Origin of the sequence: [Mycobacterium] fortunisiensis (assembly GCF_019050325.1) — a bacterium.
Taxonomy (GTDB): Bacteria; Actinomycetota; Actinomycetes; order Mycobacteriales; family Mycobacteriaceae; genus Mycobacterium; species Mycobacterium fortunisiensis.
Window position 1 is genome coordinate 1 of the sequence record NZ_VOMB01000022.1, and the last position, 56158, is coordinate 56158.

The 56158-nt window shown below is 67.2% G+C and carries 57 protein-coding genes and 1 tRNA gene; 12 read left to right on the forward strand and 46 right to left on the reverse strand.

What is annotated here, in order from left to right; translation table 11 throughout:
* Window positions 1–196 (forward strand): hypothetical protein (locus FR943_RS19835; RefSeq protein WP_217159981.1); only part of this gene is annotated, 196 nt, incomplete at its 5' end.
* A gap of 150 nt (window positions 197–346) precedes the next feature.
* On the opposite strand, the gene murA is transcribed toward FR943_RS19835, so the two are convergent.
* Complete coding sequence (gene murA, locus FR943_RS19840) at window positions 347–1603, reverse strand: UDP-N-acetylglucosamine 1-carboxyvinyltransferase (protein WP_217159982.1); 1257 nt, start codon at window positions 1601–1603, stop codon at window positions 347–349.
* Between the two features lie 98 nt (window positions 1604–1701).
* Between murA and FR943_RS19845 the strand changes: the two genes are divergently transcribed.
* A complete protein-coding gene (locus tag FR943_RS19845; protein WP_217159983.1) occupies window positions 1702–2280 on the forward strand; it encodes a cob(I)yrinic acid a,c-diamide adenosyltransferase in 579 nt (192 codons plus the stop codon).
* Window positions 2281–2282: 2 nt separating this feature from the next.
* On the opposite strand, the gene FR943_RS19850 is transcribed toward FR943_RS19845, so the two are convergent.
* The 16 genes from FR943_RS19850 to fadD1 form a co-directional block, all read right to left on the reverse strand.
* On the reverse strand, window positions 2283–2729 hold the full coding sequence (locus FR943_RS19850; protein WP_217159984.1) for a DUF2550 domain-containing protein: 447 nt from the start codon (window positions 2727–2729) through the stop codon (window positions 2283–2285).
* A 15-nt stretch (window positions 2730–2744) separates the two neighbouring features.
* Complete coding sequence (locus FR943_RS19855; protein WP_003885294.1) at window positions 2745–3110, reverse strand: F0F1 ATP synthase subunit epsilon; 366 nt, start codon at window positions 3108–3110, stop codon at window positions 2745–2747.
* A 63-nt stretch (window positions 3111–3173) separates the two neighbouring features.
* Window positions 3174–4601, reverse strand: a complete 1428-nt coding sequence (gene atpD / locus FR943_RS19860; RefSeq protein WP_217159985.1) for a F0F1 ATP synthase subunit beta — start codon at window positions 4599–4601, stop codon at window positions 3174–3176.
* Window positions 4602–4644: 43 nt separating this feature from the next.
* Window positions 4645–5568, reverse strand: coding sequence for a F0F1 ATP synthase subunit gamma (locus FR943_RS19865; protein ID WP_217159986.1), 924 nt, complete (start codon window positions 5566–5568; stop codon window positions 4645–4647).
* 7 nt (window positions 5569–5575) lie between these two features.
* Window positions 5576–7225 (reverse strand): F0F1 ATP synthase subunit alpha, encoded by a 1650-nt coding sequence (atpA, locus tag FR943_RS19870; RefSeq protein ID WP_217159987.1) that lies wholly within the window; start codon window positions 7223–7225, stop codon window positions 5576–5578.
* A gap of 80 nt (window positions 7226–7305) precedes the next feature.
* Complete coding sequence (locus FR943_RS19875; RefSeq protein WP_217159988.1) at window positions 7306–8643, reverse strand: F0F1 ATP synthase subunit B/delta; 1338 nt, start codon at window positions 8641–8643, stop codon at window positions 7306–7308.
* On the reverse strand, window positions 8644–9141 hold the full coding sequence (locus FR943_RS19880; protein WP_217159989.1) for a F0F1 ATP synthase subunit B: 498 nt from the start codon (window positions 9139–9141) through the stop codon (window positions 8644–8646).
* A gap of 9 nt (window positions 9142–9150) precedes the next feature.
* Window positions 9151–9411, reverse strand: coding sequence for a F0F1 ATP synthase subunit C (locus FR943_RS19885; protein ID WP_003888102.1), 261 nt, complete (start codon window positions 9409–9411; stop codon window positions 9151–9153).
* A 91-nt stretch (window positions 9412–9502) separates the two neighbouring features.
* The gene (gene atpB, locus FR943_RS19890) at window positions 9503–10279 is read right to left on the reverse strand and encodes a F0F1 ATP synthase subunit A (RefSeq protein WP_217159990.1); all 777 of its coding nucleotides are present in this window, start codon (window positions 10277–10279) and stop codon (window positions 9503–9505) included.
* A 10-nt stretch (window positions 10280–10289) separates the two neighbouring features.
* Complete coding sequence (locus FR943_RS19895) at window positions 10290–10736, reverse strand: ATP synthase subunit I (RefSeq protein WP_217159991.1); 447 nt, start codon at window positions 10734–10736, stop codon at window positions 10290–10292.
* A 266-nt stretch (window positions 10737–11002) separates the two neighbouring features.
* The gene (locus tag FR943_RS19900) at window positions 11003–12250 is read right to left on the reverse strand and encodes a glycosyltransferase family 4 protein (RefSeq protein ID WP_372448195.1); all 1248 of its coding nucleotides are present in this window, start codon (window positions 12248–12250) and stop codon (window positions 11003–11005) included.
* 7 nt (window positions 12251–12257) lie between these two features.
* Window positions 12258–12923 carry an L-threonylcarbamoyladenylate synthase gene (locus tag FR943_RS19905; RefSeq protein ID WP_217159993.1) on the reverse strand — a complete coding sequence of 222 codons (666 nt, stop codon included), beginning with the start codon at window positions 12921–12923 and terminating at the stop codon, window positions 12258–12260.
* A gap of 45 nt (window positions 12924–12968) precedes the next feature.
* Entirely contained in the window at window positions 12969–13814 is an 846-nt protein-coding gene (prmC, locus tag FR943_RS19910) for a peptide chain release factor N(5)-glutamine methyltransferase (protein WP_217159994.1), read from the reverse strand.
* A complete protein-coding gene (gene prfA, locus FR943_RS19915) occupies window positions 13811–14914 on the reverse strand; it encodes a peptide chain release factor 1 (RefSeq protein ID WP_217159995.1) in 1104 nt (367 codons plus the stop codon). The genes prmC and prfA overlap by 4 nt, the downstream gene beginning before the upstream one ends.
* Before the next feature lie 100 nt (window positions 14915–15014).
* Entirely contained in the window at window positions 15015–15254 is a 240-nt protein-coding gene (gene rpmE, locus FR943_RS19920) for a 50S ribosomal protein L31 (protein WP_217159996.1), read from the reverse strand.
* Window positions 15255–15409: 155 nt separating this feature from the next.
* Window positions 15410–16963 carry a fatty-acid--CoA ligase FadD1 gene (gene fadD1 / locus FR943_RS19925; protein WP_217159997.1) on the reverse strand — a complete coding sequence of 518 codons (1554 nt, stop codon included), beginning with the start codon at window positions 16961–16963 and terminating at the stop codon, window positions 15410–15412.
* A gap of 143 nt (window positions 16964–17106) precedes the next feature.
* On the opposite strand from fadD1, the gene FR943_RS19930 reads away from it, so the two are divergent.
* On the forward strand, window positions 17107–17700 hold the full coding sequence (locus tag FR943_RS19930; RefSeq protein ID WP_246585152.1) for a TetR/AcrR family transcriptional regulator: 594 nt from the start codon (window positions 17107–17109) through the stop codon (window positions 17698–17700).
* A 72-nt stretch (window positions 17701–17772) separates the two neighbouring features.
* On the opposite strand, the gene rho is transcribed toward FR943_RS19930, so the two are convergent.
* From rho to argS, 6 genes are all read right to left on the reverse strand, one after another.
* Window positions 17773–19833 (reverse strand): transcription termination factor Rho, encoded by a 2061-nt coding sequence (rho, locus tag FR943_RS19935; protein WP_217159999.1) that lies wholly within the window; start codon window positions 19831–19833, stop codon window positions 17773–17775.
* A gap of 311 nt (window positions 19834–20144) precedes the next feature.
* Window positions 20145–21092, reverse strand: coding sequence for a homoserine kinase (gene thrB, locus FR943_RS19940; protein WP_217160000.1), 948 nt, complete (start codon window positions 21090–21092; stop codon window positions 20145–20147).
* A gap of 5 nt (window positions 21093–21097) precedes the next feature.
* Entirely contained in the window at window positions 21098–22198 is a 1101-nt protein-coding gene (thrC, locus tag FR943_RS19945; protein WP_217160001.1) for a threonine synthase, read from the reverse strand.
* Window positions 22195–23514 carry a homoserine dehydrogenase gene (locus FR943_RS19950; RefSeq protein WP_217160002.1) on the reverse strand — a complete coding sequence of 440 codons (1320 nt, stop codon included), beginning with the start codon at window positions 23512–23514 and terminating at the stop codon, window positions 22195–22197. Before FR943_RS19950 ends, thrC begins: the two co-directional genes overlap by 4 nt.
* On the reverse strand, window positions 23511–24935 hold the full coding sequence (gene lysA, locus FR943_RS19955) for a diaminopimelate decarboxylase (RefSeq protein ID WP_308170612.1): 1425 nt from the start codon (window positions 24933–24935) through the stop codon (window positions 23511–23513). Before lysA ends, FR943_RS19950 begins: the two co-directional genes overlap by 4 nt.
* Complete coding sequence (gene argS / locus FR943_RS19960; protein ID WP_217160003.1) at window positions 24932–26581, reverse strand: arginine--tRNA ligase; 1650 nt, start codon at window positions 26579–26581, stop codon at window positions 24932–24934. Before argS ends, lysA begins: the two co-directional genes overlap by 4 nt.
* 106 nt (window positions 26582–26687) lie before the next feature.
* On the opposite strand from argS, the gene FR943_RS19965 reads away from it, so the two are divergent.
* The 3 genes from FR943_RS19965 to FR943_RS19975 all read left to right on the forward strand — a co-directional run bounded on the left by FR943_RS19965 (window position 26688) and on the right by FR943_RS19975 (window position 28902).
* A tRNA-Arg gene (locus tag FR943_RS19965) sits at window positions 26688–26760 on the forward strand.
* A 301-nt stretch (window positions 26761–27061) separates the two neighbouring features.
* Complete coding sequence (locus FR943_RS19970; protein ID WP_217160004.1) at window positions 27062–28219, forward strand: acyl-CoA dehydrogenase family protein; 1158 nt, start codon at window positions 27062–27064, stop codon at window positions 28217–28219.
* An 11-nt stretch (window positions 28220–28230) separates the two neighbouring features.
* On the forward strand, window positions 28231–28902 hold the full coding sequence (locus tag FR943_RS19975) for a GntR family transcriptional regulator (RefSeq protein WP_217160005.1): 672 nt from the start codon (window positions 28231–28233) through the stop codon (window positions 28900–28902).
* 191 nt (window positions 28903–29093) lie between these two features.
* On the opposite strand, the gene FR943_RS19980 is transcribed toward FR943_RS19975, so the two are convergent.
* The 6 genes from FR943_RS19980 to FR943_RS20005 all read right to left on the reverse strand — a co-directional run bounded on the left by FR943_RS19980 (window position 29094) and on the right by FR943_RS20005 (window position 34956).
* Window positions 29094–29831 (reverse strand): ABC transporter ATP-binding protein, encoded by a 738-nt coding sequence (locus FR943_RS19980; protein WP_217160006.1) that lies wholly within the window; start codon window positions 29829–29831, stop codon window positions 29094–29096.
* Entirely contained in the window at window positions 29807–30682 is an 876-nt protein-coding gene (locus FR943_RS19985) for an ABC transporter permease (RefSeq protein WP_372448196.1), read from the reverse strand. Before FR943_RS19985 ends, FR943_RS19980 begins: the two co-directional genes overlap by 25 nt.
* Window positions 30679–31737 (reverse strand): ABC transporter substrate-binding protein, encoded by a 1059-nt coding sequence (locus FR943_RS19990; protein WP_246585153.1) that lies wholly within the window; start codon window positions 31735–31737, stop codon window positions 30679–30681. Before FR943_RS19990 ends, FR943_RS19985 begins: the two co-directional genes overlap by 4 nt.
* 13 nt (window positions 31738–31750) lie before the next feature.
* Window positions 31751–33106: an LLM class flavin-dependent oxidoreductase gene (locus tag FR943_RS19995; protein ID WP_217160007.1), complete on the reverse strand. Its 1356-nt coding sequence runs from the start codon at window positions 33104–33106 to the stop codon at window positions 31751–31753.
* Between the two features lie 128 nt (window positions 33107–33234).
* Window positions 33235–33615, reverse strand: a complete 381-nt coding sequence (locus FR943_RS20000) for a hypothetical protein (protein WP_217160008.1) — start codon at window positions 33613–33615, stop codon at window positions 33235–33237.
* A 459-nt stretch (window positions 33616–34074) separates the two neighbouring features.
* Window positions 34075–34956 carry an LLM class flavin-dependent oxidoreductase gene (locus FR943_RS20005; protein WP_217160062.1) on the reverse strand — a complete coding sequence of 294 codons (882 nt, stop codon included), beginning with the start codon at window positions 34954–34956 and terminating at the stop codon, window positions 34075–34077.
* A 49-nt stretch (window positions 34957–35005) separates the two neighbouring features.
* On the opposite strand from FR943_RS20005, the gene FR943_RS20010 reads away from it, so the two are divergent.
* Window positions 35006–35419: a VOC family protein gene (locus tag FR943_RS20010; RefSeq protein ID WP_217160009.1), complete on the forward strand. Its 414-nt coding sequence runs from the start codon at window positions 35006–35008 to the stop codon at window positions 35417–35419.
* Between the two features lie 88 nt (window positions 35420–35507).
* On the opposite strand, the gene FR943_RS20015 is transcribed toward FR943_RS20010, so the two are convergent.
* Together FR943_RS20015 and FR943_RS20020 are read right to left on the reverse strand one after the other, a co-directional pair.
* Window positions 35508–36530 carry a nitronate monooxygenase gene (locus tag FR943_RS20015; protein WP_217160010.1) on the reverse strand — a complete coding sequence of 341 codons (1023 nt, stop codon included), beginning with the start codon at window positions 36528–36530 and terminating at the stop codon, window positions 35508–35510.
* On the reverse strand, window positions 36531–37055 hold the full coding sequence (locus FR943_RS20020; protein ID WP_217160011.1) for a GNAT family N-acetyltransferase: 525 nt from the start codon (window positions 37053–37055) through the stop codon (window positions 36531–36533).
* A 55-nt stretch (window positions 37056–37110) separates the two neighbouring features.
* Here FR943_RS20020 and FR943_RS20025 point away from each other — a divergent pair, with 55 nt between their 5' ends.
* The gene (locus tag FR943_RS20025; RefSeq protein WP_217160012.1) at window positions 37111–37494 is read left to right on the forward strand and encodes a VOC family protein; all 384 of its coding nucleotides are present in this window, start codon (window positions 37111–37113) and stop codon (window positions 37492–37494) included.
* A gap of 3 nt (window positions 37495–37497) precedes the next feature.
* Here the strand turns inward: FR943_RS20025 and FR943_RS20030 are convergent, their stop codons facing one another.
* Entirely contained in the window at window positions 37498–37968 is a 471-nt protein-coding gene (locus tag FR943_RS20030) for an Rrf2 family transcriptional regulator (RefSeq protein WP_217160013.1), read from the reverse strand.
* Between the two features lie 216 nt (window positions 37969–38184).
* On the opposite strand from FR943_RS20030, the gene FR943_RS20035 reads away from it, so the two are divergent.
* On the forward strand, window positions 38185–39165 hold the full coding sequence (locus FR943_RS20035) for a hypothetical protein (RefSeq protein ID WP_217160014.1): 981 nt from the start codon (window positions 38185–38187) through the stop codon (window positions 39163–39165).
* Window positions 39166–39170: 5 nt separating this feature from the next.
* On the opposite strand, the gene FR943_RS20040 is transcribed toward FR943_RS20035, so the two are convergent.
* Window positions 39171–39767 carry a cysteine hydrolase family protein gene (locus tag FR943_RS20040; protein ID WP_217160015.1) on the reverse strand — a complete coding sequence of 199 codons (597 nt, stop codon included), beginning with the start codon at window positions 39765–39767 and terminating at the stop codon, window positions 39171–39173.
* An 84-nt stretch (window positions 39768–39851) separates the two neighbouring features.
* Here FR943_RS20040 and FR943_RS20045 point away from each other — a divergent pair, with 84 nt between their 5' ends.
* Entirely contained in the window at window positions 39852–40298 is a 447-nt protein-coding gene (locus FR943_RS20045) for a hypothetical protein (RefSeq protein ID WP_217160016.1), read from the forward strand.
* On the opposite strand, the gene FR943_RS20050 is transcribed toward FR943_RS20045, so the two are convergent.
* The 6 genes from FR943_RS20050 to FR943_RS20075 form a co-directional block, all read right to left on the reverse strand.
* Window positions 40285–41028: a 3'(2'),5'-bisphosphate nucleotidase CysQ gene (locus FR943_RS20050; RefSeq protein ID WP_217160017.1), complete on the reverse strand. Its 744-nt coding sequence runs from the start codon at window positions 41026–41028 to the stop codon at window positions 40285–40287. The genes FR943_RS20045 and FR943_RS20050 overlap by 14 nt on opposite strands.
* Window positions 41025–42869, reverse strand: coding sequence for a sulfate adenylyltransferase subunit CysN (gene cysN / locus FR943_RS20055; protein ID WP_217160018.1), 1845 nt, complete (start codon window positions 42867–42869; stop codon window positions 41025–41027). The genes FR943_RS20050 and cysN overlap by 4 nt, the downstream gene beginning before the upstream one ends.
* Window positions 42869–43798: a sulfate adenylyltransferase subunit CysD gene (cysD, locus tag FR943_RS20060; protein ID WP_217160019.1), complete on the reverse strand. Its 930-nt coding sequence runs from the start codon at window positions 43796–43798 to the stop codon at window positions 42869–42871. The genes cysN and cysD overlap by 1 nt, the downstream gene beginning before the upstream one ends.
* A 129-nt stretch (window positions 43799–43927) precedes the next feature.
* Window positions 43928–44107, reverse strand: coding sequence for a hypothetical protein (locus FR943_RS20065; protein WP_217160020.1), 180 nt, complete (start codon window positions 44105–44107; stop codon window positions 43928–43930).
* Between the two features lie 75 nt (window positions 44108–44182).
* On the reverse strand, window positions 44183–45199 hold the full coding sequence (locus FR943_RS20070; RefSeq protein WP_217160021.1) for a phosphotransferase family protein: 1017 nt from the start codon (window positions 45197–45199) through the stop codon (window positions 44183–44185).
* On the reverse strand, window positions 45193–46323 hold the full coding sequence (locus FR943_RS20075) for an Rv3169 family protein (RefSeq protein WP_217160022.1): 1131 nt from the start codon (window positions 46321–46323) through the stop codon (window positions 45193–45195). The genes FR943_RS20070 and FR943_RS20075 overlap by 7 nt, the downstream gene beginning before the upstream one ends.
* 75 nt (window positions 46324–46398) lie before the next feature.
* Between FR943_RS20075 and FR943_RS20080 the strand changes: the two genes are divergently transcribed.
* A complete protein-coding gene (locus tag FR943_RS20080; protein WP_308170613.1) occupies window positions 46399–46974 on the forward strand; it encodes a TetR/AcrR family transcriptional regulator in 576 nt (191 codons plus the stop codon).
* A gap of 70 nt (window positions 46975–47044) precedes the next feature.
* Here the strand turns inward: FR943_RS20080 and FR943_RS20085 are convergent, their stop codons facing one another.
* The 6 genes from FR943_RS20085 to FR943_RS20110 all read right to left on the reverse strand — a co-directional run bounded on the left by FR943_RS20085 (window position 47045) and on the right by FR943_RS20110 (window position 55142).
* Window positions 47045–47536: a beta-class carbonic anhydrase gene (locus FR943_RS20085; protein WP_217160024.1), complete on the reverse strand. Its 492-nt coding sequence runs from the start codon at window positions 47534–47536 to the stop codon at window positions 47045–47047.
* Between the two features lie 131 nt (window positions 47537–47667).
* Window positions 47668–49623 carry an ArnT family glycosyltransferase gene (locus FR943_RS20090; RefSeq protein WP_217160025.1) on the reverse strand — a complete coding sequence of 652 codons (1956 nt, stop codon included), beginning with the start codon at window positions 49621–49623 and terminating at the stop codon, window positions 47668–47670.
* Entirely contained in the window at window positions 49620–50900 is a 1281-nt protein-coding gene (locus tag FR943_RS20095; RefSeq protein ID WP_217160026.1) for a bifunctional glycosyltransferase family 2/GtrA family protein, read from the reverse strand. Before FR943_RS20095 ends, FR943_RS20090 begins: the two co-directional genes overlap by 4 nt.
* A 55-nt stretch (window positions 50901–50955) precedes the next feature.
* A complete protein-coding gene (locus FR943_RS20100; protein WP_372448197.1) occupies window positions 50956–52839 on the reverse strand; it encodes a glycosyltransferase family 39 protein in 1884 nt (627 codons plus the stop codon).
* Between the two features lie 22 nt (window positions 52840–52861).
* Window positions 52862–54460, reverse strand: coding sequence for a sensor histidine kinase (locus FR943_RS20105; protein WP_217160028.1), 1599 nt, complete (start codon window positions 54458–54460; stop codon window positions 52862–52864).
* Window positions 54438–55142: a response regulator transcription factor gene (locus tag FR943_RS20110; protein WP_217160063.1), complete on the reverse strand. Its 705-nt coding sequence runs from the start codon at window positions 55140–55142 to the stop codon at window positions 54438–54440. The genes FR943_RS20105 and FR943_RS20110 overlap by 23 nt, the downstream gene beginning before the upstream one ends.
* Before the next feature lie 189 nt (window positions 55143–55331).
* Between FR943_RS20110 and FR943_RS20115 the strand changes: the two genes are divergently transcribed.
* Window positions 55332–55520, forward strand: a complete 189-nt coding sequence (locus FR943_RS20115; RefSeq protein ID WP_217160029.1) for a hypothetical protein — start codon at window positions 55332–55334, stop codon at window positions 55518–55520.
* A gap of 9 nt (window positions 55521–55529) precedes the next feature.
* Here the strand turns inward: FR943_RS20115 and FR943_RS20120 are convergent, their stop codons facing one another.
* A complete protein-coding gene (locus FR943_RS20120; protein ID WP_217160030.1) occupies window positions 55530–55781 on the reverse strand; it encodes a hypothetical protein in 252 nt (83 codons plus the stop codon).
* Between the last annotated feature and the right edge of the window lie 377 nt (window positions 55782–56158).

A 56158-nucleotide genomic window follows, 5' to 3' on the forward strand; every position in this document is an offset into this window, starting at 1 on the left:
CGGGAAAAAGAGCATGACCAAAAAACAACAAACAAAAACCACCAAACACACTATTGAGTTCTCAAACAACAGGCTTTTCTGCTTTTGTCACCCTGTTTTGGGGCAACCCCACCAGCGTAATTTGCATCTTGCCGGTAAGTCAAGTTGCTTCATCCTGGAGTATTTCATCCGGTCTGAGGCAACCTCGCCAGCTTAGTACGATCTCGGCTGGCTTGTCAAGTCGCTCTGGCCCCGGGGGTTTCTCCCCGCTCCGCGGCGACTTCAAAAGATTAGCGCGACGCAGCCTGAAAGGTCAAATTGGCTGGTCAGCGCATTTTCGGGCGGAAACGCAAGCCCGATCGTGCTGCTACGAGCCTACTCTCTCGATCTCGGCTCCGAGGCTCAATAGGTTTTCCACGAACAACGGATAACCGCGATCGATGTGGAACACGTCGTGCACCTCGGTTTCGCCGTCGGCAACCAGGCCCGCGAGCACCAGGCCGGCGCCGGCCCGAATGTCCGACGACCACACCGGCGCACTCGACAACTGCGGGATACCTCGCACCACGGCGTGATGCCCGTCGGTCCGGGCGTCGGCACCCAGGCGGATCATCTCCTCGACGAACCGGAACCGCGCCTCGAACACGTTCTCGGTGATCATCGACGTGCCGTCGGCCACCGCCGCCAGCCCGATCGCCATCGGCTGCAGATCGGTCGGGAACCCCGGAAACGGCAAGGTCGCCACATTGACCGCTTTGGGTCGCTCGTACTGGACCACCCGGAATCCGTTGTCGTTCTGCGTCACCGTGGCGCCGGCGTCGTGCAACTTGTGCAGCACCAGCTGCAGATGCTGGGGGTCCACACCGGTCACCGAGATGTCACCGCGCGTCATCGCCGCAGCTATCCCCCACGTAGCCGCCACGATCCGGTCACCGATCACCCGATGCTCCGTCGGGTAGAGCCGGTCCACCCCGGTGATCGTGAGTGTCGACGTCCCCGCACCGCTGACCTGGGCGCCCATCTGGTTGAGCATCGCGCAGATGTCGACGATGTCGGGTTCGCGTGCTGCGTTGTGGATCGTGGTGACGCCCTCGGCCAGCACCGCGGCCATCAAGATGTTCTCGGTCGCCCCCACCGACGGGAACTCAAGTTGGATCTCGGCGCCCCGCAGGTGATCGGCTTCGGCCACCACACAGCCGTGCTCGATGTTGCAGACCGCGCCCAGCTGACGCAGCCCGGCCTGGTGCATGTCCAACGGCCGCGACCCGATCGCATCACCACCGGGAAGAGCCACCTTGGCCTTCTTGCAGCGGCCGACCAATGGCCCCAACACACACACCGACGCGCGGAACTGCCGGACCGCGGCGAAGTCGGCGTCGTACTTGGGCTCGTCGGGTGCGGTGATCCGCACGGTGCCCCCGTCGAGCTCCACCGTGGCACCCAACCCCCGCAGCACCTCGGCCATCAGCGGCACATCGAGGATGTCGGGACAGTTGGTGATCGTGCTCGTGCCCTCGGCCAGCAACGAGGCAGCCATCAGCTTCAGCACACTGTTTTTGGCGCCACCGACGGCAACTTCGCCTGATAACCGGTTTCCGCCGGTCACCACGAAACGCTCGCTCACGCCGGTTAGTGTAGACAGGCCGCGCTCGACTTTCCGTCTGCTCGGACAGATCGGGCGGGCCCAGATCGGGCCGTCCGGAAGCCCGGTACGGTTCAGCTATGGCAGTCCATCTCACCCGCATCTATACCCGCACCGGCGACGACGGCACGACGGGGCTCAGTGACTTCAGCCGGGTTTCCAAGCATGACTCCAGGTTGGCGGCGTACGCCGATTGTGATGAAGCCAACGCGGCCATCGGGGTCGCCGTCGCCCTGGGCAACCCCGATCAGCAAATCCTGCCGGTGTTGCGACAGATTCAAAACGACCTGTTCGACGCAGGTGCCGACCTGTCCACTCCGGTCGTGGAAAACCCTGAATACCCGCCGCTGCGGATCTCCCAGGACTACATCGACCGCCTGGAGAAGTGGTGCGACGAGTTCAACGAGGGATTGCCTGCGCTGAACTCGTTCATCCTGCCCGGTGGCAGTCCGCTCTCGGCGTTGCTGCACGTGGCCCGAACCGTGGCCCGACGGGCGGAACGCTCCGCCTGGATCGCAGTGGCCGAGCACGGTGATTCCGTGAGTGTCTTGCCGGCCAAGTACCTAAACCGGCTGTCGGATCTGCTGTTCATCCTGTCCCGGGTCGGGAACCCGGATGGCGATGTTCTGTGGAAGCCGGGCGGCGGAGCCGAGAAATAGCCTCAGTAATTTCGCCGCCGAGCCCGCGGGGATGGCCGCGATTCCAGCCACGAGGTGAACGCGGTGAGGGCCCCGAGATCCAGGGCGATCTCGTAACCCTGCCGGCGTTCTGGGCTGGTGTCGCGCAATTCCAGGATGACGATCTGGTCAGTCATGATGTCGTACTCGTCGCCGCGCGGGGCGCGCCGCGCCACCACTTCCAGGCCTCGCCGGCTCAAACGCCGATCGGGCCACCACCGGATGCTCGACAGCCGGTAGAAGCCGGCTTCCCCACCGCGGTAGCGCATGACCCCATGCCGCCAGCCATGGCCGCCGTCGGCCGGGTAGTCACGAAGGATCGCCGCAGTGCCACCGACTTGTCGTAGCTTCCACAGCCGGTAGCCGAGGGCCCCGACCAAAAGGAGCAGAACGCAGACGAGCGCGACCATGCCGATCATGGGCGCGCTCATCTGTCGTCTCTGTCGTCAGTCGATCTGGCCGAGGGCGCGCAGCCGCGCCCGGCCCCATGCCGCTGTCTGCTCGTCGTCGGATTCGGCATCCCGCTTCGCCGAATCGGCATCGATCTCGGATTCGAACTGCGCGTTCTCCACCAGGATCCGGACGGTTTCCTCGGTCACCGACAAGAAACCGCCGTCGACCGCGATCCGCAGATCGTCCTCGCCCTCACGCTCGACCCGCACCATCGCGTCGTCGACGAGTTGCGCCACCAACGGAATGTGCCGCGGCAGGATGCCGATCTCACCGGCGGTGGTCCGGGTGAAGACGAACGTAGCGGTGCCGGACCAGAGCTCACGCTCGACCGCAACGATCTCGACGTTCAAATCAGCCATTCCACACCACCTTTCGAATAGGAACGGTCAGCTCAACCCATTGGTTCTTCGCGCAAGCGCTCATCACAGCTTGGCGCCGAGGCTTTCGGCCTTCTTCGCCAGGTCGTCCAGACCACCGATGAGGAAGAACGCCTGCTCGGGCAGGTGATCGAACTCGCCCTTGGCCAGCTTGTCGAAGGCCTCGATGGTCTCCTTGAGCGGCACGGTCGAGCCCGGCTGGCCGGTGAACTGCTCGGCGGCCATCATGTTCTGGCTCAGGAAGCGCTCGATCTTACGGGCGCGGTACACCAGCACCTTGTCCTCTTCGGACAGCTCGTCGATACCGAGAATGGCGATGATGTCCTGGAGATCCTTGTAGCGCTGCAGGATCCGGATGACTTCCTGGGCGACGCGGTAGTGCTCGTCGCCGACGATGCTGGGGTGCAGGATCGTCGAGGAGGAAGCCAGCGGGTCCACCGCCGGGAAGATGCCCTTGGAGAACACCGCACGCGAAAGCTCGGTGGTGGCATCCAGGTGGGCGAACGTGGTGGCCGGCGCCGGGTCGGTGTAGTCGTCGGCGGGCACGTACACGGCCTGCATCGAGGTGATCGAGCGACCACGGGTCGAGGTGATCCGCTCCTGCAGCTCACCCATCTCGTCGGCCAGCGTCGGCTGGTAACCCACGGCCGAAGGCATACGACCCAGCAGGGTCGACACCTCGGAACCGGCCTGGGTGAACCGGAAGATGTTGTCGATGAAGAGCAGCACGTCCTGGTTCTGCTCGTCGCGGAAGTACTCGGCCATGGTCAGGGCCGACAGGGCGACGCGCATACGGGTGCCTGGCGGCTCGTCCATCTGGCCGAACACCAACGCGGTGTCCTTCAGCACGTTGGCGTCGGCGAGCTCGACCCACAGGTCGTTGCCCTCACGGGTGCGCTCACCCACGCCGGCGAACACCGAGGTACCACCGAAGTTGCGGGCAATACGGTTGATCATCTCCTGGATCAGAACCGTCTTACCCACACCGGCGCCACCGAACAGGGCGATCTTGCCACCACGCACGTACGGCGTGAGCAGGTCGACGACCTTCAGACCGGTCTCCAGCATCTCGGTGCGGGGCTCCAGGTCGGCGAAGGCCGGCGGCTTGCGGTGGATCGACCAGTGGTCGAAGTCCTTGCCGTAGCCGGGCTCGTCGAGGCAGTCGCCGAGGGCGTTGAACACGTGGCCCTTGACACCGTCGCCGACCGGCACCGAGATCGAGGCACCGGTGTCGGTGACGTCGACGCCACGCACCAGGCCGTCGGTAGGCTGCATCGAGATGCAGCGCACCAGGTTGTCGCCGAGGTGCTGAGCCACCTCAAGCGTCAGCGTCTTGGCCAGCGCACCGAAGCTGATGTCGGCGTGCAGCGCGTTGAACAGTGCGGGCACCGCGCCGCGCGGGAACTCTACGTCCACCACCGGGCCGGTGATGCGGACCACGCGGCCCGCCGTCTTTTCTGCAGTAGCAGTCATTCTCTCTTCGCTTTCCTACGAGGCTCTGTCGTCTTTGGTCCGGCTAGCGCGCGTCGGCCAGCGCGTTGGCACCGCCCACGATCTCGCTGATTTCCTGGGTGATCTGTGCCTGACGTTCGCGGTTGGCCGCGAGCGTGAGTCCCTTGATCAGTTCGTCGGCGTTGTCGGTGGCCGACTTCATGGCGCGCCGGCGCGAAGCCGACTCCGAGGCCGCTGCCTCCAGCAGCGCCGCGTACACCCGGGTGGCGATGTAGCGCGGCAGCAGCGCGTCGAACAGGTTCTCCGCACTCGGCTCGAACGAATACAGCGTGTGCGGACCGGTATCGGGCTCACCGACGTACTCGACGACCATCGGAGCGATGCGCAGCGCGTTGGCGGTCTGCGAGAGCATCGACCGGAACTCGGTGGAGACGATGTGCAGTTCGTCGACGCCCAGAATGCCGTCGGCTCCCGCATCGTCGCCCTCGTCGTCAGCGCCGGCCATGAACGCCGTCACCAGGGTGTCGGCGATTTCCTTGGCGTCCTCGTAGGTAGGCCGCTCCGAGAAGCCGGTCCACGACTCGGTCACCGTCCGCTGCCGGAAGCTGTAGTAGCCCAAGGCTTTCCGGCCGACGACGTAGAGCACCGGGTTCTTGCCCTCTTCCCGCAGCAGCGAGAAGAGTTCTTCGGCCCGGCGCAGCACGTTGGCGTTGTAACCGCCGCAGAGACCGCGGTCCGAGGACACCACCAGCACACCGGCCCGCTTGGGGTTCGCCCGCTCCACGAGCAGCGGGTGATCCAGCGCGCTGGCACCGGCCAGCTCGGTGAGCATGTTGGTGATCTCGGTGGCGTAGGGCCGAGCCGCATCGACTCGGGCCTGCGCCTTGGCGATCCGCGACGTGGCGATCAGCTCCTGGGCCTTCGTGATCTTCTTGATCGACGAGGCCGAGCGGATGCGCCCGCGTAGCTCGCGAAGTGTGGCTGCCATTGGTTACCTAGGCCTTCTTCGGAGCCGGCTTGCGGACCTTGACCGATTCCTTCTCAAGGTCCTCGGGATCCAGCGCCTCGGCATCGTGCTCGTTGGCGACCACCGAGCTGCCGTCCGAGGCCGCGAAGCCCTTCTTGAACTCGTTGATGACCGAGACGAGCTTCTCTTCGTTCTCCTCGGAGAGCTTCTTGGACTCCTTGATGCCCTTGAGGATGTCGCTGTGGCTGGCCTTCACGTGCTCCAGCAGCTCATCGGTGAAGCGCGAGACATCTTCGGCCGGAACCGAGTCCAGATGGCCCTGGGTGCCGAGGAAGATCGAGACGACCTGGTCCTCGACTGCCAGCGGGCTGTACTGGGCCTGCTTGAGCAGCTCGACCAGGCGCACACCGCGGTCCAGCTGGGCCTTGGAGGCAGCGTCCAGATCCGAGGCGAAGGCCGCGAAGGCCTCCAGCTCGCGGTACTGCGACAGGTCCAGACGCAGCGAACCCGCAACCTCTTTCATGGCCTTGATCTGTGCGGCGCCACCGACACGGGACACCGACACACCGACGTTGACGGCCGGGCGCACACCCTGGTTGAACAGGTCGGACTCCAGGAAGCACTGTCCGTCGGTGATCGAGATGACGTTGGTGGGGATGTAGGCCGAGATGTCGTTGGCCTTGGTCTCGATGATCGGCAGGCCGGTCATCGAACCACCGCCGAGCTCGTCGGACAGCTTCGCGCAACGCTCCAGCAGACGCGAGTGCAGATAGAAGACGTCACCCGGGTATGCCTCGCGGCCCGGTGGGCGGCGCAGCAGCAGCGAGATGGCACGGTAGGCCTCGGCCTGCTTGGTCAGGTCGTCGAACACGATCAGGACGTGCTTGCCGTTGTACATCCAGTGCTGGCCGATGGCCGAACCGGTGTAGGGGGCCAGCCACTTGAAGCCGGCCGCGTCGGAAGCCGGGGCCGCGACGATCGTCGTGTACTCCATGGCGCCACCCTCTTCCAGCGCGCGCTTCACGCTGGCGATGGTGGAACCCTTCTGGCCGACGGCGACGTACACGCAGCGCACCTGCTGCTTGGGGTCACCGGTCTCCCAGGCCTCACGCTGGTTGAGGATGGTGTCGACGCAGACCGCGGTCTTGCCGGTCTTGCGGTCACCGATGATCAGCTGACGCTGGCCACGGCCGATCGGGGTCATGGCGTCGATGGCCTTGATACCGGTCTGCAGCGGCTCGGACACGCTCTGGCGCTGCACCACCGAGGGCGCCTGCAGCTCGAGAGCGCGGCGGGTTTCGGCCTCGATGTCGCCCTGGCCGTCGATCGGCTGACCGAGCGGGTTGACGACGCGACCGAGGAACGCGTCGCCGACCGGCACCGAGAGCACCTCGCCGGTGCGCTTGACCTGCTGGCCTTCTTCGATCTTCTCGAACTCACCCAGGATGACGGCGCCGACGCTGTGCTCGTCGAGGTTCAGCGCCACACCCAGCACACCGCCTGGGAACTCGAGGAGCTCCTGGGTCATGACCGAGGGCAAGCCCTCGACGTGGGCGATACCGTCACCGGCGTCTACGACGGTGCCGATCTCTTCACGCTCGGTGTCGGCGGAAAACGAGGATACGTAATCCTCGATGGCACCTTCGATATCAGCAGCCGAGATTGTCAACTCTGCCATGGTTTTTCGTCTTCCTACCTTGTTCTTGAGATCATTCGTGGGTCTTGGCGGGGCTAGTCGCTTCCTCGCGCAAGCGCTCGTCAGTCCGGCAGCCCGGTCTGGGCGGCAGCCAGTCGCGACGAGATGGATCCGTCGATCACCTCGTCGCCGACGGTGATCGACAGACCACCGAGGAGACTCGGGTCGACATGCAGTTGGACGGAGACCGGGTGGCCGTAGATGCGGGTGAGCACCTCCGACAGCCGGGTCCGCTGGGCATCGGTGAGATCGGCCGCGGCGGTCACATGCGCGACCACTTCACCGCGACGGGACACCGCGAGTTCGGCGAGGTCGATGACGGCCTCGTCGGCACGCTCACCACGCAGCAGCCCCACGGTCTGGGACAGCAGTGCCGAGGCGGTCTTGTTCACACCGGCGCTCGCGCCGAACACCTTGTCCAGCAAGGCGACTCGCTCCTGTGCCGGCGCAGTGTAATCGCTGAGCAGGGCCGAGAGCTTGGGCTCGGCGTCGAGCAGGCGGCCGAACCGGAACAGCTGGTCCTCCACCTCGTCGACCTCGCCGGCAGTCTCGGCACGCTTGAGCAGTGCCAGACGCGCGGTGTGTTCGATCGCGTCGACCAGGTTCGATTCGGTCGACCAACGCTGCGAGACCGCCGTCCGCAGCACGTCCAGCGTGGTGCCGGAGACCTTGTCGGACAGCAGCCGCTCGAGCAGCCGGACCTTCGGGGCGGCGTCGTCGGTCGGCTCCGCGAGATGCTTGTTGAGCGCGGACTCCGACAGCAGCAACGTGGCCACCGAGGCCAGTTCGTCGGCCAGGGTGGTCAGACCCTCGGCGTCCAGAGCGGTTGCGGTGGAGTCGAACTTGTCGACGACGACCGCGAGCGACTCGCGGCTGGCCGCACGCAGCTTGGCCGTGGCGGCAGTGTCGATCACGAACGCCGACGGGGCCATCTGGTCGAGTTCGGCCAGGAACCGATCGACGGTGGCGGCCTGCGCAGCTGGGTCGGCGACGTGGGCCCGGACCAGGGCGTCGGCCTTGGCGACCGACTCCGATCCGAGGCCGGTGCGCAGCTGGCGGATGAGCTGCTGGCGCATCAGCTGAACCTGCTGCGCGCCTTGGGCCTTGATCCGCTCGGCCTCGGTACCGGCCTGCTCGGCCAGTGAAGCGGCGATCCGCTCGGAGTCCTGCGCGGCCTCGTCGGTCACCTTGGCCGATTCGGCCTTGGCGTCGGCGAGTGCCTTGGCATGCATCTCATCGGCGTCGGCGAGCTTTTTGGCCGCATCGGCGCTCTCGGCGAGCGCAACCCGCACGGCATCCTGCTGCTTCTGCATCAGGTTCCGCACCGGCGGCACCACCCACTTGATGATGATGAATGCGATGACGGCAAAGCCGATCAGCTGCCCGATAAATATCGACATCTACTGCGTCCCACCTGATTTCACGTCGATGCCCAAAATTCGGCTGGCCAGGGTCTCGGAGAGCCCGTCCACCGACGACTCGAGCCCGGACCGCACCTGGGCGCTCTGGGCAGCAAGCTGCTCATCGGCCTGGCGCACATTTTCGGCCACCTCGGAGCCGGCCTCGGCACGCTTGGCATCGACCACCTCGCGACCGGCCGCACGGGCCTCGTCACGGATGGCCGACGCCTGGGTGCGTGCCCCGGCCATCGCCTCGTCATAGTCGGCCTGTGCCGCAGCCACCTGCTCGGCTGACTTCCGGTTGTCGGCAGCGGTCTTGGCCAGCATCGCTTCCCGCTCTGCCAGCACCTTGCCGACCGGTGGCACAACCCATTTCGCGATCACAGCGAGTGTGATCAGGAAAATGATCAGCACGGCGAAGAAGGTGCCGTTGGGGACCAGGAAGTTGCTCTGGCCCCCACCGCCTTCCTCCGCCGCGAGGAGTGTCAGTTCACCCATGCTGATGGACTACTGCAGGCCCGGCGTGGCGAAGACGAACAGCGCCATGAAGGCCAAGTTGATGAAGTACGCGGCCTCCACCAGACCGACGGTGATGAAGAACGGGGTGAACAGCCGGCCCTGGGCCTCGGGCTGCCGGGCAATACCCGAGATCAGCGCGTTACCCGCGATACCGTCGCCGATACCGGCGCCGATGGCGCCGCCGCCCATGATCAAACCGCCACCGATCAGCGCGCCGGCCGTGATGAGGGCGTTGGGGTCGAGTTCCATTCCTTTTATCCTCCTTGATAACTGGTGGCCCAAAAAATGTTGCCGCCAGAGGTTCGTGTCATGCAGTTGTTACGGGTCTAGCTGGTCATGCTCAATGTTCGTCGTGGTCCAGCTCCATCGACTGGCTGAAGTACAGGATCGTCAGCAGCGAGAAGATGAATGCCTGAATCAGGCCGACGAAGAGGTCGAAGGTCTTCCAGATGGCGTTGGGCGCCCACTGGATGTACCACGGGAACATCGCGATCAGCGCAACCAGGATGCCGCCGGCGAAGATGTTGCCGAAAAGACGGAGGGCCAGCGAGATCGGCTTGGCCAGTTCCTCGACGATGTTGATCGGCGCGAGGAAGGCGACGTGCCCCTTGAGCAATTTGACCGGGTGGCCGATGATGCCGCGACGCCAAATGCCGGCGGCGTGGTAGGCGAGGAACACGAACAGGGCGAGCGCCAGCACGAAGTTGATGTCGGAGGCCGGCGGCTTGTACCACTCGGCCGCGGCACCGTCGGCCCCGCCGTACTGCAGCGGCAGCACGCCGAGCCAGTTGGAGATCAGGATGAAGACGAAGATCGTCACGGCCAGCGGCAGCACGAAAGGCGCGACCTTCATACCGATCGAGCTTTCGATCTGCTGGCGCATCTGGATGGTGAGCGCCTCCCAGAACAGCTGAACACCGCCAGGGACACCGGTCGAGGTGACCTTGGCCCGCAGGACGAAAGCCAGCGCGATCACGATCACCGCGGTGATCGCGGTAGCCAGGATGGTGTCACCGTTGAACGTCATCCCGAACAGCTCGAACACCATGGTGTGGTGGCCGACGTGGATGGCAGCGCCACCCTCTTCGGCGGCGAGCACGGTCGTCGTCTGAGTCATTTAGGTCAGCTCAACCCTTCGATTCCGTATCCAAGACATCCAGGCCGTTAGAGCGGATCTTCCGCAGTAGGGGGATGCTGGTGCTCATCACCAGCAGGGCCTGGAAAATCGCCAGTCCGAACAGCACCGCGATGCCGCCCGAGGTTTTGAAGACAAATGCGATGCCGAGGGCGATCGCGGTGATGATCAGCAGCCGCGTCGCCGAGTTCACGGCCATCTTCTTCTTGAGGGGATGGTCCTCGGCCGTGATCGACTCGACGGCCCGACGCACCAGCAGCGCGTTGACCAACCCGAGGCCCAGGCCGACCCCGAAGAAAGCTCCGAACAGGACGTGACCGGTGAATCCGGCCGCCACCAGGGCCAGTGCGGTGAGAGCGATGCAGACGATCAGCAGACGCAGCGGCCGAAACGCGACCGACGGAAACACCAACGGCGCTTCGTGCGCTGGTGACGTCACCGCTTCACCCCAATCCCGCTGCCACAGAAAGCCGTCCCCTCGGATACGCCAAGGGCAGATGCCGCCTGGCAAAATCCTGTGCGTGCCCGCCGAGAATATCGGAGGGCAACGGGCGGGCTCGACTCACCCACGGGGTAGCTCCCTTTGTCGGTCGTTGATCGGCACCTGACGGTTCGTCGAACCGATGGGCCGGGCCGGCAACCCGCGAGGTTTTTCGGGTTCTGGCAGCACCCTAACACATGGTAGGCACCCCTAAACGATGCCTACTACTTTTTGTCGTACTTCGCCCCGTGCTCGTCGCCCGGGCCTTCGCTCCCCCGTTGCAACAGCGGTATCAGGGTCACCACGATCGCGACCAGAATGGCCGCCGCGACCACCGCGCCGGTGTAGCGCGGATCGAAGAAGATCGTCGCCGCGGCACCGAAAGCGATGATGCCGACCCACAGGTAGATCAGCAGCACGGCACGGCGATGCGAATGCCCGATCTGCAACAGCCGGTGATGCAGGTGCATCTTGTCGGGGCTGAGCGGGCTGCGGCCGGCCCGGGTGCGCCGCACGATGGCCAGCAACGTGTCCAGGGCGGGCACCAGCATCACCGCGATCACCAACAGGAACGGCGACAGCAGCGCGAACACGTCGCGGGCGCCGTAGGCGTTCTGCGAGATCGGGCCTGCCGCCGTGGTCGAGGCCGCACCGAGCATCAGGCCGATGAGCATCGAGCCGGAGTCGCCCATGAAGATCTTGGCCCGGTGGAAATTGTGCGGCAGGAAACCCAGACAGGCTCCGGCCAACACCACCGAGATCACCGCGGGCGGATAGAACAGCACATCGCCGCCGTGGTCGCGCAGCAACCCGACCGAGAAGATGCAGATCGCCAGCGCGGTGATCAGCCCAAGACCGGCGGCCAGCCCGTCGAGACCGTCGACGAAGTTCATCGCGTTGACGATCGAGACCGTGAGCGCGAGCGTCAGCAGGATCGACGACACCTGGTCGAGCACGATGGTGCCCACTCCCCCGATCGGGATGTAGAGCACGCTCCAGGCCACGCCCATGGTGACCAGCACGCTGGCCGCGGTGATCTGGCCGGCGAACTTCGTCAGCGCGTCCAGCCCCCAGCGGTCGTCGATCAACCCGATGGCCATGATCAGCCCGCCGGCCACCACCACCGCCGGCATACCGGTCGAATAGACGAAGCCGCGGGTGAGCGCGGGCAGCTGTGAGGCGAGCAGCACCGCGGCGGCCACCCCGATGTACATCGCCAGCCCGCCCATCCGTGGCACGGGCTGGACGTGGACGTCGCGTTCCCGGGGGTAGGCGACGGCGCCGAGCCGGATCGCCAGCACGCGCACCCAGCCGGTGGCGAAGTAGGTGATGATCGCGGCGGTCAACCCGACCAGGATCAGCTCGCGCAGCGGTACCCCGGCGCCGCGTTCCGACAGTGCCAGCAGCCCGGCCTCGACCGCGGGGATCACTGGGTCGCCGGCCGTCATCACCGATGCACCGTACTGCAGCAAGCTGGGATCACTCCGTAGGCGTTGTGGTGAGTGTGGACGGTTCCACGTCGAGTACCCGGGCAACGTCCTCGACGCTGATCGGGCCCTCCCGCAGGATGCGGGGCGCCGGGCCGGTGAGGTCGACGATGGTGGAGGCGGCCTGTCGTTCGGCCGGCCCGGCGTCGAGGTACACCTCCACGCTGTCGCCGAGCTGATCGCGGGCGTCGGCCGCGGTCACGGCGGCGGGACGGCCGGAGACGTTGGCGCTGGACACCGCCATCGGCCCGACCTCGCGCAGGAGCTCGATCGCCACGGGGTGCAGCGGCATCCGCAGCATCACGCTGCCGTTGGCGTCGCCGAGATCCCACTGCAATGACGGCGCCTGCGCCACAACCAGACTCAGGGCGCCCGGCCAGAACGCCCGGATCAGTTCCCGCGCCGCCGGTGGCACCGCGAAGACCAGCCCGTCGATGGTGGTCCAGGATCCGACCAGCACGCCGACGGGCATGTCGCGGCCACGGCCTTTGGCGGCCAACAGCGCACCCACCGCCTCGGCGTCGAAGGCGTCGGCACCGATGCCGTACACGGTGTCGGTGGGCATCACCACCAACCGGCCGCCTTTGACCGCACTGACCGCCGAGGCGATCCCGACGGCACGCTGCTCGGCGTCGGCGCAGTCGAACATCTCAGGCATATTGCCCTACCTTCTTCCCGCCGCCTGGCACAACGCGCATGCAACTCAGCTTCGCGCAATACGGGTCGCGGTGACAAAGCGGGGTCGCCCGGCCAGATCCCGGCGCGCGGTCACCCCGGTGAAATGTCCGTTGCCGGCAAAGGCTTCCACCGAGAGCTCGGCGGTGGTGTCATCGTGTTCGACGCCGCACGGCGCACCGTCACGCAACCATCGGTCGGCCAGTTCGACGATCGGCCGGATCACCGCCATACCGTCGGGCCCACCGAACAGGGCGTGTGCGGGATCATGTTCGGCCACTTCCGGCTCGAGCACCGCGTCCGCTGGGATGTAGGGCGGATTGGACACCAGCAGATCCACCCGGGCGTCGAATTCGGGTAGCAGGCCGGCAACGGTGACATCGGCATCGACAATCTCGACGCGGGAACCTGTCGCATTGCGACGCGCGAATTCCAGGGCGGCGGGCGAGTTCTCGACGGCCACCACCCGGGCCCCGGGCCAGTGCTCGGCCAGCGCCAACGCCAACGCACCCGAACCCGTGCAGAGGTCGACAATCAGCGGTTTTGCCGGAAGTTGTTGCGTACAGGCCCATTCGAGCAGCGCCTCGGTCTCCGGCCGGGGAATGAACACCCCGGGGCCCACCGACAGTGTCAACGGACCGAACGGCGCGGTGCCGATCAGGTGTTGCAGCGGGACCCGGCCGGCCCGGGCGGCGACGAGTTCGTCGTAGGCCTGCTCGAATCCCTCGCCAGGGTCGTCGAGCAGCATCAACCTGCCGCGGTCGACACCGGCGACGTGCGCGGCCAGCAGTTCGGCGTCGATCCGCGGTGAGGCGACGCCGACGGCGGCCAACCGTGCTGCTGCGGCCTCGATCGCCTGCCGCAGCGGGCTCATGTCCCCTGCTGGAGCCGGGCCTGTTTGTCCGCCGCCCCGAGGGCGTCGAGGAGCGCATCCATGTCACCGTCGAGCACCTGGTCGAGGTTGTGCGCCTTGAAATTGATCCGGTGATCGGCGATCCGGTTCTCCGGGAAGTTGTAGGTCCGGATCCGTTCGCTGCGGTCGACCGTGCGGATCTGGCTGGCGCGGTCGGCCGAGGCGTCGGCCGAGGCCTGCTCCTCGGCCAGTGCCTGCAACCGAGCGGCCAGCACCTGCATGGCCCGGGCCTTGTTCTGCAGCTGCGAGCGTTCGTTCTGGCAGGTGACGACGATTCCGGTGGGCAGGTGGGTGATGCGCACCGCCGAGTCGGTGGTGTTCACGCCCTGACCGCCCTTACCCGAGGATCGGTAGACGTCGATGCGCAGGTCTGACTCGTCGATCTGGACCTGCTCGACCTCGTCGGGCTCGGGGTAGACCAGCACGCCGGCCGCCGACGTGTGCACCCGGCCCTGCGATTCGGTGACCGGTACGCGCTGCACCCGGTGCACGCCGCCCTCGAACTTCATCCGCGACCAGACGCCGTCGGCGGAATCACCCTTGCCGGCGATGGTGAGCGTGGCGTCCTTGTAGCCGCCGAGGTCAGACCATGTTTCGTCGAGCACGGTGACCGTCCAGCCGTGCCGCTCGGCGTACCGGATGTACATCCGGGCCAGGTCGGCGGCGAACAGGGCCGACTCCTCGCCGCCCTCCCCGGACTTGACCTCCAGCACGATGTCGTCGGCATCGTGGGGGTCCCGGGGTGCGAGTTGATCGGTCAGCTGCGCGTCGAGTTCGGCGACCTTGGCGGTCAGCTCGTCCACCTCGGCGGCGAAGCTGTCATCGTCGGCGGCCAGCTCGCGGGCCGCCTCCAGATCACCGCGGGCGGCTTCCAGCTTGCGGTAGGTGCCCACCACCGGCGACACCTGGGCGAAGCGCCGGCCCACCTTGCGGGCGGCCCCGGCGTCGGCGTGCAGGTTGGGGTCGGCGAGCTGACGCTCGAGATCGGCGTGTTCAGCCAACAACGCCTCGATTGCGCGCCCCGGCGGAGCCGGGAATCCGGCAGAAGCGGTGTCTGTCACGTCGGCCCATCCTTTCCACTTATGCCGCCAACTCGTTCCTGGAAACGAGAACAGCGCCCAGATCTGCGCATATGCGACAGATCGGGCGCTGTTGACGTAGCTACTTGTCGGCAGCAGCCTTGTCGGCGGCAGGCTTGCGCTTGCCGTACCGCTTCTCGAAGCGGGCCACGCGGCCGCCGCTGTCGAGGATCTTCTGCTTGCCGGTGTAGAACGGGTGGCACTGCGAGCAGACCTCGACGACGATCTGGCCGCTCTGCTTGGTGCTACGGGTGGTGAAAGTATTGCCGCAACCACAGTGCACCGTGGTGTCGACATACTCAGGGTGAATGCCTGTTTTCATGGTTCCTCTTCATTCGTTGGCCCGGGTCGCCTCGTGTGTGGCGTGAACCGGGACCGAGGGTCGACGGTCAATTATGCCAGGTCAACCGTCAGCAGCCTAAACGCGTGATGACCGGCGGCTATTCCCGGCGCGGCGGGGGTCGAACCGGCACGGGCTCAAATCTGCGCGTAGGCCGTCCCGTCACGCTTCCACAGCACCCGGCCGGTCGGGTCGGCGCCGAGCGCCACCAGCTCACGCTTGAGGATCTTGTTGGTCGCGGTGCTGGGCAGGTCCTCGGCCAACCAGACGTACCGGGGCCAAGACTTGGGTGACAGGTCCGCTTGAGCGGCGAGGAACGCCGAGAACTGCTCCGGTGTGAGCTGTTTGCCATCGCGCAACACGATGGCGGCCATCACCTGGTCGCCGACCAGCTCGTCGGGCACCGGGTAAACGGCCACCCGGCTGACCAGCGGCTGCCGCAACAGGATTCGTTCGATCGGCGCCGCGGTGATGTTCTCCCCGTCCACCCGCATCCAGTCCGCCGTGCGTCCGGCCAGGTAGATCCAGCCGTCGGCGTCGCGGTAGGCCAGATCGCCCGACCAGTACACGCCGTGGCGCAGCCGCTCATCGGTGGCGCCCTGGTCGTTGTGGTAGCCGCGGAACATCCCGCTGCCGTTGGTGTTGACCAGCTCGCCGGTGGCCGCCGCGGCGTTGACCAGGGCCCCGGTGTCGTCGAACTGTGCGACGGGGCACTCTTGAACGGTCTCCGGGTCGTAGATCGCCACCCCGGGGAAGCCCTGGCCGACGCTTCCGGGGGGCGTGCCCTCGGAGCGGGTGATGATGATCGCCAGCTCGGTCGAGCCGAAGCCGTCCCACACGCTGCAGCCGAACCGGCGGCTGAACTCGTCGATGTCGCGGTCGGCGGCCTCGTTGCCGAATGCCACCCGCAGCGGATTGTCGTGGTCGTCAGGCTGCTCGGGCGTGGCCAGGATGTAGGCCAGCGGCTTGCCGACGTAGTTCATGTACGTCGCCCCGTAGCGGCGGATGTCGGGCAGGAATCCGGATGCGGAGAACTGTGCCGGCGCCATGGCCGCACCCGAACTGAGCGCCACACCCCACCCGGCGTACACGCCGTTGGAGTGGAACAGCGGCATGGACAGGTAGCAGGTGTCCGTCTCGGTCAGGGCGTAACGCTGCACCAGCGCGGCGGCGGAGAACAGCACGATCGAATGCGGCACCTGGACCGCCTTGGGCTCACCGCTGGTGCCCGAGGTGAAGATCATCATGAAGGTGTCGTCCGGCCCGACTTCGCGGTGGGGCGTGAGTTCCGGTGCCGACCAGGCGGTGTCGGAGACGTCGACGACGGTGACGCCGGGCAGGTCGAGGCCGTCGAGCAGTCCCCGGTGCTGTTCGTCGACCAACACGATCTGGCATTGGACCCGGGCGATGTCGCGGGCGAGCGCCGCACCGCGGCGGGTGTTGTTGATGCCGCAGACCACGTAGCCACCGAGTGCGGCGGCAGCCAGGGCGGTCAGCATGTCGGGGGTATTGCCGAGCAGGGTGCCGACGTGCAGCGGGCGCTGCGGATCGGCCATGCCGATCAGGGCCGCGGCCTGGGCCTTCGCCTCGGCAACATGCTCGCTCCAGGTCCAGGTCTGCTCGCCGTACTTGATGGCGATGTTGTTGCTTCCTTCGCGCTCCCGGAGCAACTGCTGCAGCGTTTCGGCCATCGACCGACCCCCAAAAGTGTGTAAACAGATTAGAAAAACTGTCTACCATGGCGCTGGCACGCGACGAAACGTGCTTGGCAGAATCACTACGCAGAATCGACCACCGAGCCACGCCCGCCATTCCCCGAGCGCCAGGAGCACAGTTGACCAGCACCACGGAACCCCGCAGCGTGCGCGATCGACTGATCGACGCTGCCGAGGAATGTCTGCGGACAAAAGGGATCCGCGCGACGACGGTCTCCGAGGTGGCCGAGGCCGCCGGGGTGTCCCGCGGCTGGTTGTACCGCCATTTCCCCGACAAAGCGACGCTGCTGGGCGCGGCGATCGTCCGCCTCAACGACGCATTCTGGTCGGAGGCCCACGCCATGCTCGAACAGATCGACGGGCTGGACCAGCAGATCGCCTGGGGCGTGGGCAACGGCCTGCGGGCCTACGACGATCCGGGTGCGGTGCTGTTGAAGCTGCGCACCGATGAACCCGACGAGTTCAATGCCTGCGCCGGCGCCGGCGTCCAGGGCATGGTCCCCGACCTCGCCGAATTCTGGTCACGCTATCTCGTGACGGCTCGCGACCGCGGCGAGATCCGCGCCGACGTCGACATCGACGAAGCGTCGGAATGGGTTGCGCGGGTGATCATCTCGTTGGCGACCGTACCGGGCAACACCCTCGATCCCAGCGACGGTGCGGCCGTGCTGGCCCACGTCCGCCGCTACGTCATCCCCGGATTACGCAACTAACCCGGTGAGCAGACAGAAAACTGCCCCTTTTCGCGTGAAAAGAGGCAGTTTTCTGTCTGGTCGCGGCGTGAGTCAGTCGACGTCCATCGAGCCCGGAGCGGTCTTGGAGACCTGCACCAGGAACTCGTAGTTGTTCTTGGTCTTGCGCAGCTGGCTCATCAGCAGGTCGATGGCCTGATGGCTGTCGAGACCCGACAGCACCCGGCGCAGCTTGTGCACGATCGCGAACTCGTCCGGGCTCAGCAGCAACTCGTCCTTGCGGGTGCCCGACGGGTTGACATCGACCGCCGGGAACACCCGGCGCTCGGCGATCTTGCGATCGAGCTTGAGCTCGGCGTTACCGGTGCCCTTGAACTCCTCGAAGATCACGGTGTCACCGGTGGAGCCGGTCTCCACCATCGCGGTGGCGATGATGGTCAGCGAGCCACCGTGTTCGATGTTGCGCGCCGCGCCGAGGAACCGCTTCGGCGGGTACAGCGCAGTCGAATCCACACCACCGGACAGGATGCGACCCGAGGCCGGCGATGCGTTGTTGTACGCGCGGCCCAGACGGGTGATCGAGTCCAGCAGCACCACGACGTCCTTGCCCTGCTCGACCAGGCGCTTGGCCCGCTCGATCGCCAGCTCGGCGGCCTGGGTGTGGTCTGACGGCGGGCGGTCGAAGGTCGAGGCGATGACCTCACCCTTCACCGAGCGCTGCATGTCGGTCACCTCTTCCGGACGCTCGTCGACGAGCACCACCATGAGGTGGCATTCCGGGTTGTTCTTGGTGATCGCGTTGGCGATGTCCTGCATGATCGTGGTCTTACCGGCCTTCGGCGGCGACACGATCAGGGCGCGCTGGCCCTTACCGATCGGCATGATCAGGTCGATCACGCGCGTGGTCAGCCGCTCGGGCGTGGTCTCCAGGCGCAGCCGCTGGTTCGGGTACAGCGGGGTCAGCTTCGTGAAATCGGGCCGGTTCTTGGCCGCCTCGACCGGACCACCGTTGACGCTGTCGAGGCGCACCAGCGGGTTGAACTTCTGCCGCGGATTGTTACCGCCGCCTTCGCCCTCACGGGGCACCCGCACCGCACCGGTCACCGCGTCACCACGGCGCAGCCCGTTCTTGCGCACCATGTTCATCGACACGTACACGTCGTTCGGCCCGGCCAGGTAGCCCGAGGTCCGCACGAACGCGTAGTTGTCCAGCACGTCGAGGATGCCGGCGACCGGCTGGACGACGTCGTCCTCACGCAGCTCGGTGTCGTTACCGCCCTCGCCGCCGCGCTCGCCACGACGGCGACGGTCGCGGTCCCGGAACCGGCGGCCACGACGACCCTGACGGCCTTCGCCGTCGTCATCGTTGTTGCCTGAGTTGTTGTTGCCTGAGTTCGACCCCCGGTTCTGCTGATCGTCGGACTGATCGGACCGCTCACGGCCCTGGTCCTTGTCCTGCCGGTCCTGCTTCTGGTCGCGGTCCGGCTTGGCGTCCGACTTGTCCTTGTTGCCGCTGTCCTTGTTGCCGCTGTCTTTGTTGCCGTCGTCGGACTGCTCGCGCTTCTCGCGCTTGTCCGACTTGTCTCGCTTCTCCTGCTTGGCCTGCTTCTCGCGCGGCTGCTCAGCGGCGTTGGCCGGGGCCTCTTTGGCCTGGGTGGCCTCTTTGGTCTCGGCAGATTCGGCTTTGACCTCGGCCGGGGCCGAGTCGGTGCCGGCGTCGTCCTTGGCGGCGTCGACGGGCGCACCGGCCTGACGCGAGGAGCCCCGACGCTCGCGGCGGCGGGCCGGCGGCTGCTCGGCAGCCTCGGCGGCGGCGTCCGGCTGGACGTCGGCAGGAGCTTGAGCCGGCGCCTCGGAGGCGCCGTTGGACTCGCCGCGGTGGGCGCGAATGGCTGCGATCAGCTCACTCTTGCGCAAACCCGACGCGCCTTCAACACCGATTTCCTTGGCCAGCGCACGCAGCTCAGGCAGCACCATGCTCGACAGCGACGCGGGACGGGCGCTCGAGGCGCGCCGCGCGGTGTCCGATCCGGGCGCAGAGGCAGCAGCCGGCGCCGCGGTGCCCGCGGCGTCAGTACTTTCAGATGTCACGGCGTTCGTTGAATCCCCAGTGCCATTGGCGCTGTCAGCCGTGAAGAGGTCCGTATCTGTCACGGATTTCCTTTCTTTCCCTCGCTCACGAGTCGGGCGAGGGTTCCCCAAAGGTCGATGCGCGTTCAGCCATACCGCTGAGCGCGTAGCTCACACCGTCGCCTGCGCAACGGCGATCGCCAGGATTCGCCGATATACGGCGAACCATCAGTCCACGAGTAGAACACAAGAAGATTGGGTGGTCGTCCTGGTGTCGACGCAGGCAGAGACCCTGCGAGTGCTGGACGAGAGCGAGAATAGCCCGCTTTGGTGAAGTAATCAAGCAACGCCCATGCTGGGCGTGTGGCGTTCGCCGCTTCCCGTGTCGGCCACCATCAGTTCTTCGCGGCCACACCCGACGTCCAACGGACGCCCGCTCCGACCGACATTTCCCTGATGTTGAACCCGTGCGCAGTGCCGTATTCGATGGCTTCATCAGGCAGTCCGACCTGCGAACTCAGTCCGAGAACCGTAGGTCCGGCGCCGGACAGCACTGCTGCCACCCCACAACGCCGCAGCAGTTGGAGATATTCCGCCGAGGCCGGCATCGCCGCGGCGCGCTGCGGCTGATGCAGCACGTCCTGTGTGGCGGTCATCAACAAATCGGGCCGCTCACTCAACGCCACCACCAGCAGTGCCGCCCGGCTGAGGTTGAACCGGGCGTCGAGGTGGCTGACCTGCTCGGGCAGCACGGCGCGGGTCTCGGCCGTGGACGACCGCTGCTGCGGAACCGCCGGGAACAGCCGGATGTCCGGATGCACCTGAACCGGCACCGCCCGGTAGCGCGGCGCCGCATCTCCCCCGACCTCGGTCCAGGACACCACCGCGCCGCCCAGCACGGCCGCTGCGGCGTTGTCCGGATGCCCTTCGAACTCGCCGGCCAGCTGGATCAGCCGCTCTTCACTCATGGGATCTGAACCCGCTTGCGCCACAAGACCATTGACCACAGCCAGACCGCCGACGACCGCAGCGGCCGACGAGCCGAGCCCACGCGAATGCGGAATCTCGTTGTGGCAGCGCACGATCAGACCGGCCGCACGATGCCCGGTGGCTCGCAAACCCGCTTCGATGGCCCGCACCACCAAATGCGTCGCATCCAGTGGAACCTGGCCGGCACCCTCGCCCTCGACTTCCAGCTGCAGACCGGAATCGGTTGTTTCGACGATGATCTCGTCGTACAGGCTGAGCGCCAGCCCCAGGCTGTCGAAACCCGGGCCGAGATTGGCGCTGGAAGCTGCGACGACCGCAGTGGCGGTGAGCCCGGCAGGCAGGGTGCTGTTCACCAGGCTCAGACCAGTCCGAGCTTGGCGACGACGGCGACCGGATCGACCGGCACCGCGGTGACGGTGGGCATGTCCTTGAGTGCGGTGTCGGGATCCTTGAGGCCGTTGCCGGTGACCGTGCAGACCACCGTCGAGCCTCGCTTGACCCAGCCGTCCTCGATCGACTTGAGCAGCCCGGCCACGCTGGCCGCCGAGGCGGGCTCGACGAACACCCCTTCGCTACGGGCGATCAGGTGATACGCGGCCAGGATCTCCTCGTCGGTGGCCGCCAGGAACCGGCCCTTGGACTGCTGCTGGGCCTCGACCGCGCCGGACCACGAGGCCGGCGACCCGATCCGGATCGCGGTGGCGATGGTCTCGGGCTCCTTCACCGGCTCCCCCAGCACCAGCGGGGCGGCACCGGCAGCCTGGGTGCCCAGCATGCGGGGCAACCGCTCGGTCAGGCCGTCGCGGTGGTACTCGGAGTAGCCCTTCCAGTAGGCGGTGATGTTGCCCGCGTTGCCCACCGGCAGCGAGTGCACGTCCGGGGCGACGCCCAGCGCGTCGACGATCTCGAACGCCGCGGTCTTCTGCCCTTCGATGCGGTACGGGTTGACCGAGTTCACCAGCGCGATGGTCGGGAAGTCCGCGGTGATCTTGCGGGCCAGTTCCAGGCAGTCGTCGAAGTTGCCGTCGACCTGAATGATCTTGGCGCCGTACATGACGGCCTGCGCCAGCTTGCCCATCGCGATCTTGCCCTGCGGGATCAGCACCGCACAGGTGATCCCGGCCTGAGCCGCGTACGCCGCGGCCGAGGCCGAGGTGTTGCCGGTGGAGGCACACAGCACGGCCTGCTGGCCACGGGCCAGCGACTCGGTGACCGCCACGGTCATGCCGCGGTCCTTGAACGACCCCGTCGGGTTGAGCCCCTCGACCTTCAGATGCACTGTGCAGCCGGTCTGTTCGCTCAGCCGCTTGGCATGGATGAGCGGCGTACCGCCCTCGAGCAAGGTGATCGGAGTCCAGTTGTCGCCGACCGGCAGCCGATCGCGGTAGGCCTCGATCAAACCCGGCCAGGGCCGGTGCACCGGCCCCGCGCTGGTCTTGCCTTGCGTCCCGGGGTTCATGCGTTCGTTCCTTCCATACGCAGCACACTGTTGATGGTCTGCACCACATCGAGATCGGCCAGCGCCTCGACGGTCTCCGACAGCGCGGCATCGGTGGCCTGGTGGGTGACCACCACGATGCGGGCGCCGCAGGGCTGCCCCTCCTCGTCGACCATGCCTTCCTGGCGCACCTCGGCGATGCTGACTTCACGCTTGGCGAATTCGGCTGCCACAGCGGACAACACGCCGGGCCGGTCCGAGACGTTCATGTTGACGTAGTAGCGGGTGGGGATGAAGCCGATCGGGGCGATCGGCAACTTGGCGTACTTGGATTCCCGGGGACCGCGACCACCCTGGACCCGGTTGCGCGCGGCCATAACCACATCGCCCATCACGGCCGAGGCCGTCGGCGCTCCCCCGGCGCCCTGGCCGTAGAACATCAGGCGTCCGGCCGCCTCCGCCTCGACCACCACGGCATTGAAGGCGCCGTTGACCGCGGCCAGCGGGTGCGTCAACGGCACCAGCGCCGGGTAGACCCGGGCCGAAACACGTTGTTTGCCTTCATCGGTGGTGAGCCGCTCACAGATGGCCAGCAGCTTGATGGTGCACCCTAGGGCGCGGGCGGACTCGAAGTCGGCCGCGCTGACCTTGGTGATGCCTTCGCGATAGACGTCGTCGGCGGTGACCCGGGTGTGGAAGGCGATCGAGGCGAGGATCGCCGCCTTGGCCGCGGCGTCGTAGCCCTCGACGTCGGCGGTGGGATCGGCCTCGGCATAGCCCAGCGCACTGGCATCGGCCAGTGCTGAGTTGTAATCGGCTCCGGTGCTGTCCATCTCGGACAGGATGTAGTTGGTAGTGCCGTTGACGATGCCGGCCACCCGCAGTACCGAATCACCGGCCAGCGACTGGGTCAGCGGGCGGATGACGGGAATCGCCCCGGCCACCGCCGCTTCGAAATACAAGTCGACGCGCGCCTTTTCGGCGGCCTGCGCCAGCTCGCCGGTGGATTGCGCCATCAGCGCCTTGTTTGCGGTGACCACCGACTTGCCCTGCTCGAGCGCAGCCAGGATGGCTTTGCGCGCCGGTTTCACCGGGCCCATCAGCTCCACCACGATGTCAACGTCGTCGCGCGACACGAGCTCGATGATGTCGTCGGTGAGCAGCTTTTCGGGCACGCCGCGGTCAGCCGACACCTTGCGCACCCCGATGCCACGCACCTGCAGCGGTGCGCCGATGCGGGCTTCGAGGTCGGCAGCGGTCTCTTCGATGATCCGCACGACTTCGCTACCGACGTTGCCCAGGCCCAGTACCGCTACGCCGATGGGCTTCTCACTCATTGACCACTCACCTCCAGGCTCAACAGATCGTCGACGGTCTCCCGACGGAGCACCAACCGCGCCTTGCCGTCCTTCACGGCCACCACGGCGGGCCGGCACAGCAGGTTGTACCGACTCGACATCGAGTAGCAGTAGGCGCCGGTGGCGGCAACCGCCAGCAGGTCGCCGGGGGCGATGTCATCGGATACCCAGGTGTCACGGACGACGATGTCGCCGGTCTCGCAGTGCTTCCCGACGATCCGCGCCAGCACCGGCGCGCCATCGCTGTGGCGCGACACCAGTCGCGCGTCGTACTCGGCGTCATACAGGGCGGGGCGGATGTTGTCGCTCATGCCGCCGTCGACACTGACGTAGCGCCGCTGCGCGGTGGCGCTGATCGCCACGTCTTTGACGGTGCCGACCTCGTAGAGCGTGACCGTGCCCGGTCCGGCGATCGCGCGGCCCGGCTCCACCACCAGCTTCGGGGTGGGCAGGCCGACGGCCTCGGACTCGCTTTTGACGATGGCCTTGAGCTTGTCGGCCAGCTCCTGCATCGGCGGTGGATCATCCTGTGGCACATAGGAAATGCCGAGACCGCCGCCGAGGTCGATGACCGACATCTGCGAGGTCTTCTCGACACCGAATTCGGACACCACGTCGCGCAGCAGACCGATCACCCGGTGGGCGGCCACCTCGAATCCGGCCACGTCGAAGATCTGCGAACCGACATGGCAGTGCAATCCGACCAGGCGCAGGTTGTCGGTGGCGAAGACCTTGCGCACCGCGTCCATCGCTGCGCCGCTGGCCAGTGAGAGACCGAACTTCTGGTCCTCGTGCGCGGTGGAGATGAACTCGTGCGTGTGCGCCTCGACGCCGGGGGTCACCCGCACCAACACATCCTGGACGACGCCGGCCGCACCGGCGATGGCATCAAGGCGCTCGATCTCGATCTCGGAGTCCAGCACGATGTGCCCGACCCCGGCCTTGACCGCGGTGGTCAGTTCGTCGATCGATTTGTTGTTGCCGTGCACCGTGATCCGCTCCGGCGGGAAGTCCGCGTGCAGGGCCACAGCCAGCTCTCCCCCGGTCGCCACGTCGAGCGACAGGCCTTCGGCCTCGACCCAGCGGGCGATCTCGGTGCATAGGAACGCCTTGGAGGCGTAGTGCACATGATCGCCGCCGCCGAATGCCGCGGCGATGTCGCGACACCGCGACCGGAAGTCGTCCTCGTCGATGACGAACAGCGGGGTCCCGTATTCGGCGGCCAGCGCGGTCACCGACACCCCGGCGATCGTCACCACCCCGTCCGCACCACGGACCAGGTTGCGCGGCCAGACATTCGGGGCGAGCAGCAGGATCTCGTCGGGACTCTGCGGCTGGGCGAGAGGGCTGGGGTGGCGAGTGTCCTCGGCGTGCCGGGGGCCGGCGGGGTGCGCGTTCACATCCGCTCCGGAGCGGTCACACCGAGAATGGCCAGGCCGTTGGCGATCACCTGACGGGTGGCCTCACACAGCGCAAGCCGTGCCGAATTGAGATCACCTGGCTTTTCGTCGCCCTGCGGCAGCACCCGGCAGGCGTCGTAGAACCGGTGGTAATCACCGGCCAGATCCTCCAGGTAGCGGCACACCCGGTGCGGTTCACGCAGTGCGGCAGCAGCTTTGAGCACCCGGGGGAACTCCCCGAGGTTGCGGATCAGGATTCCCTCTTTTTCGTGGGTCAGCAGATCCAGGTGGGCGGTGTCGGCGGTGACGCCGAGGTCGGCGGCGTTGCGGGCCAGTGCCGAGAGCCGGGCGTGCGCGTATTGCACGTAGTAGACCGGGTTCTCGTTGGACGCGCTGGACCACAGGGCCAGATCGATGTCGATCGGGGTGTCCACCGAGGAGCGGATCAGTGAGTACCGCGCGGCGTCGACGCCGATCGCCTCGACCAGGTCGTCGAGGGTGATGACGGTGCCGGCGCGCTTGCTCATCCGCACCGGCTGGCCGTCGCGGACCAGGTTGACCATCTGACCGATCAGCACCTCGACGGTGTCGGGATCATCGCCCAGCGCCGCGGCGGCGGCCTTGAGCCGGGCGATGTAGCCGTGGTGGTCGGCACCGAGCATGTAGATGCACAGGTCGAACCCGCGCTGGCGCTTGTCGAGGTAGTAGGCCAGGTCGCCGGCGATGTAGGCGGCGTTGCCGTCGCTCTTGATCACGACGCGGTCCTTGTCGTCACCGAACTCGGTGGTGCGCAACCAGGTTGCGCCGTCCTTCTCGTAGATGTTGCCGGTCTCGCGCAGCTTGGCGATGGCCTGGTCGACACGGCCGGACGTGTGCATCGAATCTTCGTGGGTGTACACGTCGAAGTCGGTGCCGAACTCGTGCAGCGATTCCTTGATGTGGGTGAACATCAGGTCCACCCCGATCTCGCGGAAGGTCTCCTGCTGTTCGTCGGCGGGCAGGCTCATCACGTCGGGTCGCTTGGCCAGCACGGCCGCGGCGATGTCGTTGATATAGGTGCCGGCGTAGCCGTCCTCGGGGGCGGGCTCCCCCTTGGCCGCGGCCACCAGCGAGCGGGCGAACCGGTCGATCTGAGCGCCGTGGTCGTTGAAGTAGTACTCGCGGGTGACGTCGGCGCCCTGGGTGGTCAGCAGCCGGCCCAGCGCGTCGCCGACGGCGGCCCAACGGGTGCCACCGATGTGGATGGGCCCGGTCGGGTTGGCCGAGACGAACTCCAGGTTGATCTTTTCGTTCAGCTCGGTGGAGTTGCCATATGCCGCGCCGGCATTGAGCACGTTGGTGACGATGACTCCCTGCGCCGAGGCCTCGATGCGCAGGTTGACGAAGCCGGGACCGGCGACCTCGGCGGCCGCGATACCGTCGGCCGCAGTCAGCGCGGTGGCCAGCCAGCCGGCCAGCTCGCGCGGATTGACCCCGACCTTCTTGCCGAGCTGCAGCGCGAGGTTGGTCGCGTAGTCGCCGTGCTCAAGGTTGCGCGGGCGCTCGACCGTGACGGTGTCGGGCAGCGCGGAGGCGTCCAGGTCATGTTCGGTCAGCACTGCGGCGGCAGTGGCCTTGAGCAGCTCGGCGAGGTCGGCGGGGGTCACGAGGGTCCATCCTATGGTCTGGGGTCCCCGCGCCCCGAATCCGTATTCACGCTTCCATGCGCTACGCTATGCAAGCCCAATCGGCGCAGCTGATCTTCAGCCCCGCGCCCCCGTAGCTCAGGGGATAGAGCGTCTGCCTCCGGAGCAGAAGGCCGCAGGTTCGAATCCTGCCGGGGGCACTCCATTTTCGCAGGTCAGTGACGATTTTCATCACGGGCTCGGTCCGATCGCCAAGCGGCGGCAGTATCGATTTGGCAATTCAGCCACCAGTCAGACGTTCCATGATCGCACCGCCGGCCACTACTTCGCCGTCACAGGCCGCAGCGGCCCAATCCACTAAGCATCGCGTTCGTTGCGTGGTGGCGGAAAAACGGCCGGAAAATCGCCATGGCGCTACGCACGTGAGCGGGTGGCCCCGCGATCGCCTGCACCCACACTCTATGGAGTATTTTCCATAGAGTTCTGGGAAAGGATGCCGCAGTGATCACCCTGTCCGCCGAAGAGCAGGCCATCGTCAGTACCGTCCGCGACTTCGTCGACAAGCAGATCCGCCCAGTGGTCCGCGAGCTCGAACACGCCAACACCTATCCCGAAGAGCTCATCGAGGCGATGAAGGAGATGGGCATCTTCGGGTTGGCGATCCCCGAGCCCTACGGCTTCGCGGCGGTGTCGACGCCGTGCTATGCCCAGGTCACCGAGGAACTCGCCCGCGGCTGGATGAGCCTGGCCGGCGCGATGGGCGGACACACCGTCGTCTCCAAACTCCTGTTGCAGTTCGGCACCGACGAACAGAAGCAGAAATACCTGCCCCGGATGGCCACCGGTGAGCTACGTGCCACGATGGCGCTCACCGAACCCGGCGGCGGCTCCGATCTGCAGGCCATGCGTACCGTCGCCGCCAAGGACGAGACCGGCTACCTGATCAACGGATCGAAAACCTGGATCAGCAACGCCCGAAAATCCGGTCTCGTCGCACTGTTGTGCAAGACCGATCCCACTGCCTCCCCGGCCCACAAGGGGGTGTCGATCCTGCTGGTCGAGAAGGTCCCCGGCTTTGAGGTGTCCAAAGACCTGCCGAAGCTCGGCTACAAGGGCGTGGAGAGCTGTGAGCTGAACTTCATTGACTGTCACGTGGATTCGGATGCGCTGCTGGGCGGCGTGGAGGGCCGTGGCTTCGCCCAGATGATGAAGGGGCTCGAGGTCGGCCGAATTCAGGTCGCCGCCAGGGCAACCGGGGTTGCCCGGGCCGCTTTCGACGACGCACTGCAGTACGCGCAGGACCGGGAGAGCTTCGGGGTGCCGATCTGGCAGCACCAGTCCGTCGGCAACATGCTGGCCGACATGGGCACGAAACTCTATGCCGCACGCAGCCTTCTGCTCGACGCCGCGCAGCGGATCGACGCCGGCGGGCGCTGCGACATGGAGGCCGGCATGGCCAAGCTGTTCGCCTCCGAGACCGCGATGGAGATCGCGCTCAACGCGGTACGCATCCACGGCGGCTACGGCTACTCCACCGAGTACGACGTGGAACGCTATTTCCGCGACGCACCCCTGATGATCGTCGGCGAAGGTACCAACGAGATCCAACGCGGCGTGATCGCCAAGCAATTGGTGAAACGCAGCGGACTCGACATCTGAGGACGACACAGATGGACAAGCGACGCACACCGATGCGGCTCTCCGACGTCGTCTCCGCCCATGTCCGCGAGCTCATCGTCTCGGGGCAGCTGCAGTCCGGACAGTTCATCCGCCCCGAGACCGTCGCCGAGGAGCTCGGGGTCAGCGCCACCCCGGCCCGAGAGGGCCTGCTGCAACTACAGACTGAAGGGTTCCTCTCGGTCGAACCGCGGCGCGGCTTCATGGTGGCCACGCTGTCCATCGACGACATCCGCGATATCTACGACGCCCAGGCACTGCTGGGCGGTGAGCTCACCGCCCGCGCCGCCGAGACCATCACCCCCACCGCGGTCGACGAACTCGAACGCATCCAGGACGAACTCGAACGCGCCGCGGCCGCAGGCAATTTCGACGAAGAGGAACAGCTGAACCATCAGTTCCACGAGTTGATCTACCGGCAGAGTGGCTCACGCAAAATTCGGTGGCTGATCAAGACCACGCTGGCCTATGCGCCCCGGAAGTTCTTCGCCGCCGTGGAAGGTTGGCCGGAGGCCTCGGCCCAGGATCACCGCGCCATCATCGAACACCTACGGGCAGGCGATCCGGAACAGGCCCGCGCCGCAATGGCTCAGCACATCCGCAATGCCGGGGCGCTGCTGGCCGAACACCTGGCCCACGAGGAATCCTCGATCGGCAAACCATAGCCCCCCTACCGAAGAGATCTTGAAGACGGATATTCGCGCCTGCAAACAACCCTTTAGCAAACTGCTGGCGAGGTATACAGTGGCTCCAACGCAAGCCAGGCCAACAACGCGCGGTGGTGGTGGGGAGTAAACCTCCCCGCCCCACCTCACATCAGTGGTGACCCGTACACAGCGGGTCACCACTGATCTGTCTACGGCTTGTCCCCCACCCCGAGCGCGGTCAGCAGCGCCTCACGATGGGCGATGAACTCGGGGTTGCGGTGGGTCCGCGCATCCGGCGAGTGGAAATCCAGCTGCCGGTCGACGACGAAGGATCCGCCGTCCAGCACGAGCACCCGGTCGGCCAGCGTCACCGCTTCGTCGACATCGTGGGTGACCAGCAGCACGCCGGGCTGATACTTCGCGCACAGCTCTTTGAGCAGACGGTGCATGCGAACCCGGGTCAGCGCGTCGAGCGCCCCGAACGGTTCGTCGGCCAGCAGCAGCGCGGGATCGCGCACCAGCGAGCGCGCGAGTGCCACCCGCTGCTGCTCCCCGCCGGACAACTCGTAGGGCCAGGCGTGTTCACGGCCGGCCAGGCCGACGTCGGCGAGCACGGCACTGGCCCGCTGTTTGAGGTCGCGGCCGGACAATCCCAGCGCCACGTTGTCCAGCACGCGTGACCACGGCAGCAGCCGGGAATCCTGAAACACCACCGACACATCACGGGCGACGAACAGGTCCCCCGTCCCGGCCACGCCGTGGTCGAGGCCGGCCAGGGCACGCAGCAGAGTGCTCTTGCCCGAGCCGCTGCGTCCCAACAGTGCGACAAATTCGCCTTGGCGAATCGTCAGCTCGATGCCGTCCAGAACCGTTGTGCCACCGAAGGATCTGCTCAGCTGCCGGACGATGGCCACCTCGTCGGTCAGGTTCCCAGTGCGCGTCGCCACGACAGGGCCCTCCTCTCGATGGCCCGCACCACGTAGTCGCCGGTGAGCCCGAACACCGCATAGACCAACAACCCGACCACGACGATGTCCAACTGGCCGTACAGCCGCGCCTGGGTCATCAGGTAGCCGATGCCGCTGGTGGCGTTGACCTGCTCGACGACCACCAGCGCCGTCCACGAGATGGTGACCGCGAGCCGCAGCCCGGTGAAGAACCCGGGCAGCGCGCCGGGGATGGCTACCTTGCGGATGAACTGACTGCGGGACAGTCCGACGGTTTCGGCGAGTTCGACGTGACGCAGGTCGACACCCTTGAGCTGTGCTGTGGTGTTGATGTAAACGGGGATCAGCACGCTGGTGGCGATGATGATGATCTTCATGGTGTCGCCGATGCCGAACCAGATGATCGCCAGCGGGATGATGGCCAGGGTCGGTACCGCCCGCTTGACCTGGATCGGCCCGTCGACAACGGCTTCTCCGATGCGGCTCAGCCCCGAGATCAATGCCAGCGCCAGGCCCAGTGCCACACCGATGGCCAGTGAGATCGACGCCAGTTTGAGCGAGGCCAGGATGTTCGTGGGCAAGCGGCCGTCCGACCACATCGCGCCCACTGTGCGCGCGATGTCGAGCGGCGGCGGTAGGGTGCGCGGATCGAGGATGCCCAGTTGCGAGGCGACGATCCAGATGGCCACGAGCGCGAGCGGGCCGATCGCCAGCGACGCCGGGATCGCCCGGCCGGGCCCCAGCCGCCGTCGTCGCTCGGTGCCGGTCCGGTGCTCCAGGTGCGGATAGTCCTGCCGTTGCGCGGCAGTGGATTCCGGTTTCGTCTCCGGAGCCGTGTGCACAGCGGTCACTGGCCACCCGCCGAGTTCGCGTTGAGATCGGCGAACCGGGAATCGAATTCGTCCTTGGCTTCCAGCCGTACCCCGGGGAAGGCGCCGGCCTGCTGCAGCAGGTCGATGGTCTCCTGCTGGGTGTTGATCAGCTCGTCGGTGAATCCGGGCACCGACGAGTGTCCGTCGGCTTCGGCGATCGCCCGGGCGTCGGCCGGGCTGACCTTCTGATCGTTGATCAGATACTCGTCGATCCATGTCTGCTTGTGATCGTTGAGCCACTGCTCGGCGCGGTACCAGCCGATGACGAACTCGCGGATCGCGGCGGCCCGGCCCGGATCTGACAGCGCTTCCTCGCTGGCGTAGACGTAGTACAGACCGGGGTAAGCGCCCGGGGCATTGGGGATTTCGGTACTCCCCTCCCCCTGCGTCGAGGTGAGGTAACGCACCCGATCCGGCTGCTTGAGCACCGCGGCATTGACCTGATCGGCACGCAGGCCGTCGGCGAACTCGGCCAACCCCAGATTGATCGGTTGCACGTCCTTGATGCTCAGTCCGACGGATTTGAGGTTGCGCAACACCACTGCCTGCTGCGCGGTGCCTTCGTTGATCGCAATCTTCTTGCCGGCCAGATCTTTCAGGGACGTGATGCCCGAGCCGGGCGAGGTGGCCAGCACCAGACTGTTGCCGTCGTGCTTCACCGCGCCGACGATCGGCACGCCGGCGTCCGAGAAGTGCGCGAGGATCGGTGGGACGTCGCCGACCCGGCCCAATTGTGCGTTGCCCGACCGGATCGCCTCCAGCCGCAACGGTCCGCTGCTGAAGTTGGCGTAGCTGACGTCGGCGGTGAGCTTGTCCTGCTCACCTGACAGCGCGAACAAGGTCTTGAGCCGGTTGGCGTCGTCGGCCACCACCAGACTGGTGCCCGCGGGGACCGCCACCGGGATCGGCGCATCGGCGGACAGTGCGCCGGCACCCGACGAGCCGGACCCCGACGACTGGCAGCCGGACACCAGGGCACCGACCATACCGGCGACCAGGACGACGCGCGCCAAGGGCAGCAATGGATTACGCATATCAGGTCCTCTGTCAGCTCGCCGCCGACACGGGGGCGTCCGCGCCGGTGGTGAATCGGTTGGCCGGCCGGTCCAGGCCGAGGTGGTCACGCAGCGTAGTGCCGGTGTACTCCGCGCGGAACAGGCCGCGGCGCTGCAACTCCGGCACGACGTGGTCGACGAAGTCAGTCAGCGAGGACGGCAATGCCGGCGGGATGAGGTTGAATCCGTCGGCCGCGCCGGTGGTGAACCATTCCTCGATAGTGTCGGCGACCTGTTCGGGGGTGCCGGCGAACAAGCGATGCCCCCGACCGCTGCTGAGCCGCAGCAACAGCTCACGGACGGTGAGGTTCTCGGTTTCCACCAACCGTTTCACCAGACCGAGCCGACTCTTGATGAACGTGTCGCCCGGATCCTCGGTCGGGAAGCTCAGCGTGCGGTCGAGATCGTCCTTGGTGACGGCAAAACCGACGATGGCGCTCAACTGATCGAGCCCGTAATCCGGCACGGTCAGCTCTTCGAGTTCGCGTTGCCGCCGGCGGGCCTCGGCCTCGGTACCGCCGATGATCGCCGACAACCCGGGCAGGACATGTACCTGGTCAGGGTTGCGGCCGTACCGGCCGACGCGGGCCTTGACGTCACGATAGAAGTCACGGGCCTCGTCCAACGTGGGTTGCGCGGTGAAGATGGCCTCGGCGTACTTGGCGGCCAGATCCTTTCCCGGCTCCGAAGATCCGGCCTGGAACAGCACCGGGTGCCCCTGGGGGGAACGCGGCACCTCCAGCGGTCCGGCCACCTGGAAGTACGGCCCGGAATGCTCGATCGCGTGAATCTTGGCCGGATCCACGAAACGCGGAGCGACCTTGTCCCCGATGATCGCGTCGTCGGCCCAGCTGTCCCACAACTGCAACGCGACGTGCAGGAACTCGTCGGCGCGCCGGTACCGGTCCGCGGGATCGGGGTGGTTGGGCACACCGAAGTTGGCGGCCGCCGCGGCGTTGGCCGTCGTCACCACATTCCAGCCGGCCCGGCCCCGGCTCACATGGTCGAGCGTGGCAAACCGGCGCGCCAATCCGTAGGGATCGTTGTAGGTGGTGGACGCGGTCGCGATCAGCCCGACGTTGGTGGTGGCGCCGGCCAGCGCCGCGACGAGGGTGACCGGGTCGAGCGCATCGAAGGGCCGAAACTCGGTCTTGTCCTTCAAAACTGGATGATCGGCGAAGAAGACCGCGTCGAGCTTGCCCCGCTCGGCGATGCGGGCCAGGTCGATGTAGTGCGCGATATCGGTGATGCCCGACAGATCTGTCTCGGGGAGGCGCCACGCTGCTTCGTGTTGGCCGATGTTGCGCAGGAATGCGTTGAGGTGCAACTGCCTCGCGGGCGCAGCCATTGAGACGAGCTCCTTTGATCGGTGAACGGGCCGCGTCCATTTCAAAGGGCAAGTTGGGCTGCGAGAACAGTTAAGATCAGCGAAATTTCAGCTAACACGCGTCGAGCGTGCGGCTGCCTGCCGGGGGATCAGCCCAGGCCGGTCCACTTCTTCAGGGTCTTGCTCGGGAAACTGCCCCACTTCTCGGCAGTCCGCCCCGGGAACCCGCCCCACTTCTCAGCGGTCTTGCCCGGGAACCCGCCCCACTTCTCGGCAGTCTTGCCCGGGAAGTCCTTCCACTTCTCGACGATGGGGCTCTCCGGCAGCTCCGGCACATCCACCCCACCGGTGATCGCGGATTTGACGGCATCGGTGGCGGCGTCGGTGATCGCCGACGACACCCGGTCGCACGGCGAGCACCCGACGGTGCTGTTGCCCTTCGAATCGGCAGCGGCCGGCGCGGCCAGCACCAGCGAGGTCCCGACGGCCCCGGCGGCCAGGGCCGAGACGATCAAATGCTTCTGGATCATGGTGTCCCCAACTTTTGTATCCGGCACCGTCCGACAGCGATGCGCAGTAGGAGGCTAGCCCGGAAACCGCTTGCGCGCAGGGCGAGTTCAGCCGCGATCGGGGTTTGCTGAATCGTCCGCATCCGCGGACCGGCGGCCGCCGGCCGCGGCGGCGCCCACCCGCGTGGCCGGGCATATCCGAACAACCGGCAACCGGCGGGTGAACAGTGCGGTGCCCGCCGGTGGAGGCGGTTTGTTCCGCCGACCGGTGGCCAAGGCATTCACGCAGTTCACCGTGGCTGTGTCGATTGGCGACAGTGGCCTGGGAAGCAGCTGAGACGGCGATGCTTCAGCTCGCGTCCGGCGTTGACGACGGCCGCGTCACGGCCCGCTCGAACGTCCCGATCTGCAACGGAATCGGAGATCCAGGCTACCCCGGCGTCGCTTCATGATCTTGCTCACGTTGTTGCTGCACGGCCGCTAGACACATGCCTTCACCACCTCGGCGGCGCGGTGTACCTGGTCGATGTCGGAGCTCGTCGGAATCAGGTGCACCTCGTCGGTGCCGATCGCCGCGAACGCGCCGAGCACCTCGGCCAGCTCTTGTTCGTTGCCCGCCCAGCCGGTCGTCGGAGCCATCGCGTCGACGAATTCTGCGGGGATCCAGTTCATGTATCGCCGCAGATGAGCGTGCACCTGGGCGCGGGCCGGGGCGGCGTCACCGAGTGCGAACCAGAACGAGGTGGCCAGGTGCGGCGCGGGTTTACCGGCCTCGGCCCAGGAGGTGCGGGCGATGTCGAACAGTTCGGCCTGGCGCGTCAGATCCAGGTCCAGCGTCGTGCCGGCCACGCCGTCCGCCCACACCGCGGCATCACGAATGGTCTTGGGTCCGATCGTGCCGATGTGCAACGGTGGGCCGCCGGCCTGCACCGGTGGCGGCCCGACCGGGAGCACCGAATCGGTGACCTTCTCGCCGGCCCACACCCGCTTCATCACCGCGACCCGCTCGGCCATTCCACGGCGGGTCTGGGACGCCGGGTCGGCCCCGACGGCGTGGTAGTCCTCGTGCCGGCCGCCGACACCGATGCCGACGGTCAACCGCCCGCCGCTGAGCAGATCGCCGGTGGCCAGACCTTTGGCCAGCAGCACCGGGTCATGCAGCTGCGGCACCACCACCGTCGTCACCAGGCGCACCCGCTCGGTCCAGGCCGCCACTGCGCCCAGCAGGGTCAGGCTGTCGGGATTGTCGAACGCGATGCGCTCACCCCAGCACAGCGACGAGAACGGGCCGCTGTCGATGGCCTGCGCCCACGACCGCAGCGTCGTCGCATCCAACTGCGGTTCCATGACCGGCATCGTCATTCCCACGCGCACGCACGGATTCTGTCACGCCGGATGGCAGCATGAGGCGATGACCATCACGACGTCTTCGGTCGCACACGTGCGTCTCACCGTCACCGATATCGAACGGTCCCGGCATTTCTACGAGAGCGTTTTCGGTTGGCCGGTGCTCATCGAGCTGCCGCAGGACGCCGACCCCGTCACCCGGACGCGGCTGGGTTTCCTGTTCGGCGGGGTGATCTACGACGCCGGGGCCACCTTGATCGGCCTGCGTCCGGTGGGCCGCGACCCCTTCGACGAGAACCGAACCGGGTTGGATCACTTGGCTTTCCGGCTGAAGGATCTGGCCGAGCTACAGGACGCCGCGCAGCACCTCGACAACCTCGGCATCGAGCACGAACCGGTCAAGGACATCGGCCCGTCCTACATTCTGGAGTTCCGCGACCCGGACAACATCGCGTTGGAGCTCACCGCGCCGAGGTAGCTGCGCTGCGCGGCGAGGGTGCGCAAAATGCTGCTGTTTCGCGGCGTGGTGGAGGGCAGACGCGCACGCTCGCGGAGGGGAGGTCAGGTCAGGTGGGTGTGACCCGCTCAATGATCTCGGCCACCGAACCCACCTGGGCCTGACGCCACCCGGTGCCCGCCCACACATTGGTGCCCTGCGGATCCCCGGCCGCCGCCGAGGCCTTGCGCACCGGGCTGGTCAGATAGTGGATCTCCGGGTACCCCAGCGGGGCCTGTGCATCGTGTTCGCTGATGAAGCGGTTGCGCAGCCCACGCGCGTAGCGACCCGAAAATACCCGGGTGACAACGGTTTCGGTGAAATCGGGATTCTGCAGCGCGGCCCGCTGCACCGGGCCGCTACCGGCCTCGTCGGCCAGCAGGAACGCGGTGCCGAGTTGGGCGGCCACCGCACCGGCGGCCAGGACGCCGGCCACATCGTCGGCGGTGACCAGCCCGCCGGCCGCCACGACCGGGACGTCGACACCGGCCACCACCTCGGCGAGCAACGCCGCCAGCGGCTGCGACGCCGGGGCCGCTGCGGGGTCGAATGTGGCGCGGTGTCCGCCGGCCGCGGGCCCTTGTACCGCAACGGCATCCACCCCGCGACTCTCCGCCAGTTGTGCCTCCTCGGCGGTCGTCACGGTGCCGACGGTGGTGATGCCCACTCCGCGCAGCCGAGACACCTGCGCTTCGCTCGGCAGTCCGAAGGTGAACGAGACCACCTCCGGCCGCAGGTCCGACACCACTTCGAGCTTGGCGTCCCAGGCATCGTCGTCATAGCGCGGCTCGCCGAGAGTCACGCCGTAGCGCCGCGCCTCACCCACGAGCTCGGCCGCATAGGCCGCGATCTGCTCTGCTGTGCCCACACTGGGTTGGGGGACAAAAAGATTCACCCCGATGGCTGCACCGGTCAGACCGCGTGCGGTGGTGATCTGATCGGCCAACGCGTCGGCGGTCAGATAGCCGGCCGCGAGGAACCCCAGACCACCGGCGTCGCTGCCGGCCACGGCCAGCTGCGGCGTCGACGGTCCGCCTGCCATCGGGGCGACAATCACCGGACGGCGCAACCCACGCAAATCGAATGCGCCCATTCACCGCACCGCCTTTCCGAACAGCAACACATCCTGCGGTTCATCGCTGAGGTTGGGAAACAGCCCGTAGCGCGCCAGCCTTCCCTCCAGCGACAGACCACACCGACGCAGCACCCCGGCCGAACCGGCATTGTCGATGTGGCAGTACGCCGAAAGGCGGTACACCGTGGGGTCTGATTGCAGGTCGGCCACCATCAACGACACCGCTTCGGACATCAGGCCCCGTCCCCACCACGGCCGCGCCAGGCAGTAACCCAGCTCGACCACGTACGGCTGGGGCCGGCGCAGCGCGCACAATCCCGCCACCTCGCCGTCGATCTCGACCAACCAGGTCTGCTCACCGTCCACGTTGAACAGCGTGGTGATCACCCGCCGCGTCTCGGCCACGCCTGCATGTGGGCGCCAAGACAGATAGCGGGTCACCTCGGGATCGGAGGCGACACGGGTGAACAACGCCTCGGCGTCCCCGACGGCCGGCGGCCGCAACCACACCCGTGGCCCGGCCAGGATCTGAGGGTTGGACATGTCTCCATCCTGCACCGTTGCCGGGGTTGGGGGTCCAGCGGTTTACTGGAGACATATGGCCATCACGTTCAACCACACCATCGTCGCCGCCGCCGACCGGCGCGTTTCGGCCGAGTTCTTCACCGAGTTGTTCGGCCTGCCCGGCCCGCAGGAATTCGGCCCGTTTCTGGCCGTGACCGTCAACCACGGCGTCAGCCTGGACTACGCGCAAGCGCCCGACGGTGCCGACATCGCGGTGCAGCACTACGCATTCCTGGTTTCCGAGGACGAGTTCGACTCGATCTACGGCAAGATCCGCGACCGCGGGCTGCAGCACTGGGCCGATCCGCACGGCCGGCGTCCCGGCGAGATCAACCACAACGACGGCGGCCGCGGGGTGTACTTCCGCGATCCGTCCGGTCACGCATTGGAGATCATCACCCGTCCGTACGGGGGCTGAACGCTAGCGGTGTCCGCGTTCGTGTTCTTGGTCGCGGTAGTCGTCGGCCAGTGTGGCCACGTGGCCGGGTAGCGAATTCGCCGCCACGTCGGCCAGACTGGTCTCCTCCAGCACCGAGCGCATGCTGGCCCGCAGCGCCCGCCAGACGTCGGTCAGCGCGGCCGTCGGCCCCGAATAGGGCAGATCTCCCAAGCCGATGTCGCGCACGCTGGCCAGCGGTCCATCGACACAGCGCAGCACGTCGGCGATGCTGATCTCACCCGCGGGACGGGCCAGCTCATAGCCACCGTCGCGGCCTCGGTGGCTGCGGACCAGGCGATCGGTGCGCAGCGCCGAGAGGATGTCGACCAGGAACTGCGCCGGGATGCCCTGCGCCTTGGCCAGGTCGTCGGTTTTGACCAGCTCACCGTCTTCGATGGTGGCGAGCTGGACCATGGCGCGGACGGCATACTCCGCCTTCGCCGACATCCGCATGCTGTCAGATTGTGCCAGCCCGGCCACCGCCCGCCCCGATGCGGGAGCCGCCGCGCGCCGCGGCACCCACTGCAACCCGGTGCGGCCACGTACTGCACACTCCTGAGGTCACCCGATGAACAGGAAGAAGGGGCCGATCGTGACGGGTCCATCAGCCGCATGAGATCCGGGATCTTTTGGCGCCGTCTGACGGCCGGCCTCGTCTCAGGTCTCGTCGTGGCCATCCTGAGCGCGTGCCATGCCGCCCCGCCCGACCGCAGCGCCGAGGTGGCGAGCCTGGCCCGGCTGCTGGGCCAGATGCCCGGGGTGCAGACCGTCAAGCACACCGTGACCAACCGCCCGGCCCAAGGCGTGGTGCGGCTGGCCATCTACATCGAGGCCACCGAGGCCATCACCGAAGACCAACTCGCGGTGCTGGTTTCCCGCTACCTCCAAGACCTCACCATGGTCAACTACTCCGGGTACCACACCGAACTCGACGTCCACCGGGGCTGGAACCTGTTTGCCGTCGACGGTGGACGGCTCGCGATCGACAATGCCGAGCAGATCGTCTCCCAGGCCCGTGACTGGGTTTCGCTGCGCCACGAATTCCCCACCGCCACTGTCCGATTGCGGACGACCGTGACCCATCCCGGCGGCCAGTCCCCGATTCAGGAATGGGGGCATTCCGATCTCGGCTCACTCCGGCTGGGCAACGACGCCGACTACACCGACGTGGCCGCGGCGGCAACCACGCTGAACGACAAGTTCCTTCGCCTGGCGAACCTGACGTGGACGATCAGCGCCGGCCGCGACCATCCGGCCGAGATCAAGAGCGCACACCGCTTCCCGACCCCACGCGAACTCGACGTCTGGCGCCTGATGAACGCGGATCAAACCATCCCCCACATCGACAAGCTGACGATCAACGGCCGCGTGAAGGCGCCGGTGTGGCTCGCCGAGCAGACCCGCTCCCACGACCCGGCCGACGCGCTCGCCCTCGCGAACCGGCATCTGCCCCTGGTGGCCGCGCTCACCGCGCCGGTGCTGTACACCGCCAGTGACCAGATACAAGGCCACATCACCGGTGACGGGCTGGCCACCGGGCCGCTGGCCATCACCGTCGGCGGGTGCACGAACCGCGATTATGTCGTGTACCAGCCGGCTCCGGCCGAACAGGCCCTGATGAACGCCTACGAAACGTGTAGGCGCCCGTAACGGCATCAGCCCGGGATCGCGCCCACATCCGGGACGACGATCGCGAACAAATCCGACATCGCGGCCAGGCTCGCCGACTGCATCACCGCAGCAGGCACCGGTGCGCTGTCGGGACCGACCAACATGCGGGTGGCGGTTGCGGCGGCCACCACGGTCGGGGCGTACCCGAGGTTGAACGCGCCGCGCGCGGTGGAGTTGACGCACATGTGGGTCATGAACCCGGCCAGCACCAGGTTGGACGCGTCGAGGCCCTTCAAGCGGTTGTCCAGATCGGTTTGTACGAACGAGTTGGGAAACTGCTTGACCACCACGGGCTCTCCCTCGCGCGGGGCGACCGCGGCGATGAATGCACCGCTCTCGCCCTCGATGTCGTAGAGCGAGCCGGGACCGTCGGAGTGCTGGATGTGGATGATCGGGATGCCCGCGGTGCGGCCCCGATCGAGCAGCGCAGCGATCTGATCCAGCGCGGCGTGGACACCGTCGAGCTCCATGACGCCCTCGGTGTAGGTGTTCTGGCAGTCGATGAGCACGAGAGTGGAGTCGGCGAGCGGGGGCGGGGCGGCGGGCAGGCTGGCCAGTTCGCGCAGCGTGGGGCGGGTCATTTGGCGAGCGTAGTGGCCCACCACCGCGTTTAGGCTGCATTGGTGGGACTACCAGATTGGTCAGGGGCCAAGATCAGGCTGGTCATGTTGGCGGCCGCCGCGCCGGTGATGCTGATCATGGTTGCGGTTGGCTACGCCACCGAGGACACCGACGAACCCAGTGCTGACTGCCAACGCGCCGATCAGATCGCGCACCAATGGGTAAAGGTCGTGCCGGGTGTCCTCAAGGGGATGGGAGTCGGCGAAGTCGACCCGAACCTGGCGCGAGATGCCGGCGAGGCGGCCACCGCAGTCCGGGACGAAGCTGCTTCGGTCGAAGATCACGACCTGAAGCGAGAATCGCTGAGGTTCGCCGATGCGCTGCACCGGATCAGCCAGGGCAATCCCAGAACGCCGCCGAACGGATGGCCCGACAAAAACTTCGTCGGCGGCTTCCAGGACGGAACCGACGCACTTCACGAACTGAAGCTTGCCTGTCCGAATGTCGGTACCGACCAGCTCCCCGCCGGTGTGCCGACTACCCCGCCGTGACCGTCAGCACTCGTTCGGCGAGCTCGGGACGACACACCACGAGATCGGGCAGGGTGGGGTCGGCCGAGTTGTAGACCAACCGCGAGCCGTCGATACGCGAGGTGTGCAGCCCGGCCGCGCGGGCCACCGCCACCGGGGCGGCCGAATCCCATTCGTACTGGCCACCGGCGTGCACATAGACGTCGGCGACACCACGGATCACCGCGGCGACTTTCGCTCCGGCCGAACCCATTTCGACCAGGGTTCCGCCGAGCGCGTCCCGCACCGCCAGCGCCACCGCGGGCGGACGGGTGCGGGACACCACCACCCGCGGCGGACCGTCGAAGGGACGTGGCGCGACCACCTCGGGGGTGGACAGCGTGGTGTTCTGCGCGGGCAGGGCAACCGCCCCGGCGACGAGTTCGCCGGCCTGCCACAGCGCCACGTGCACGGCCCAGTCGTCGCGGCCGAGTTCGGAGAACTCCCGGGTGCCGTCGAGCGGGTCGACGATCCACACCCGCTCGGCGCTCAGCCGCGCCGGGTCGGAGCGCTCATCGGCCGTGGCCTCCTCCGACAGCACCGCATCACCCGGACGCTGCGCTGCCAGCTCGGCCATCAGGAACTCGTGGGACTGCTTGTCCCCGGCCGCCTTTCGCTCCGACGCCTCGGCGTCGGCGAAGTCGGCGCGGACGTCGAGCAGCAGGTCCCCGGCCCGGGTGGCCAGCCGGGCGGCCAGTTCGTGATCGTTCACGAGGGCAAGCCCAGTAGCTCGATCACCAGATCGGCCAGTTCATCGGTGCTGAGATCGGGAGTGAGCCGCAGATCCGGGTTCTTGGGCCGTTGATACGGGCTGTCGATTCCGGTGAAGTGCGTGATCTCACCGGCACGCGCCTTGGCGTACAGGCCCTTGGGATCACGGCGTTCACAGTCTTCGAGCGGGGTGTCGCAGAACACCTCGTAGAAGTCCAGTCCGGCGTCGGTGGTCACCTGCCGGGCCAGTGCTCGATGTTCTTCGAGCGGGCTGATCGCCGGCACCAGCACGATCTGGCCGGAATCGGCGAGGATCGCGGCGATGTGGGCGAGCCTGCGCTGGTTCTCGGCCCGGTCGGCCATCGAGAAACCGAGGTCGGCGTTGAGCCCGTGCCGCAGGTTGTCCCCGTCCAGAACGTAAGCCGGGAAACCCTTTTCGATCAGCTTCTGCTCCACCAGCACCGCCACCGACGATTTACCCGACCCGGACAGCCCGGTGAACCACACGGTGCGGCCGCGGCTGAGCCGGTCCTTCGCGGAGACCAGCGAAGCGTGCCGGACGGTGTTGGGGCTGGCGGACTCGTTGCGGGTGTCGCGCAGAACCATGCCCGCACCCACGGTGCCGTTGGTGTTGGGGTCGATCAGGATGAACGATCCGGTGGCCGCGTTGCGGGTGTACTCGTCGAGCAGCAACGGCGTCTGGGTGCGCAGTGAAATACGGCCCAGCTCATTGAGTTTGAGTGCACTCGCGGTCTTGTCCCGGTGCAGGGTGTTGACGTCGAGGCGGTAATCCAGCCCGATGACCCGGGCCCGGGTGGTGCGGGTGGTGTGCTTGATCAGATACTCACGACCGGGCTCCAGCGCGGACTCGTCGGCCATCCAGCAGACCGTGGCGTCGAAGTCCTGCGTGACCCGCGGCTGGTTGTTGGGCCGGGCGATCATGTCGCCGCGCGAGATGTCGATGTCGTCGGACAGGCTGATCGACACCGCCATGGGTGGGAAAGCCTCCTCCACAACACCACTGGGGCCGTAGATCTCGGTGATGCGGCTGGGCTTCCCGGCCGGCAGCACGATCACATCGTCGCCGGGGCGCAGCACGCCACTGGCCACGGTGCCGGCGTAGCTGCGATGATCGGCGTGCTCGTGGGTCTGCGGCCGGATCACGTACTGCACCGGGAATCGCACGTCGACGAGGTTGCGGTCACCGGCGATGTAGACATCTTCCAGGTGGCTCAGCAGCGCAGGGCCGTCGTACCAGGGCGTCACATCGGATTTCGTCACCACGTTGTCGCCCGTGAGCGCCGACAGCGGGATGGTCGTCACATCGTGGACGTCCAATCGTGCTGCGAACGCGTGGAACTCGTCGCGGATGGCCTCGAACCGTTGCTGGTCCCAGTCGATCAGGTCCATCTTGTTCACGGCGAGCACGATGTGCTGGATGCCCAGCAGTGAAGCCAGGAACGCATGCCGGCGCGACTGCTCGAGCAGACCGTGGCGCGCGTCGACGAGCACGATGGCCAGCTGTGCAGTCGACGTCCCGGTCACCATGTTGCGGGTGTACTGGATGTGCCCCGGGGTGTCGGCGATGATGAACTTCCGCTTGGCCGTGGCGAAGTAGCGGTAGGCGACATCGATCGTGATGCCCTGCTCCCGCTCGGCGCGCAGACCGTCGGTGACCAGCGCCAGGTCGGTGTAGTCGTGACCACGTTCCTTGGAGGTCCGCTCGACCGAGGCGAGCTGATCTTCCATGACGGCCTTGGAGTCGAACAGCAACCGACCGATCAGGGTGGACTTACCGTCGTCGACCGATCCCGCGGTGGCGATGCGCAACAACGTAGCCATCAGAAATAACCCTCTCGTTTACGGTCTTCCATCCCGGCCTCGGAGATCCGATCGTCGGCGCGGGTGGCACCACGCTCGGTGAGGCGGGACACGGCGGTCTCGGCGATCACCTCGGAAACCGTCGCGGCCGTCGATTCGACGCAGCCGGTGCAGGTGACGTCACCGACGGTGCGGAACCGCACCATCTTCTCGATGACCGGCTCATCCTTACGCGGCTGCATGTACTTGTGTACGGCCAGCAGCATGCCGTCGCGCTCGAACACCTTGCGCTGGTGCGCGTAGTAGATGGAGGGCAGCTTGATCTTTTCCGCGCCGATGTAGGACCAGATGTCGAACTCGGTCCAGTTGGAGATCGGGAAGGCCCGGATGTGCTCGCCTTTGTGGTGCCGGCCGTTGTAGAGGTTCCACAGCTCGGGGCGCTGCGCCTTCGGGTCCCACTGGCCGAACTCGTCGCGGAAGGAGAACACCCGCTCCTTGGCGCGGGCCTTCTCCTCGTCGCGGCGGGCCCCGCCGAAGGCGGCGTCGAACTTGTTCTCCCGGATGCCGCGCAGCAAGGTGACGGTCTGGATGGGGTTGCGCGACGGGATGGTGTCGACGGCGCGTCCTGAATCTATGTCGTCCTGCACCTTGGCGACGACCAGCCGCGCACCGTAGTGCTCGACGAGTTCGTCGCGGGTCTGATAGACCTCGTCGAAGTTGTGACCGGTGTCGACGTGCATGACCGGGAACGGCAGCCGTCCGGGCGCGAACGCCTTGACCGCCAGGTGCAGCATGACGATCGAGTCCTTGCCGCCGGAGAACAGCAGCACGGGCTTCTCGAACTCGGCGGCAACCTCACGGATGATGTGAATGGCCTCTGCTTCCAGTGACCGTAGATGGCTCAGTTCGTACTGGCCGGCGGCCGGTTGCGCTACCACCTGAGTCGTCATGTGACTTCCTCGTAATGTTGGTTAAATTACCCTGATTTACTGGCAATACCCAGTATGAAACCAGCCCGGGTTGCTTCAGTCAACAGGCGGACACGACTGGCTTGCGTGGACCGCCGGCAAGCCGCGGCCTCAGAAGTTGAAATACGGGGTGCTGTGACCGTTGAGCAGCATCACCATCACACACAGGGCCAACAGCAGGGCGGTCACCACCCACGCCACCCAGACGAACGCCCGGGCACCACGCCAGCGTTTGCCTTCAAACCAGCCGTGCACTCCGTCGTCGTCCCTGACCGGCTCGTGTGGGTCCATCAGCTCGCCTCCCCGCTGCGCCTGATCGGTGAGGCCACGCTAACAACTATCCGGTCGGCGTGTCGCGCGATCCGCTCAGCTTCCGAGCACCACCTCGATGCGCCGGGCGCAGACATCGGCCAGGTCCACCCCGGGGATGTCGAAGCGCCGGTTGAGCCGAACCATCGCCACCGCCAGCAACAGCGGCGCCGTGACGTCACCGAACTCGATGTTGCCGATCCGGTGGCCGACCGCGTGCTCGTAGCGGTCGATGGTCTCGGCCCGGGTCGGCGTCCCGGGTGCCTGCGCGTTGCCGGGCAGCGGACTGCTGATCCAGTCCGTCATCAACAACCAGGCCACGTCGGCGGCCGGGTCGCCCAGATAGGCGATCTCCCAGTCCAGCGCCGCGGCCGGGGTGAGGTCGTGGCGGTACAGCACATTCGACATCCGGGCATCGCCCCAGCACAGGCCGACCCGCTCCGGCGTGTAGTCATGGGCGTCCAACCAGTCCAGCGCTGTGGCGAACACCGGATGAATCGCCTTGTCGCCGTAGGCCCATCCGAGTGCGTAGCGCAGGAACCGGGTCAACGCCGACGGTGCCGGATCGCCGAGGAACCCGAGGCGGTAAGCCTGCGGGTCGAGGCGGTGTACCGCCGCGATCATGTCGACGCAGCCGTTCCACAGCGTGGCCCGGCCGGCATCGTCGGTCTCGGCGAAGATGCCGGCCTCATGGTAGGGCGGCACGTCGCTGACCCCGACGACGTCGTCGATGCGATCCATGACCAGGTACGGGGCGCCGAGTTCGCCGCCCGCGGCGTCGATCCAGCGCACGCTGGGCACCGGAACCGGTGCGGTCGCCAGCCGATCCATCACCAGGTACTGCCGGCGCAGGTCGTAATCGGGCAGGATCTGGAACTCCGGCGGCCGGCGGAACACCAGCCCGAGACTGCCACCGTCGTCGAGGCCCTCGAGATCGAACAGAAAGGTCTCGGTGGAGAATCCGCCCGGACTCGGTGTCCAGTTCACGACGGTGGCCTGTGACGCGCCGGGAACACGCTGTCGGACAATGGGTTCGATGGCCGACGCCAGCTGGTCGGCGGGCAGCCTCACCATCCGGTGTACCCGTAGCGGGGATAGGCGCCGACGAACACCATCTCGACCAGGCCGTGTCCGACCTTGGGGTGGCCATCCGGCCCCGCCATCGTCACCTCACACAGGGTCTCGGACAGGAAGCTGACCGGCCGGACGACGTCGAGGTCGGTGGTCTCCGCGGTGAACCCGTCGATGAAATCGGTTCCGCGCCAATGGCCGGAGGCATAGCCGTTGACCTCCATGTAGCCGGCCAGCCCGGGCCAGAAGTCGGTGATCGGGGTGACCTCGATAGTGCTGGTGGTGCGGTCGGCGCGGTGCACGGTGAAGCTGCCGCCACTGATCACCCGCAGGTCGTCGCGGAAGGTCAGCTCGTGCTCGACGTCGATGATGCCGTCGGCCGCGCGGCCGGTCTCCAACGGGTAGAGGATCTCGCCTTCGAACTGCCAGCGCGCCCCGGTGCTGGTTTCGCGTTGTGCGAAATGCACCAGCTGGTCCTCGAATTCGAAGATGCCCATGTAGTACAGGGTGCCGTCGGGAATCTCCGGCGGCTGCAGGTTCGCCCCCTCGGGCAGGCTGCCGCCACCGGGTCCGTTGCGGATACCCCAGGAGTGGTCACGGCCGAACCACCAACGCGACGAGTCGATCTCGATGCGCTGTCCGTCGATTTCGATCCAGCCCTCCAGGTCCCCGTTCTGGTAGAACCGGCGGGCGTCCTCGCTGACCCGGCCGCGACTGCGGTGGAATGCCGCGGTCTGTTCGTAGGCCGGGAACTGTCCGCGCAACCGCAGATCCAGGCTGACCCCCTGCTCGTTGGGCGCGAGCACGGCCCGCACGGTGCGCAGCGGTTCCTCCACCCGGTAGGTGAACGGCCCCACCCGATATTCGCCCAGCGGCCCGGATTCGGGAGCGACCTCGGTGGACATCCGCACCACCCGGGCCTTGCCGTCGCGGGTGGTGATCATCGCGTAGGCATCGGTGACGTTGCGGTTGGGATAGCGGGCGAGTCCGACCATCACGTTGACGTCGCCGGACCGGTCGAAGCCGTACATCACGATGCGTTCGGTCCAGCGCAGGTCCGATTGGGAGACATGGTCGAACGTGGTCGGCAGTTGGTGGCACAGCAGTTCGTCGTGCGGGGTGAGCATCGGCGTCCCTTCGGCGGCAATTACGTTACGAGCCGTAACGTAACATTGCGGGCGTTCGGGCGGTACGTTTTCGTCGTGACCACCACCGGCCCCGCACCGGGGCGCCCGCGCGATCCCGCCAAGGACGCCGCCGTGCTCGCCGCCACCCGCGAGCTGCTCGTCGAGGCGGGGTACCAGGGCACCACGGTGCTGGCCGTCGCGCGGCGAGCCGGAGTCGGCGCCCCGACGATCTACCGGCGCTGGCCGACCAAGGAAGCACTGGTGGAAGACGCCGCGTTCGGCCACACCGATGCCATCCCGGTTCCCGCCCCCACCGGCGATCTGCGTGCCGACCTGCGCGGCTGGGTCGCGATGTTCCTGGACTGGCTGGCCAACCCGGTCACCCGCGCCGCACTGCCCGGGCTGCTGGCCGCCTATCACCTCGACGAGGCGAGCTACGAGCGGTTGGTGCTGCGCTCGGAGAACAATGTGCGCGCGCGCATGGCCGACCTGCTCGACGGTGACCGCGACCGCGCCGACACCGTGTTCGACTTCCTGGTGGCCAGCACCGTGGTGCGGGCGATGACCCGCGGGCTACTGGACCGCGACGCGTTCTGCGACCGCACCGCCGACGCATTGACCGTCCTGGCCCGGGCCGGTCACCCACCGTGAGCAGACCCTTAAGGACCCGATTTGGGTGTTAATTGGGTACTTTGACGTCTGCTCACCGGAAGAAAAACCGCTACCGCGTGACCTCGTTGAGCCTGCCGCTGGCGACGTCGAAGATGAAGCCCCGCAACGATTCATGCTCGGTGACGAAGGGGCTGGCCTCGATCCGGCGCAGCGACTGGCGGACATCGGCTTCGAGGTCGACGAACGATTCGGCCGCCCAGTTCGGCTTGATCCCGGTGTCGTCCTGGATCTGCTGTTTGAACCCGTCATCGGTGAAGGTCAGCATGCCGCAGTCGGTGTGGTGGATCAGGATGATCTCTTTTGTCCCCAGCAGCCGCTGGCTGATGGCCAGCGATCGGATCTCGTCGTCGGTGATGACGCCGCCGGCGTTGCGGATGACGTGCGCCTCACCGTCCCCCAGGCCCAGGATGCGGTAGACATCCAGCCTGGCGTCCATGCACGCCACCACCGCGACGTGCTTGCTCGGCGGCAGCGGCAGCGGTCCGGTGAAGGTCCTGGCATAGGCCTCGTTGTTGGCCAGGTACTGGTCGGTGACAGACATGGTCCGACGCTAACAACGCCTCGGCCACACCACCAGCAGCAGAATCAGGCTGAGCCGATTGCCTGTGCCACTGTGCACCGGCCGCCCTGCGGGGGGACAGGGCGGCCGGCGCGGTCAGATGGTCTGGATATTCACGAACGGGGTGCCTTCAGGTCGTACACCGGGGTGTCGCCGACCATGGTCTTGGTGAAGGTGGCCTGCACCCAGTCGGTGATCTGGGCAGCGCTGCCGGTGCCACCGCGCGGCGGCCCGGGCGGCCCACCATGTCCGCCCTCGGGCCGGTCCAGGAAATAGCGGACCTGACCATCGGCGACATACTGCTGGAACTGCGCCAGCGTCGGTGAGTCATCGCTGCCGGTGAATCCGCCGATCGCCATCAACGATTCGCCGGTCTTGAGCTCAAGATCGCTGACCATCATCGAGCCCACGCTCGCCGCGGCCCAACGACCTTCGGCGCCCGCGATGAGCGCGGCCAGGGCCGGATCGTCGGCGCGGCCGAAGCCGGGCGGTGGCCCACCGGGCCCACCTGGTCCGCCGGGTCCACCTGGTCCGCCGGGGTGACCGAACCCCATGTCGCGGTTGGGGCCCGAGGTGGCCATCGGTCCCCCGCCGTGGACTTTGGCCACCGTCTCGACCGTGTAGGCCGCGGTCGCACCGAAGCCGAAGAGCATGGCGGCCAACGCCACCACCGCGGGCAGCTTTCCCGGCCGGTGGGCGACGACGACGAGTGCCACAGCGGTCAGCACCGAGCCGATCAGCACGATCCAGCGCAGTGCCGGTAGCCAGTCGGGGGTCCGGGTCAGCAGCACGAACGCCCACACTCCGGTGCCGGCCAACATGACCGCCAACACCAGTCGGGCCGAGAATGCGCCACGCCGCCGCCAGAGTTCGGCCGCTGAGATGCCCACCAGTGCGGCGACCGCCGGAGCCAGCGCCACGGTGTAATACGGGTGGATGATGCCGTCCATGAAGCTGAACACGGCAGCGGTGACCAGCATCCAGCCGCCCCACATCAGCAGGCCGGCGCGCAATCCGGCGGTCCGTGCGGTGCGCCGGGTCAGCCACAGCGCGGCCACCAGCCCGACGAGTGCGGCCGGCAACAACCACGAGGCCTCGGTGCCCATCGACAGCCCGAACATCCGGCCGATCCCCGGGTCTCCGCCGAACATCAGGTTGGGACCACCGCCACCTGGGCCGCCCGGGCCCGGGCCGTGGCCGGGCCCGTGCCCTTCCTGCCCCAGGATGCGCTGTAAGCCGTTGTAGCCGAAGGCCAACTGCAGCAGGCTGTTGTCAGTGGAACCGGCGATGTAAGGCCGGGAGTCCGCCGGCCACAACGCCACCAGGGCGAGGTACCAACCCGATGAGATGACCATCGTGGCCGCACCGATCAACAAGGTGCCCAACCGTTTCCACATGGTGACGGCCGGTGCCGCGACCAGGAACATCACGGCCAGGCCGGGCACGATCAGGAATGCCTGCAGCATCTTGGTGAGGAAGGCGAACCCCAGCGCGCCTCCGGCCAGCGCTACCCACCCGGCGCTGGCCCTGGCCGTCACCGGTCCGACCGCCCGCACCATGAAGTACGCCGCCAGCACGAGCAGCAGCACGAGCAGCGCGTCGGGGTTGTTGTAGCGGAACATCGATGCCGCGACCGGTGTCAGCGCCAGCGCCGTACCGGCGATGAGCGCGGCCCCGGGTCCGCTCGTGCGGCGCACCGTGGCATAGAGCAGCGCCACCGCGCCCACCCCCATCAAGGCCTGCGGCAGCAGCATGGTGAATTCGTTGAAGCCGAACAGCCTGCCCGACAACCCCATCGCCCACATCGCGGCCGGCGGCTTGTCCACCGTGATGGCGTTGCCGGCGTCCAGCGAGCCGAACAGCCAGGCCTTCCAAGACTGGGTGCCGGCCTGGGCGGCGGCGGCGTAGTAGCTGTTGGCCCACCCCGAGGAGCCCAGCCCCCAGAAGTACAGCACCGCGGTGCCGGCGAGCAGCACCCAGTAGGAGGGACGAACCCAGCGCGGGGTCACGTCATCAGGTGCTGCCGCCATCGCATCGGGAGCAGGTGCGGTGTCGACGGTGGTGGTCATAGCGTGGCCTCTGCATCCGGGTGGCTGATGGTCTTGGTTCGTGACGGGTGAAAGACCCAGCCCCGCAACAACACGAAGCGCACTGCGGTGGCCAGCAGGTTGGCTGCCACCAGCACCGCAAGTTCCACACCGGGATGCGGCGTCGGCGCCAGCAGATGCAGGACACCCAGTGAACCACTGGTGATGGTCAACGCGATCGCGAAGACCGTGAGCCCCTCGAGATGGTGACGGGTGACGTTCGCGGGCCCGGCCACACCGAAGGTGAACCGGCGATTGGCAGCGGTGTTGCCGATCGCGGTCACCAGCAGGGCGACCAGGTTGGCCGCCTGGGCACCGACCCCGACCCGCAACGCCGAGAACAGCAGCAGGTAGGCCAGGGTGGAGATCACTCCGACCGCGCCGAAGCGCACCGCCTGGCGCAGCAGCGAGCCCGGGGCGGCGGACTTGCGCGTCGATCCGAGTTGGGCGGCGATCGTGTTCACCGGGATCGATCCGTTGGCGAAACCGCGCAGCAGCCGCCCGATGCCCTTGAGGTCGGCGGTGGCGGTGGCGATGATGTCCACCCGGCTGTCCGGATCGTCCACCCAGTCCACCGGCACCTCGTGGATCCGCAGGCCGCTGCGCTCGGCCAGCACCAGCAACTCGGTGTCGAAGAACCAGCCGGTGTCGGCCACATACGGCAGCAGCCGGTGCGCGACGTCGGCGCGGATCGCCTTGAAACCGCACTGTGCATCCGAGAACCGCGCCGCCAGAGTCGATTTGAGGATCAGGTTGTAGCAGCGTGAGATGAACTCGCGTTTGGCGCCACGGACCACCCGGGAACCTCGACCCAGCCGGGTGCCGATGGCCAGATCCGAGTGCCCCGAGATCAGCGGGGCGACCAACGGTGCGAGGGCCGCCAAGTCGGTGGACAGGTCCACATCCATGTAGACCAGCACCGGGGCGTCCGAGGTCGACCACACCGCGTGCAGCGCCCGCCCCCGCCCCTTCTGCTCGAGCCGGACCACCCGCACGTGATCGAGCCCGGCGGCGAGTTCGGCGGCGATGCGCGGGGTGTCGTCGATGCTGGCATTGTCGGCGATCGTGATGCGGAACGGCACCGCGAAGTTCTCTGCGAGGTAGCGGTGCAGCCGGTGCACCGAATGCGCCAGGGCGGCCTGCTCGTTGTACACCGGGACGACGACGTCGAGCACCGGAACCCCCGCCGCCTGAGCAGCCAGCGTGGCATTGGGACGCGACACGAAACGCTGTTGGGGTTCTCCCACCGTGACTGTCATGGCTTCATCGTTCTCCGCGGGCTTGTGATCTGGGTGGGGCGAAGCTATGCGCCGGCTATGTGTTCGTCGGGTTCGTCGCATGCTGAGTCAGGTCGTAGATGGTGACGTCGTCGACGACGACCGGCTGGTAGTGCGTCTGCACCCATTCCGCGATCTCGACCGCCGCGCGGCTGCCCGACGGCGTGTGCCCACCGAATCCGCCGGCCATGATGCGGGAGCGGATGAAGTAGTGGATCGCGCCGTCGTCGACCAACTGCTGAAACTCCGGCAGCATCGGGGCGGGATCGGTGCCGTTGAAGCCGCCGACGGCCATCACCGGTGCCCGCGTGGCCAATTGGTATCCCGCCGCGTTCGACGAACCCACCACCGCCGCGGCCCATCGGTAGCGGTCCGCGCCCTCGGACAGTCTCGCCGTCAGGCTGGGGCCGGGTTCGGGCGCGGCGAACAGTCCGCCGAAACCACCGCGTGACGGACCGACCGAGGGGATCGACCCGGTGTGCGGGGCGGCCGCGGTGCTGATCGAGTACGCGGCGGGCCCGGCCAGACCGGCCACGATGGCCAGCACCGCCGTGCCCCGCACCGCCGGACGGTCCAGCCGCCCCACCATAAGCAGGAGTACTGCGGCACCCACTCCCGCGACCGCCACCGCGGCCCGCACCCACCAGAACTCGTCGTCGTGGCGGGCCAGCAGCACCGCGGCCAGGACCGCGGTGACCGCCATCGCACCCGACATCGCCGTGGCGGCACGGATATCGGAGCGGTGCCGCCACAGCAGGGTGGCACCGATCCCGATCACCGCGCCCACAGCCGGTGCGAGCGCCACAGTGTAGTACGGGTGCACGATGCCGTTCATGAAACTGAACACCGCCGCGGTGACCAACAGCCAACCGCCCCAAAGGATCAGGGCGGCACGGGTGGGATCGGTGCGGGGCGCCCGACGGGTCAGGTAGAGACCGGCCACCAGGCAGACGAGCACGGCCGGCAGCAACCAGGCGATGTCGGCGCCCATCTGCCAGCCGAACAGCCGACCCGGCCCGGCATCGAAGTTCAGGTTGCCCAGGCCGCCCGTCTCGTCACCGGTTAGCCGCCCGAAACCGTTGTAACCCAAGGCCAGTTCGACGATGCTGTCATTCTGTGAACCGCCGATGTAGGGCCGTGTCGAGGCCGGCCACAGCTCCACCAGCACCAGATACCAGCCACCGCTGATCACCATGGCGACCCCCGCGGTGACGACGTCGAGGACGCGCCGGCCCAGCGTGCGGTTCCCCGCCACCAGCGCCGCGCCGGCGAAGGCCGGCAGCACCAGAAACGCCTGCAGCATCTTGGCCAGGAAGCCGAAGCCGACGGCCGCCCCGGCGGCGACGAACCACCAACGGCCGGCGTCCTTTTCGATGCCACGCTGAACGCAGTAGGCCGCCACCACGAGCAACAGCACCAGTAAGGCGTCGGGATTGTTGAACCGGAAGATCAACGCGGCCACCGGCGTCAGCGCCAGCACCAGGCCGGCCAGCAGTGCGGCCCCCGGACCAGCGGCCCGGCGCACCGCCGCGTAGAGCACGGCCACCGCCCCGACCCCCATCAGGGCCTGGGGCGCCAGGACACTCCAGGAGTTCAGCCCGAACAGGCGGACCGAGAGGTCGATGACCCACAACGCCGCGGGCGTCTTGTCCACGGTGATGGCGTTGCCGGCGTCGCTGGACCCGAACAGCATCGCGGTCCAATTCTCGGCCCCGGCTTGCGCGGCGGCCGAGTAGAAGGCGTTGGCCCAGCCGCTGGCGGACAGGTTCCACAGATACAGCACCGCGGTACCGGCCAAGAGCAGGCCCAGGGCGATCCGGTGCCGATATGCGGAGATTCGTGGCGCCGGCGCGGCTTGCGCGTCAGACTGCTCGGGCCCGGCGGCCGGGTGCTCGGCAGGATCGGCGGAAACCAGGGTCACCACACCATGTTTGTCGCGGCCGCTAGGTGCCCGATTGGTCCATCCTGTGCGTCCCCTGTGAGCCGGGTCGCGGAAGGCGCACCGTGAATTCCGTCGACCCGGCAACACTGCGCACCGCGATGGTGCCGCCGTGCGCCTTGACCACCGCGGCCACGATCGCCAGTCCCAGCCCGGTGCTGCCCTCACGCCGCGAGCGCGACGAATCACCGCGGGCGAACCGTTCGAACACGTCGGGCACCAACGTCGCCGGTATCCCGGGGCCGTCGTCGGTGACAGTGAGCACCACCGCATCGGTGTCGGTCTTGAGTGACACCGTCACCGAGGTGCCCGGAGGCGTGTGAGTCCTCGCATTGGCCAACAGATTGGCCAGCACCTGATGCAGCCGGGCCTCGTCGCCCTCGATCAGCACCGGATCCTCGGGAAGATCCAGCGACCAGTCATGGTCGGCGCCGGCCACATGCGCGTCACTGACCGCGTCGACCACCAGCCGGGACAGGTCCACGCTGTCGCGTTCCAGCGGCCGGCCGGCGTCGAGCCGGGCCAGCAGCAGCATGTCCTCGACCAGCTGCGTCATCCGGGTGGTCTCGGACTCCACCCGGTTCATCGCGTGCGCCACATCAGGCGGCAGGTCGTCGCGCTTGCGCTGAGCGAGCTCGGTGTAGCCCCGGATGGCCGCCAGTGGGGTACGCAATTCGTGGCTGGCGTCGGCGACGAACTGGCGCACCCGGGTTTCACTGGCATGGCGGGCCGAAAGCGCACTGGCGATGCGGTCGAGCATGCGGTTCAGCGAGGTACCGAGCTGTCCGACCTCGGTGTGCGCGCTGACCGGGTCGACCGACACGATCCGCGTGGGCAATTGCACCTCACCGCGGTCGAGTTCGAGGTCGGCCACCTTGCGGGCGGCCACCGAAACCCGTGACAGCGGGGCGAGTTGGCGCCGGATGATCATGGTCCCCGCGGTTGTCGCGGCGATCAGCGCGATCACCGCCAACACACAGAACATCCCGAGCACCCACAGCAGGGTGTCGTCGACGACGGCGGTCGGCAACCCGGTCACGATGGTCTGCGTGCCACCGTGACGCGGATGCAGGCCGATCAGCCGGTACCGCCCGAGGCCGTCGAGATCCACGGTTTCGGGAATCCGGGTGGCCGGAACGGCAGCCAGTTGGGCCACCGCGGCCTCGCTGAGCTCGGCCCGGTCCCCTGCCGTGGTGATCACCCCCGCGTCCACCGGCCGATCCGGTGCCACCACGGCCCCGACCATCCGCGCAGCTTGTCCGGGGGCGTTGAGAAATCCCGGCCCCGGCCCCTCCTCGGGATCAAACGGCACCCGATGGTGCCCCCGCACCCCGGGCGGCGGCGGGAAACCCGGTGGCGGAGGCGGCAATTCGAAGATGGCGGCCGAGCGACGCCCGGCCTCGACCAGTTGGTCGTCGAGCTGGTTCATCAGAAATCGTTGCAGCGCAAACTCCGTGGCCACCCCGATGCTGGCGCACACCACGGCCAGCAGTGCCACCTGGGTGACTACCAGCCGAGCCCGCAGCGACCAGGTCCGTGGTGACCACCACCGGGTGGCGCTCGCCGGAGGGGCCGTCACCTCAGCGGGCGGGGCGGAGGACATACCCCGCACCGCGCAGTGTGTGAATCATGGGTTCGCGTCCGCTGTCGATCTTCTTGCGCAGGTACGACACATAGAGTTCGACGATGTTGGACCGGCCGCCGAAGTCATAGCTCCACACCCGGTCCAGGATCTGCGCTTTGCTCAGCACCCGCTTGGCGTTGCGCATCATGAAGCGCAGCAGTTCGAACTCGGTGGCGGTCAACGTGATCGGATCGCCCCCGCGGGTCACCTCATGGCTGTCCTCGTCGAGCACCAGGTCGCCGACGACGATCTTGGCGCCACCGTCCTCGCTCGTCACGCCGGTGCGCCGCAGCAGCGCGCGCAACCGCAGCACCACTTCCTCCAGGCTGAACGGCTTGGTGACGTAGTCATCGCCCCCGGCGGTGAGCCCGGCGATGCGGTCCTCCACCGAATCCTTCGCGGTGAGCAGCAGCAGGGGCAGGCCGGGAATCTGCTCGCGCAGCTTGCGCAGCACGTCCAGGCCGCTCATGTCGGGCAGCATCACGTCGAGGACCACGACATCCGGCGGGTTCTCCCGCGCCGCGGCGACGGCGCTCGCACCGTCGCCGGCGGTGGTGATGTCCCAGCCCTCGTAGCGCAGGGCCATCGACACGAGTTCAGCCAGTACCGGCTCGTCGTCGACCACCAGGACCTGGATCGGGTTGCCGTCGGCGCGGCGCATGACGGCGCGCCCGGGTTCGGAATCAGTGCCATTGGTCCCGTTGGTCACAGTGCTCACCCGCTCAGTATTCGCCTGCCCGATAGGCGTCTACTGTGCTGAATCTATGCGCCGGCTGTGAAGGTGGCGGTCTCATCGGCCGCAGAGATGGCGCACAGCCGGCTCACAGGGACCGGCTGCACCGTAGAACTCATGAGCATCCGACACACGTTCGCCGCGGTGGGTATCGCGGCCGCGATCGCCGGGCTTGGTGGCGCGGCGGTGTACGCGGCCACCAGTCCGGGTGGCGGCCCGGGCCATCACGGCGGACCGCCCGGCAGCGGACCGCCCGGCTTCCCCGCCGGTGGGCCGCCCGGCTTCCCGGGACCGCCACCAGGCTAGCCGCCCGGATCAGCCGTTGCCGTAACCCTTGGGCAGCTTCACCTTCACCGTCGGTTTCGCGACCGACGTCTCGAGCTCGCTGGGCGTGGCGGTTCGGGTGACCGTTTCGCCGAGGTTGGCGGCCGGCAGGAGAACGGTCTGTGCACCACCGATCGACGGCTGAGCCACCATCGTGCCGAGGGCCCCCGTGATTGCCAGTGCGATCGCTCCCACCCCGGCCATCGCGTACCTGGTCCGCTTGTTGCGTTCGTCTGCAGTCATGCCGATCTGACTACCGGCAACGAATTCCCGTCGCCTGGTGAACGGCAGGCCCCGACCGGCACCGGCCCATAACGATCAGTGGGGTGTGGCAAACCCCGGAGGTGTGGTTGCCGACACCGTCGGACTGGCGTGCGAGGTTTCCGGCTCGCTCGGCGCCGTCGTCGGTGCGACGGTTTGACCTGTAGTGATGGCCGGGGGTTCGACCCGTTGCGGGGCGGCGTGATGCCCTGCCCCGAACCCGATGCCGAGCACCGCGGTGGCTAACCCGCCGACGGCACCCATACCGGCCCCGATCAATTTCAGATTCCGCTGATTTTTTGCCCTGTTCAAAATGAGCTCACCTCCCAGGCTCTTGATAACCGCTATGGGAGTGGCCG

Coding starts and splice junctions, on each gene's coding strand:
- FR943_RS19875 (WP_217159988.1), bottom strand. CDS start 8,643: ATGTCGATATTTATCGGGCAGCTGATCGGCTTTGCCGTCATCGCATTC.
- FR943_RS20095 (WP_217160026.1), bottom strand. CDS start 50,900: ATGACAGTCACGGTGGGAGAACCCCAACAGCGTTTCGTGTCGCGTCCC.
- prmC (WP_217159994.1), bottom strand. CDS start 13,814: ATGAGCCCGCTGCGGCAGGCGATCGAGGCCGCAGCAGCACGGTTGGCC.
- FR943_RS20045 (WP_217160016.1), top strand. CDS start 39,852: ATGTTGGCGGCCGCCGCGCCGGTGATGCTGATCATGGTTGCGGTTGGC.
- rpmE (WP_217159996.1), bottom strand. CDS start 15,254: ATGAAAACAGGCATTCACCCTGAGTATGTCGACACCACGGTGCACTGT.
- FR943_RS20120 (WP_217160030.1), bottom strand. CDS start 55,781: ATGACTGCAGACGAACGCAACAAGCGGACCAGGTACGCGATGGCCGGG.
- FR943_RS20025 (WP_217160012.1), top strand. CDS start 37,111: ATGGCCATCACGTTCAACCACACCATCGTCGCCGCCGCCGACCGGCGC.
- FR943_RS19855 (WP_003885294.1), bottom strand. CDS start 3,110: ATGGCTGATTTGAACGTCGAGATCGTTGCGGTCGAGCGTGAGCTCTGG.
- FR943_RS20085 (WP_217160024.1), bottom strand. CDS start 47,536: ATGTCTGTCACCGACCAGTACCTGGCCAACAACGAGGCCTATGCCAGG.
- FR943_RS19995 (WP_217160007.1), bottom strand. CDS start 33,106: ATGGCTGCGCCCGCGAGGCAGTTGCACCTCAACGCATTCCTGCGCAAC.
- FR943_RS19975 (WP_217160005.1), top strand. CDS start 28,231: ATGGACAAGCGACGCACACCGATGCGGCTCTCCGACGTCGTCTCCGCC.
- cysD (WP_217160019.1), bottom strand. CDS start 43,798: ATGACGACTCAGGTGGTAGCGCAACCGGCCGCCGGCCAGTACGAACTG.
- FR943_RS19950 (WP_217160002.1), bottom strand. CDS start 23,514: ATGAGTGAGAAGCCCATCGGCGTAGCGGTACTGGGCCTGGGCAACGTC.
- FR943_RS19850 (WP_217159984.1), bottom strand. CDS start 2,729: ATGAGCGCGCCCATGATCGGCATGGTCGCGCTCGTCTGCGTTCTGCTC.
- FR943_RS19905 (WP_217159993.1), bottom strand. CDS start 12,923: ATGCCTGAGATGTTCGACTGCGCCGACGCCGAGCAGCGTGCCGTCGGG.
- FR943_RS20005 (WP_217160062.1), bottom strand. CDS start 34,956: ATGACGATGCCGGTCATGGAACCGCAGTTGGATGCGACGACGCTGCGG.
- thrC (WP_217160001.1), bottom strand. CDS start 22,198: ATGAACCCCGGGACGCAAGGCAAGACCAGCGCGGGGCCGGTGCACCGG.
- FR943_RS20110 (WP_217160063.1), bottom strand. CDS start 55,142: ATGCGCCGCGCCGACGGCAACCCGATCCAGGTCCTGGTGGTCGACGAC.
- FR943_RS20065 (WP_217160020.1), bottom strand. CDS start 44,107: ATGGACCCACACGAGCCGGTCAGGGACGACGACGGAGTGCACGGCTGG.
- FR943_RS20010 (WP_217160009.1), top strand. CDS start 35,006: ATGACCATCACGACGTCTTCGGTCGCACACGTGCGTCTCACCGTCACC.
- FR943_RS20000 (WP_217160008.1), bottom strand. CDS start 33,615: ATGATCCAGAAGCATTTGATCGTCTCGGCCCTGGCCGCCGGGGCCGTC.
- FR943_RS19885 (WP_003888102.1), bottom strand. CDS start 9,411: ATGGAACTCGACCCCAACGCCCTCATCACGGCCGGCGCGCTGATCGGT.
- FR943_RS20115 (WP_217160029.1), top strand. CDS start 55,332: ATGAGCATCCGACACACGTTCGCCGCGGTGGGTATCGCGGCCGCGATC.
- FR943_RS19990 (WP_246585153.1), bottom strand. CDS start 31,737: ATGCGTAATCCATTGCTGCCCTTGGCGCGCGTCGTCCTGGTCGCCGGT.
- atpA (WP_217159987.1), bottom strand. CDS start 7,225: ATGGCAGAGTTGACAATCTCGGCTGCTGATATCGAAGGTGCCATCGAG.
- FR943_RS20090 (WP_217160025.1), bottom strand. CDS start 49,623: ATGACCACCACCGTCGACACCGCACCTGCTCCCGATGCGATGGCGGCA.
- FR943_RS20075 (WP_217160022.1), bottom strand. CDS start 46,323: ATGCTCACCCCGCACGACGAACTGCTGTGCCACCAACTGCCGACCACG.
- FR943_RS20020 (WP_217160011.1), bottom strand. CDS start 37,055: ATGTCCAACCCTCAGATCCTGGCCGGGCCACGGGTGTGGTTGCGGCCG.
- FR943_RS20030 (WP_217160013.1), bottom strand. CDS start 37,968: ATGCGGATGTCGGCGAAGGCGGAGTATGCCGTCCGCGCCATGGTCCAG.
- FR943_RS20070 (WP_217160021.1), bottom strand. CDS start 45,199: ATGGTGAGGCTGCCCGCCGACCAGCTGGCGTCGGCCATCGAACCCATT.
- FR943_RS20105 (WP_217160028.1), bottom strand. CDS start 54,460: ATGTCCTCCGCCCCGCCCGCTGAGGTGACGGCCCCTCCGGCGAGCGCC.
- FR943_RS19880 (WP_217159989.1), bottom strand. CDS start 9,141: ATGGGTGAACTGACACTCCTCGCGGCGGAGGAAGGCGGTGGGGGCCAG.
- atpB (WP_217159990.1), bottom strand. CDS start 10,279: ATGACTCAGACGACGACCGTGCTCGCCGCCGAAGAGGGTGGCGCTGCC.
- fadD1 (WP_217159997.1), bottom strand. CDS start 16,963: ATGGCCGAAACGCTGCAGCAGTTGCTCCGGGAGCGCGAAGGAAGCAAC.
- FR943_RS20015 (WP_217160010.1), bottom strand. CDS start 36,530: ATGGGCGCATTCGATTTGCGTGGGTTGCGCCGTCCGGTGATTGTCGCC.
- cysN (WP_217160018.1), bottom strand. CDS start 42,869: ATGGCTACGTTGTTGCGCATCGCCACCGCGGGATCGGTCGACGACGGT.
- FR943_RS19845 (WP_217159983.1), top strand. CDS start 1,702: ATGGCAGTCCATCTCACCCGCATCTATACCCGCACCGGCGACGACGGC.
- atpD (WP_217159985.1), bottom strand. CDS start 4,601: ATGACTGCTACTGCAGAAAAGACGGCGGGCCGCGTGGTCCGCATCACC.
- FR943_RS19865 (WP_217159986.1), bottom strand. CDS start 5,568: ATGGCAGCCACACTTCGCGAGCTACGCGGGCGCATCCGCTCGGCCTCG.
- FR943_RS20040 (WP_217160015.1), bottom strand. CDS start 39,767: ATGACCCGCCCCACGCTGCGCGAACTGGCCAGCCTGCCCGCCGCCCCG.